General features: G+C 56.9%; 33 protein-coding genes. 18 read left to right on the top strand and 15 right to left on the bottom strand.

Translation table 11 applies throughout. From position 1 onward, the window contains the following. The 4 genes from GH722_00730 to GH722_00715 form a co-directional block, all read left to right on the top strand. A partial coding sequence (locus GH722_00730) for a hypothetical protein (GenBank protein ID MRG70278.1) occupies window positions 1–11,850 on the top strand: 11,850 nt, incomplete at its 5' end. A gap of 161 nt (window positions 11,851–12,011) precedes the next feature. Next, on the top strand, window positions 12,012–12,647 hold the full coding sequence (locus GH722_00725; GenBank protein ID MRG70277.1) for a hypothetical protein: 636 nt from the start codon (window positions 12,012–12,014) through the stop codon (window positions 12,645–12,647). A 66-nt stretch (window positions 12,648–12,713) separates the two neighbouring features. Beyond that, a complete protein-coding gene (locus tag GH722_00720; protein MRG70276.1) occupies window positions 12,714–13,688 on the top strand; it encodes an NADPH:quinone reductase in 975 nt (324 codons plus the stop codon). Between the two features lie 2 nt (window positions 13,689–13,690). Beyond that, window positions 13,691–14,470, top strand: a complete 780-nt coding sequence (locus tag GH722_00715; GenBank protein MRG70275.1) for a glycosyltransferase — start codon at window positions 13,691–13,693, stop codon at window positions 14,468–14,470. Here GH722_00715 and GH722_00710 read toward each other — a convergent pair. Together GH722_00710 and GH722_00705 are read right to left on the bottom strand one after the other, a co-directional pair. Continuing rightward, window positions 14,467–15,354, bottom strand: coding sequence for a transglutaminase family protein (locus tag GH722_00710; GenBank protein ID MRG70274.1), 888 nt, complete (start codon window positions 15,352–15,354; stop codon window positions 14,467–14,469). The two genes, GH722_00715 and GH722_00710, sit on opposite strands and share 4 nt — an antisense overlap. After that, the gene (locus tag GH722_00705; GenBank protein ID MRG70273.1) at window positions 15,351–17,903 is read right to left on the bottom strand and encodes a hypothetical protein; all 2,553 of its coding nucleotides are present in this window, start codon (window positions 17,901–17,903) and stop codon (window positions 15,351–15,353) included. The genes GH722_00710 and GH722_00705 overlap by 4 nt, the downstream gene beginning before the upstream one ends. Window positions 17,904–18,041: 138 nt before the next feature. Between GH722_00705 and GH722_00700 the strand changes: the two genes are divergently transcribed. Both GH722_00700 and GH722_00695 read left to right on the top strand, forming a co-directional pair. Next, complete coding sequence (locus tag GH722_00700) at window positions 18,042–19,511, top strand: circularly permuted type 2 ATP-grasp protein (GenBank protein ID MRG70272.1); 1,470 nt, start codon at window positions 18,042–18,044, stop codon at window positions 19,509–19,511. Then, complete coding sequence (locus GH722_00695) at window positions 19,504–20,481, top strand: alpha-E domain-containing protein (GenBank protein ID MRG70271.1); 978 nt, start codon at window positions 19,504–19,506, stop codon at window positions 20,479–20,481. The genes GH722_00700 and GH722_00695 overlap by 8 nt, the downstream gene beginning before the upstream one ends. A gap of 2 nt (window positions 20,482–20,483) precedes the next feature. Here GH722_00695 and GH722_00690 read toward each other — a convergent pair whose 3' ends face one another. From GH722_00690 to GH722_00680, 3 genes are all read right to left on the bottom strand, one after another. Continuing rightward, complete coding sequence (locus GH722_00690; GenBank protein MRG70270.1) at window positions 20,484–23,216, bottom strand: EAL domain-containing protein; 2,733 nt, start codon at window positions 23,214–23,216, stop codon at window positions 20,484–20,486. 75 nt (window positions 23,217–23,291) lie between these two features. Further along, window positions 23,292–24,314, bottom strand: coding sequence for a peptidoglycan DD-metalloendopeptidase family protein (locus GH722_00685; GenBank protein ID MRG70269.1), 1,023 nt, complete (start codon window positions 24,312–24,314; stop codon window positions 23,292–23,294). A 5-nt stretch (window positions 24,315–24,319) separates the two neighbouring features. Further along, on the bottom strand, window positions 24,320–25,363 hold the full coding sequence (locus tag GH722_00680) for a peptidoglycan DD-metalloendopeptidase family protein (GenBank protein MRG70268.1): 1,044 nt from the start codon (window positions 25,361–25,363) through the stop codon (window positions 24,320–24,322). A 165-nt stretch (window positions 25,364–25,528) separates the two neighbouring features. On the opposite strand from GH722_00680, the gene GH722_00675 reads away from it, so the two are divergent. The 9 genes from GH722_00675 to GH722_00635 all read left to right on the top strand — a co-directional run bounded on the left by GH722_00675 (window position 25,529) and on the right by GH722_00635 (window position 36,492). Then, entirely contained in the window at window positions 25,529–25,975 is a 447-nt protein-coding gene (locus GH722_00675; protein MRG70267.1) for a (R)-hydratase, read from the top strand. 89 nt (window positions 25,976–26,064) lie between these two features. Then, window positions 26,065–27,012, top strand: a complete 948-nt coding sequence (locus GH722_00670) for a bifunctional riboflavin kinase/FAD synthetase (protein MRG70266.1) — start codon at window positions 26,065–26,067, stop codon at window positions 27,010–27,012. Continuing rightward, window positions 27,009–29,822 carry an isoleucine--tRNA ligase gene (locus GH722_00665; protein MRG70265.1) on the top strand — a complete coding sequence of 938 codons (2,814 nt, stop codon included), beginning with the start codon at window positions 27,009–27,011 and terminating at the stop codon, window positions 29,820–29,822. The genes GH722_00670 and GH722_00665 overlap by 4 nt, the downstream gene beginning before the upstream one ends. A gap of 3 nt (window positions 29,823–29,825) precedes the next feature. Then, entirely contained in the window at window positions 29,826–30,293 is a 468-nt protein-coding gene (lspA, locus tag GH722_00660; GenBank protein ID MRG70264.1) for a signal peptidase II, read from the top strand. Between the two features lie 31 nt (window positions 30,294–30,324). After that, entirely contained in the window at window positions 30,325–30,900 is a 576-nt protein-coding gene (locus GH722_00655; GenBank protein MRG70263.1) for a DUF3035 domain-containing protein, read from the top strand. A gap of 108 nt (window positions 30,901–31,008) precedes the next feature. Next, window positions 31,009–32,346 (top strand): insulinase family protein, encoded by a 1,338-nt coding sequence (locus GH722_00650; protein ID MRG70262.1) that lies wholly within the window; start codon window positions 31,009–31,011, stop codon window positions 32,344–32,346. Beyond that, window positions 32,346–33,677, top strand: coding sequence for an insulinase family protein (locus tag GH722_00645; GenBank protein MRG70261.1), 1,332 nt, complete (start codon window positions 32,346–32,348; stop codon window positions 33,675–33,677). The genes GH722_00650 and GH722_00645 overlap by 1 nt, the downstream gene beginning before the upstream one ends. A 107-nt stretch (window positions 33,678–33,784) precedes the next feature. Further along, the gene (mutL, locus tag GH722_00640) at window positions 33,785–35,638 is read left to right on the top strand and encodes a DNA mismatch repair endonuclease MutL (protein ID MRG70260.1); all 1,854 of its coding nucleotides are present in this window, start codon (window positions 33,785–33,787) and stop codon (window positions 35,636–35,638) included. Continuing rightward, a complete protein-coding gene (locus GH722_00635; protein ID MRG70259.1) occupies window positions 35,638–36,492 on the top strand; it encodes a tetratricopeptide repeat protein in 855 nt (284 codons plus the stop codon). Before mutL ends, GH722_00635 begins: the two co-directional genes overlap by 1 nt. On the opposite strand, the gene rsmD is transcribed toward GH722_00635, so the two are convergent. Together rsmD and GH722_00625 are read right to left on the bottom strand one after the other, a co-directional pair. Beyond that, window positions 36,489–37,046, bottom strand: coding sequence for a 16S rRNA (guanine(966)-N(2))-methyltransferase RsmD (gene rsmD / locus GH722_00630; protein ID MRG70258.1), 558 nt, complete (start codon window positions 37,044–37,046; stop codon window positions 36,489–36,491). The genes GH722_00635 and rsmD overlap by 4 nt on opposite strands. Further along, window positions 37,043–37,801, bottom strand: a complete 759-nt coding sequence (locus GH722_00625; protein ID MRG70257.1) for a pseudouridine synthase — start codon at window positions 37,799–37,801, stop codon at window positions 37,043–37,045. Before GH722_00625 ends, rsmD begins: the two co-directional genes overlap by 4 nt. Window positions 37,802–37,885: 84 nt before the next feature. Here GH722_00625 and GH722_00620 point away from each other — a divergent pair, with 84 nt between their 5' ends. After that, on the top strand, window positions 37,886–38,323 hold the full coding sequence (locus GH722_00620; protein ID MRG70256.1) for a nucleoside deaminase: 438 nt from the start codon (window positions 37,886–37,888) through the stop codon (window positions 38,321–38,323). Between the two features lie 11 nt (window positions 38,324–38,334). Here the strand turns inward: GH722_00620 and purD are convergent, their stop codons facing one another. Beyond that, a complete protein-coding gene (gene purD / locus GH722_00615) occupies window positions 38,335–39,609 on the bottom strand; it encodes a phosphoribosylamine--glycine ligase (GenBank protein ID MRG70255.1) in 1,275 nt (424 codons plus the stop codon). Between the two features lie 131 nt (window positions 39,610–39,740). On the opposite strand from purD, the gene GH722_00610 reads away from it, so the two are divergent. Both GH722_00610 and GH722_00605 read left to right on the top strand, forming a co-directional pair. Next, the gene (locus tag GH722_00610; GenBank protein ID MRG70254.1) at window positions 39,741–41,291 is read left to right on the top strand and encodes an exodeoxyribonuclease VII large subunit; all 1,551 of its coding nucleotides are present in this window, start codon (window positions 39,741–39,743) and stop codon (window positions 41,289–41,291) included. Between the two features lie 32 nt (window positions 41,292–41,323). Continuing rightward, a complete protein-coding gene (locus tag GH722_00605; GenBank protein MRG70253.1) occupies window positions 41,324–42,115 on the top strand; it encodes a peptidoglycan DD-metalloendopeptidase family protein in 792 nt (263 codons plus the stop codon). An 11-nt stretch (window positions 42,116–42,126) separates the two neighbouring features. Here the strand turns inward: GH722_00605 and GH722_00600 are convergent, their stop codons facing one another. From GH722_00600 to GH722_00570, 7 genes are all read right to left on the bottom strand, one after another. Further along, a complete protein-coding gene (locus GH722_00600) occupies window positions 42,127–43,035 on the bottom strand; it encodes a lipid A biosynthesis lauroyl acyltransferase (GenBank protein ID MRG70252.1) in 909 nt (302 codons plus the stop codon). Next, window positions 43,028–43,981: a tetraacyldisaccharide 4'-kinase gene (locus GH722_00595; protein ID MRG70251.1), complete on the bottom strand. Its 954-nt coding sequence runs from the start codon at window positions 43,979–43,981 to the stop codon at window positions 43,028–43,030. The genes GH722_00600 and GH722_00595 overlap by 8 nt, the downstream gene beginning before the upstream one ends. After that, complete coding sequence (locus GH722_00590; GenBank protein MRG70250.1) at window positions 43,968–45,263, bottom strand: glycosyltransferase; 1,296 nt, start codon at window positions 45,261–45,263, stop codon at window positions 43,968–43,970. The genes GH722_00595 and GH722_00590 overlap by 14 nt, the downstream gene beginning before the upstream one ends. A gap of 21 nt (window positions 45,264–45,284) precedes the next feature. After that, entirely contained in the window at window positions 45,285–45,986 is a 702-nt protein-coding gene (locus tag GH722_00585; GenBank protein ID MRG70249.1) for a DUF374 domain-containing protein, read from the bottom strand. Window positions 45,987–46,002: 16 nt separating this feature from the next. Continuing rightward, on the bottom strand, window positions 46,003–47,808 hold the full coding sequence (locus GH722_00580) for an ATP-binding cassette domain-containing protein (GenBank protein MRG70248.1): 1,806 nt from the start codon (window positions 47,806–47,808) through the stop codon (window positions 46,003–46,005). 57 nt (window positions 47,809–47,865) lie between these two features. Beyond that, a complete protein-coding gene (locus tag GH722_00575; protein ID MRG70247.1) occupies window positions 47,866–49,212 on the bottom strand; it encodes a TldD/PmbA family protein in 1,347 nt (448 codons plus the stop codon). 68 nt (window positions 49,213–49,280) lie between these two features. Continuing rightward, on the bottom strand, window positions 49,281–50,774 hold the full coding sequence (locus tag GH722_00570; GenBank protein MRG70246.1) for a UbiD family decarboxylase: 1,494 nt from the start codon (window positions 50,772–50,774) through the stop codon (window positions 49,281–49,283). Window positions 50,775–50,879 lie beyond the last annotated feature (105 nt).

Here is a 50,879-nt window from a genome sequence, read left to right as displayed (position 1 = left end):
GCGGGCGCAGGTGACGACAGCATCAGCGGTGGTGCAGATGCGGACTCAATCATCGGCGGTACGGGCAACGACACCATCGACGGTGGCACGGGCGCAGATTCGATCAATGCAGGCAGCGGTGATGACAGTGTCATCGGTGGCGACGGCGACGACACCATTGATGGCGGCGCAGGTGCAGATTCGATCACGGGTGGTGCGGGCGCAGACAGCATCATCGCCGGTACAGGCAATGACACCATCGACAGCGGTACCGGCAATGATGTGATCGACGCCGGTGATGGCGACGATGTGATCTATGCCAGCCGCGGAGATGACAGTGTTATCGGCGGTGCGGGGAATGACCTCTATGACTTTGGCGCCGTCTCCGGCCCGATTACTGTTAATCTCGACGGCAATGCAGGCACCATCTCCGGTGACGGAGTGGATACGGTTTCCGGTATTGACCATGTCATCGGTTCTGACGGGAATGATACGTTCAGCGGTGGTACAGGCAATGACACGCTCGACGGCCATGACGGCAGCAATGACGTTCTGACCTTCAGTGACGCGGCGCTGGGCGCGGCCACCTCGGCGGTGACGATTGATGTGGAGAACAGCCTGGCAACCGGTTTTGGGACGCACACGATCACCGGGTTCGAGGAAATCGTGGGTTCTGCCCAGGGTGATACGATCACCGGCGGTGTTGGTGCCAGTGCGCTGACGCTCGACGGTGGTGCAGGTAACGATACGATTATCGCCAATGCATCGGATGAGAGCATCATCGGTGGCTCGGGTACGGATACCCTGTCCTACACGGACAAGGCGGCGGGCGGTCTGACGGTTACTTTCTCAGGTGACGATGCAGGTACCGTGACCGGCCTTGGAACTGACAGCTTCAGCGGTGTTGAAGTCTTTGTTTCAGGTAATCACGACGACACGATCACGGGTTCCTCTGCGGATGACAGCATCCTCGGCAGCGGCGGGGCGGATCACATTGATGCGGGCGCAGGCAATGATGAAGTCTCCGGCGGCACTGGTAACGACCTGATCACAGGTGGCGATGGTGACGATACGCTGTTCGGTGACGAGGGCGATGATCTCATCGAAGGCAACCTGGGCAATGACACGATCAATGGCGGCACCGGTCAGGATACGCTGACCTTTGTGAATTCAGCGTCTGCGATTACGGCGACGATCACGAATGAAAGTGGCACGGTTACCGGTGAAGGCTCGGATACTTTTGATGAAATCGAGCATTTCATCGCATCGGCACAATCCGACACGATCACGGATAATGCCGGGTCGGTAACAATCAATGCGGGAACAGGTGACGATACGATCTTCGCCGGAACCGGTAATGACGTTTATGACGGTGATGCCGGTGCGGATATTCTGAACTATTCGAACATTACCGATGCGGTGACCGTTGACCTGTCGAATGACACGGCGACGGCTGGTGCCGGTAATGATGTGATCCGGGATATCGAGCATGTCATCGGCACATCTGAAGATGATAACCTGACAGCGAAAGACGGTGAGTCGATTACACTGGATGGTGCTGCTGGTGCTGACTCCCTCCTTGGTATGAACGGTGATGATTCACTGATCGGTGGTGCCGGTAACGACATTATCGACGGTGGTGCCGGTGCGGACAGCATTACCGGCGGTACAGGTGATGACTCGATCCTCGGCGGTGCGGGCGCAGACCGGATCGAAGCTGGCTCCGGAAATGACACCATCGACGGTGGTACCGGTGCAGACAGCATCACTGGTGATGCGGGTGCGGACTCCATTCTTGGTGGTGCCGGAGCGGACACCATTGATGGCGGCACGGGTAACGACATTATCGATGGCGGCGCGGATGCGGACAGCATTCTGGGCGGTGGCGGTGATGACTCGATCATTGGTGCCGGTGGAACCGATACGATTGACGCGGGCGCAGGTGACGACAGCATCAGCGGTGGTGCAGATGCGGACTCAATCATCGGCGGTACGGGCAACGACACCATCGACGGTGGCACGGGCGCAGATTCGATCAATGCAGGCAGCGGTGATGACAGTGTCATCGGTGGCGACGGCGACGACACCATTGATGGCGGCGCAGGTGCAGATTCGATCACGGGTGGTGCGGGCGCAGACAGCATCATCGCCGGTACAGGCAATGACACCATCGACAGCGGTACCGGCAATGATGTGATCGACGCCGGTGATGGCGACGATGTGATCTATGCCAGCCGCGGAGATGACAGTGTTATCGGCGGTGCGGGGAATGACCTCTATGACTTCGGCGCCGTCTCCGGTCCGGTTACGGTTAATCTCGATGGCAATGCAGGCACCATCTCCGGCGACGGAGTGGATACAGTCTCCGGTATCGACCATGTCATCGGTTCTGACGGGAATGATACGTTCAGCGGTGGTACAGGCAATGACACGCTCGACGGCCATGACGGCAGCAATGACGTTCTGACCTTCAGTGACGCGGCGCTGGGCGCGGCCACCTCGGCGGTGACGATTGATGTGGAGAACAGCCTGGCAACCGGTTTTGGGACGCACACGATCACCGGGTTCGAGGAAATCGTGGGTTCTGCCCAGGGTGATACGATCACCGGCGGTGTTGGTGCCAGTGCGCTGACGCTCGACGGTGGTGCAGGTAACGATACGATTATCGCCAATGCATCGGATGAGAGCATCATCGGTGGCTCGGGTACGGATACCCTGTCCTACACGGACAAGGCGGCGGGTGGTCTGACGGTTACTTTCTCAGGTGACGATGCAGGTACCGTGACCGGCCTTGGAACTGACAGCTTCAGCGGTGTTGAAGTCTTCGTTTCCGGCGATCATGACGATACGATTACGGGTTCCGCAGCGGCAGACAGCATTCTCGGTGGTGCCGGGAATGATACAATCGTTGCCGGGGCTGGTAATGATGAACTGGATGGCGGTGCCGGGTCGGATACCCTTGAAGGCGGCGCGAATGATGACATCGTTCGCGGTGGTGCCGGCAGTGATCTGATGATCGGTGGCGCTGGAAATGACTCGGTTGATGGCGGTACAGGTCAGGATACACTGAGTTATGCAACGCTCTCTGACGGGGTCACGTTTGATCTTGAAGCAGGCATTGTCACGGCAACGGCCGGTGCCTTTACGGACAGCCTGTCCAATCTGGAAGTCTTCGTCGGATCGACCGGCAACGACCTGTTCCATGTGGGAACGGGCACAGATACCTATGACGGCGGTGCCGGCACGCTTGACCATATTGACTTCAGCGCCAACGCGTCTTCCGGTGCGGTAACGGTTGACCTGCAGGCCGGGACGGCGAGCGGCACGCTTGATGCCGGTGGTTCGTTCAACCACAGCATTACCAATATCGAGTTTGTCACGGGTTCGGCTCAGGGTGACACCATTACCGGATCCGACAATGCAGACAGCATTCGTGGCGGTGACGGTGGCGACACGATCAACGGTGGTGCCGGTAATGATACGCTGTATGGCGAAAACGGCTCTGACAGCATCTTTGGTGGTGCCGGCAACGATTTCATTCGCGGCGGAGTTGGGGACGACACGATTGATGGCGGGACTGGCGACGACATTCTCTACGGCGAAGGCGGTGCCAATGACTGGGTGGTCTATGATCAGGCAACCGGCAGCGTAACCGTAAGCCTCGCTGATACTCTGGCGACCGGCGCATACGGTACCGATACGATCATACAATTTGAACATGTTCTGGGCTCTGCCAGCGACGACAGTATTGTTGGTAACGATGCTGATAACAGCCTGGTGGGTGGTGACGGTAACGACATCCTCTCTGGCGGTGAAGGCAACGACGTCATCAATGGTATGACAGGCAGCGATATCGTGACCTACGCGGATGCGACGGGTGCGGTAACGGTTGACCTTTCAAATGATACGGCAACGGGTGCCGCGGGCGCTGACAGTCTGTTGAGTGTTGAGCATGTCATCGGCTCAACTTCCGGCGATTTGCTGACGGCTAAAGACGGTGAGTCGATCACACTCGATGGTGCCGCCGGTGCAGATACGATCTTTGGTCAGAACGGTGACGACAGCCTGCTTGGTGGCAGCGGTAACGACACCATCGATGGTGGTCAGGGCAATGATGTCATCGACGGTGGTGCCGGTGACGATACCTTCATTTCCAGCCTCGGTGATGATTCGGTTATCGGGGGGACAGGTTCCGACCTGGTGACATATGCGACTTTCAGCGGGCCGGTGACGGTCAATCTGGATGGCGGTGCCGGTTCGATCACAGGGCAGGGCACGGATACCCTCAGCGGTATTGAACGGGTTATCGGTTCGGCCGGTGATGATGTCTTCATGGGCGGAACGGGCACTGACACGCTTTCCGGCGGGATCGGTTCGGATACGCTCACCTTCTCCGATGCGGGGTCGGCAGTAACCATTGACCTGACAACGGGAACGGTAACCGGTTTCGGTACCCACGAAATCTCGGATTTTGAAGTCCTTGTCGGATCTGTCGGGAATGATGTGATCACGGCGGAAGATGACGCGGGCGCGAATGTGACCCTGGATGGTGGTTCCGGGAACGACCTGATCTACGCAAATATCGGTAACGATACCGTCTTCGGCAGCGCCGGAAATGATACCCTGTCCTATAACCTGTCGGTTTCGACAGCCATTACGGTTGTTTTCGCATCGATGGGCGTCGGCTCGGTTACCGGATATGGCTCTGACTCCTTTACCGGTATTGAAGTGTTCGAAGCCGGGGGCGGGAACGATACGCTTACCGGTTCCGGCGGGGTTGATCACCTGATCGGTGGTGCCGGTAATGACACCATTGAAGGTGGCGAGGGCGATGATGTTCTGGCTGGCGGTGCCGGTGTGATGGATTTCCTGATCTATGACGGTGCAACAGCTTCAGTCACGGTGAACCTGTCGACAGGTTCTGCAAGTGGCGCTGATGGTTCAGATACCCTGTCCGGTTTTGAAGGGGTTGTCGGTTCCGATCATGATGATGTCATCATCGGTGCGGCGGCTGACGAAAGTCTGGTTGGGGGTGCCGGTGCCGATAACATCTCGGGCGCGGACGGAAATGATACTCTGATTGGTGGTCTGGGCGACGACACCCTGCTCGGTGGTCTTGGCACGGACAGCATTCTTGGTGGTGCCGGTAATGACATCATCGAGGGTGGTGCGGGCGATGACACAATCGACGGCGGCGCTGATGACGATATCATCGACGGTGGCCTCGGAAATGACTCGATCGATGGTGGTCTGGGTAACGATACCCTGTCGTTTGAAGATGGTGACGCGACATCAGGTGTTGTGGTCGATCTGGCGGCAGGTACTGCAACCGGCGGGCTGGGGACTGATAGTTTCACAGGTATTGAAAACGTTCTGGGCAGCGGGTTCGCTGACACACTGAGCGGTGATGCCTCCGCCAACCTGTTGCAGGGGGGCAGCGGCAATGACGTGATCACGTCTGATGCCGGGAATGACACGATTGATGGCGGTGCAGGCACTGACCGTGCGGACTTCTCAGCGGAAACGTCGGCAGTAACGGTTGACCTGACAGCAGGAAGTGCGACAGGCGCAGATATTGGCACGGACAGCATTGTCGGAATTGAGATCGTAGATGGCTCTGGCGCAGGCGATGTCCTGAAGGGCCTCAACGGCGCAGCTGATACGCTGATCGGCAATGCCGGTGATGATACCTTCCTGTATTCCGGCGGGGGCGACAGCATTCTTGGCGGTGCCGGCGCAGACCGTGTGGACTATACGGCAGCAGCTTCGGTAACGGTTGATCTTGATAATAACGCAGGTACCGTGGCGTCCGCAGGTGGCACAGACAACCTGTCCGGTATCGAGAAAGTCATAGGTTCTGCTGGTAATGACACCTTCCTGGCGGGTGCGGGTACGGACACCCTGCATGCAGGCAGTGGCGTTGATGTCCTCTCCTTTGCCGGTCAGACGAATGCTGTGACGGTTGATCTGTCGGCTGGTTCTGCAACGGGTGTCGGCAATCATGAAATTGCCGGGTTTGAGCATGTCATCGGTTCCGAACAGGGCGATACCCTGATCAGCACCGGCAGCGGCGCGGTCACACTTGAAGGTGGCGCAGGCGCGGATACGTTCCTGGCCGGTGATGCGGATGACAGCATTCTCGGTGGCGATGATACCGATGTGCTCAGCTATGATGCAGATACAAATGGTGTCGTTGTCACCTATTCCGGTGCAAACGCAGGCTCGGTTACCGGTAACGGAACAGATAATTTCAGCGGTGTAGAAGTTCTGCAGGCCAGTCAGGGCGATGATACCGTTTACGGTAGCAGCGCTTCGGATACGGTCTTTGGCGGGCTTGGTAATGACTCTATCGCTGGCTATGGTGGCAATGATAATATTGATGCCGGCGCGGGTAATGACCGTATCTCCGGTGATGGCGGCGATGATGTTCTGCAGGGCGGTGCCGGTGCAGACAGACTCTATGGCGGTGCTGGTAATGACACCCTTGATGGTGGCGCAGATACCGATGTTGCGGCCTACGACAACCTGACAACCGGTGTTACGGTTGATCTGGGTGGTGGTTCCGATACCGTCGTTGGTGATGGTACCGATACGTTGGTGGCTATCGAAGTCGTCGATGGTACATCTGGCGATGATACGTTCTTTGTAACCAGCGGTTCCTACACGCTTGATGGCGGTTCAGGTTCTGCGGATATCTTGTCTGCTGCGAATGCAGGTGGCGGGGTTGTCATTGATCTTGGCAACGATACGGTGACAGGTGCGGCAACCCTTGATGTGTCGGGTTTTGAGCAGATCATTGGTACTAACTTTGCCGATACGCTGACCGGTTCTGCCGGGTCAGAAACCCTGCAGGGCGGCTCGGGTAGTGACGTCTTCCTGTCCAGTGAAGGTAACGACACCATTGATGGCGGAGCCGGTGCAGATCACCTGGATCTGACGGCGCATGCCTCGGGTGTGACGGTTGATCTGGACGGCTATGGCGGCACGGTTGCGCATGGTGGCGGTGAAACCCATGTTCTCAGTGGTATTGAAGAAATTACCGGTTCCGATCTTGGTGACCTGTTCATTGGTGGTACCGGCAATGCAACGCTGCAGGGCGGACTTGGCGTTGATACGATCACTTATGCTGATCAGACAGATGCTCTGACCATTGATCTGGGAACCGGCTCGGTAAGCGGCCATGGCTCGCAGGTTATCAGTGGCTTTGAAGCGCTCCTCAGCGGTAGCGGTGATGACCAGCTGGCCGGCAGTTCTGCCGATGAGACAATCGATGGCGGCGCGGGTAATGACACGATTGCGGCGACCATCGGTAACGATACGCTGATCGGCGGGGCTGATAATGATACCCTGACCCTGTTTGCGGCGACGTCCGGTGTGACAGTCGACCTGTCGAACGCAGGTGCGCAGGCCATCGGCGGCGGTCTTGATAATCTGGTGCTCTCCGGCTTTGAGAATGTCATCGGAACCAACTTCGACGACAAGCTGACCGGTGGTGCCGGTGCAACCACGCTTTCCGGCGGGTCAGGCAATGATACGCTTTATGCCTCAACCGGTGATGACCTTCTGCTGGGCGGTTCCGGCGAGGATGTCTTCTTCAGCGGTACGGGCAATGACAGCATCGTCGGCGGTGGCGGTGACGATAAGTTTGATCTGTCGAATGTCGGGGGTTCGGTTACAGTCGATATGTCAGCCGGAACGGCGACAAGTGCTTATGGCACAGACAGCTTCGTCGGTATTGAGATCGTCTCGGGCGGTTCCTTCGATGACACGCTGACCGGCTCGTCGAATGCGGATGAACTGATCGGTAACGCGGGTAATGACACCCTGTCAGGTGGCTCTGGTGCAGATATCCTGGATGGCGGCACCGGTGACGATATGCTCAGCGGTGGTGCCGGTGCGGATACTCTTCTCGGACAGGCTGGTAATGACAGCATCCTTGGCGAGGCCGGTGCAGACAGCATTGACGCGGGTGCCGGTGATGACAGTGTTGATGGCGGTGCAGCTGCTGACAATATCGTTGGCGGTGCCGGTAATGACAGCCTGGCCGGTGGTACCGGCGCTGATACGATCAGCGGTGGCGACGATAACGACCATATTCTGGGCGGCGCTGATGGTGACACGCTGCTTGGCGACGGTGGCGATGATACGCTGCTGGGTGAAGCCGGTGCTGATAGCATTAATGGCGGTGCAGGTACGGATACGCTCTATGGCGGCACCGGAGATGACACCCTCGCGGGGGATGCCGGGAACGATATTCTCTACGGCGAAACCGGTAACGACATTCTGGATGGCGGTACGGGCGCAGATTCGCTCTATGGCGGTACCGGCGCGGATACGCTGACAGGCGGTGCCGGTGACGATCTTCTGGACGGTGAAGCAGGTAACGACATTCTGATTGATGGTGCCGGCAATGACTCGATCATTGGTGGCAGCGGGACAGACAGCGTGATCTTCAGCGGCAATTTCGCAGATTATGTTGTCTCAACCGGCGGCGGTCTCACGACGCTCGTATCAGGTGGTGAAACCGATGTTCTGTCGACCGTCGAATGGCTTGTTTTTGATGACGACACCGTTGCAGTAAATGCGATCGATACGCTGTTCTCCGGTTCCGGCAGTGATGTCTTCTCCGGCAGTATTGTCGACGACACGATCGATGGTGGCGGGGCAGACGATGATATCTACGGGCGATCAGGTAATGACACGCTGTTCGGGTCTGCTGGTAACGACACGCTGCATGGTGATGCGGGCGCTGATACGCTCAACGGCGGGTCCGGCGGGGATACGCTCCTCGGTGGTGCCGGTGATGACCTGCTGAATGGTAACAGCGGCAACGATATCCTGAATGGTGGCGACGGTAATGACAGCATCGAAGGTGGTGCCGGTGTCGACAGTGTCGTGTTGTCCGGTAACTATGCCGACTATGTGATTACAGGTGGAAACGGGCTTTATTCGCTGGCTTCCGGCGGCTCGGTTGATGTTGTCAACGATGTCGAGTTCCTGGTCTTTGATGACCTTACGATCAGCACGGACTCGGTCGATACAATCCTTGCCGGTGCCGGTGATGATCTGATCCTCGGCGGTATTCTGAACGACTCTATCAATGCCGGTGGCGGCAATGACACGGTCTTTGGTCTGCTGGGTAATGACATTCTCGAAGGTGGTGCCGGAAACGATACGCTGGATGGCAGCCTGGGCAATGACATCCTGACCGGTGGTTCCGGTAATGACACCCTGTTCGGAGGTCTCGGTAATGATACTGCCGTGTTCAGTTCTACAGCAGAAAGCTATAGTCTGACCGAGAGCGGCGGCACCTACACGATTGAAGGTGCAGACGGCACGGATAGCCTCAGCGGCATAGAAAACCTGGCTTTCTCCGACCGTACATTTGATGTGGCCTCGGTGACCGATCTGACAGCGGCAGGCACTGATGATATCCTGCAAGGCAGCGCGTCAGCTGACACCATCGAAGGCGGTGCAGGGAATGACACCATCTTTGGTGAATTTGGCGCGGACTCGATTGATGGCGGTGCAGGGAACGACACCATCCGTGGGGGAGCCGGTAACGATACCCTGGCAGGCGGCGATGGTGATGACAGCCTGCTTGGCGGTGAAGGTGATGACACCCTGACCGGCGACGCCGGTAATGATACCCTGAATGGTGACGCCGGTAATGACACCCTGTTCGGTGGCGCGGGCGAAGATGTGCTGATTGGTGGAGCTGGCAATAACACGCTCGATGGTGGCGCTGACAATGACACTGTACTTGGTGGTGCCGGTGACGATGTTCTGACCGGCGGTACAGGTAATGACCTTGTTAATGGCGATGCAGGCAATGACTCGCTTTACGGCAATGACGGCGCCGATACCTTGAGCGCCGGTAATGGTGATGATTATGCTGCAGGTGGGGCTGGTAGCGATACGATTTTCGGCGGTAGCGGAAACGACACCCTGCTTGGCGAAACCGGTGATGACCTGCTAATCGGCGGCGCTGGAGATGACACACTGACCGGTGGTGCCGGTAATGACAGCCTTGAGGGCGGAACAGGAACTGATCGTGCGGTATTCAGCGGTAATGTTGACGATTATGCCCTGACGGAAAGTGGCGGCAATTACACGATTGTCGGTACAGACGGCACGGATATCTTCTCCGGTATTGAATCTCTGGTCTTCGCGGACCGTACAGTGGATATCGCATCTGTGACGGACGTCACGGCAGCCGGAACCGATGATGCCTTGCAGGGCAGCGCCTCCGGCGACACCCTTTCGGGCGGCAGTGGTGAGGACATTCTGTTCGGTGAATTCGGCGACGATACGCTCACCGGTGGTGCCGGAAATGATACGCTTTACGGCGGTACCGGTAATGATACAGCGGTCTTTAGCGGCAATGCGATGGACTATGTCCTGACGGAAAGCGGCGGTACCTACACGATTGTCGGTGCAGACGGCACAGATATCTTCAGCGGTATCGAGACGCTGTCCTTCGCTGACCGTACATTCGGGATTGCAGCGGTTACCGATGAGACGGCTGCCGGAACGGATGATGTCATTCAGGGTGGAGCCTCGGGTGATACGCTCAGTGGCGGCTCAGGTAATGATACGCTGTTCGGCGAATTCGGTGCCGATACCATCTCCGGTGGCAATGGGGCTGATACCCTCTACGGCGGCAGCGGAAATGACACGCTGAACGGTGGTGCCGGTGATGACTCCATCCTCGGCGGCGCGGGGACGGCGGATACGCTGGTCTTCGCCAACACGGCCCTGAGTTTCATCGTCTCGGAAAGCGGCGGTGTTTATACCTTCGATGGTGATGGACAGACAGATACGGTTCAGGATGTCGAGTTCTTCGCCTTTACCGACACAACTATCGGTCTTGACGCTGTGACAACCACCGGAACCGGTGCAGACGAGACCATCTTTGGTGGACTTGGTGCCGACACACTGGATGGTGGCGCCGGTAACGATACGCTTTATGGTCTCTTCGGTAATGACACCCTGCAGGGTGGTGCCGGAGACGATGTCCTTGATGGTGGCACAGGTGATGACATCATCAACGCTGGTGCAAATGACGATAACATCATTGGTGGCAGCGGTTCGGACTCCGCGATATTCGGCGGTAACAGTGGTGATTATACGATCACTGAATCAGCCGGTAGCTACACGCTGATCGGAGCCGACGGTACAGATACGATGACCACGGTCGAGTTTGTGGTCTTTGATGATGATACGATCTCGACAACAGCACAGGATCTGACCGGTACAGCTGGTACGGATGTCCTGAACGGCAGTGTTCTGGCCGATACGATCAGCGGTGCAGGCGGCGATGATACCCTGTTCGGTTATCATGGTGATGACACTCTGCTGGGTGGTTCGGGCAACGATACGCTGTTTGGCGGTAATGACGATGATACCCTCGACGGCGGTTCCGGAAATGATGTCCTGAAGGGTGGCTCCGGTATCGACAGCCTGCTGGGTGGTGCCGGTGATGATCAGCTCTGGCTTGATGCTTCTGCCCTTGGTTCAGCCGAGATGTATGATGGCGGTGCCGATGACGACATCCTGATGCTCGACATGACAGGCGGTGGGACGGTTGACCTGACCTCAATCACGGCGTCGATCAGCAATGTGGAGCAGATTCAGCTGGGTGCAGATGCGCATGAACTTGAACTCTCGGTATCAACGGTCAAGGGTATGACGGACAGTAACAACCAGCTCATTATCTCCGGCGATGCGAACGACTCGGTTGTTGATAGTGCCGGTGGCTGGTCGCTACAGGGCTCTGCCGGTGGTTATTCGACTTATACGAAAGTCGATGGTGGCGACACTGTCACACTTAAAGTTGATGACGACATTACCAACATAAACCTGACCTAAGTCCTTGTATTTAAAGTAACTAGGTTTTCCCGCGCCAGTTTTCCGGCGCGGGAATTCCGGATTCTGGTCCTGTATTCCGGTTTGTCCCCAGAGGCGATTTGACGCTGCCAGACTGCAGGGTTAACTAATTGTGTTCAGGGTTGGAGGCAACGAGGTACGGGATGCGTGACGTTACATATTTGAAATATATCAGAATTAGTGCGTTCGCCATTATGGCGATGCTGGTTTTCAACACAGCGCCGGCGATGGCTTCCCCGGATGAAGCAAAGGCCCGGCTTGAAAGCCTGGCCACCGAGGCGCTTGGGCATCTGTCCAACAAGGACAAGACACGGGAAGAGCAGGTTGCCCTGTTCCGTGAGTTAATGGTCAAAACCTTTGATCTTGATCTCATTGCCCAGTTTGTCGTTGGTCGCTACTGGCGTCGGGCCGATGAGGCCGAGAAGAAAGAATATCTTTCGCTGTTCCGGGATTACATGGTGGCGACCTATTCGGTCCGTCTGAATGAATATAACGGCGAATCACTTAAACTTGTCGGTGCGCGGAGTACCGATCAGGACGGGGATGTTCTGGTTGATACGCTGATTACCCGCGATGTCGATAATCTGCAGTTGCCGGTCGCCTGGCGGATGAGGAAATCCGGAGACAAAGGGTATCTGGTGACGGATATTCTGGTCGACAATGTCAGCCTTGCGGTCGCCCAGCGTTCAGAATTTGTCTCGGTCATCAGGGGGAATGGCGGCACTCTCGGCGGCCTGAACGAAAAGCTCCGTGCCCGTATGGGGGCAAACCCGTCCTGACTAGCCTGTAACCGGCGGAATAACCGGTTTCTGTGACAATATTTTATATTAAGGGATGTTCCATCGATGGTTAAAGCAGTCCGAATTCATGAATATGGTGGCCCTGACAAGATGGTCCTCGATGATGTTGATGTCGGTGACCCCGGGCCAGGTGAGGCCCGTGTTGTTCATCAGGCCTGTGGACTGAACTATATCGATACCTATCAGCGTTCCGGGCTTTATCAGTTGCCGGCACTTCCGGCTATCCTGGGTATGGAAGCATCTGGCGTTGTTGAAGCTGTCGGCGAGGGGGTGACCGTTGTCGCACCGGGTGACCGGGTCGCCTATGCCTGTGTTCCCGTCGGCGCCTATTGTGAGTCCCGTGTCATGCCTGCGGAGAAGCTTGTGAAGCTTCCGGACAGTGTCAGTTTCGAGGTCGGGGCGGCCTGTATGTTGCAGGGGATGACGGTACAGTATCTGCTGCGTCAGACACATGTGGTGAAACCCGGTGATACCATTCTTGTCCATGCAGCCGCTGGTGGTGTCGGACTGCTGGCCTGCCAATGGGCGAAGCATCTGGGGGCAACCGTAATCGGGACTGTCGGTTCGGACGCAAAAGCGGAACTTGCGAAGGCAGCGGGCTGTGATCACCCGATCGTCTATACCCGGGAAGATTTTGTTGCCCGGGTACAGGAAATTACAGGCGGCAAGGGTGTGCCGGTTGTCTATGACTCAATCGGCAAGGATACGCTGATGAAATCTCTGGAATGCCTGTCGCTTCGCGGACATCTCGTGAATTTCGGTCAGGCGTCAGGCCCGGTAGAAAACTTTACGCCGGGGGTTCTCGGCTCGAAGTCAGCATCTCTGACCCGTCCGACCCTGATGCATTATACGGCGACCCGTCCTGATCTTGAATCCTGTGCCGGTGAGCTTCTGGACCTGATTGATAAAGGCGTCCTGAAGATCAATGTGAATCAGACTTATGCGCTGGCGGATACAGTGCAGGCGCATAAGGATCTGGAGGGTCGAAAGACAACGGGTTCGACAGTTCTGATTCCCTGACGATGTCGTCCCGGCCAAAACTGTCGGCAGTCCTGAATGTTCATAACGAGGAAGCATTGTTGCGGGGATGCCTGGAACAGCTTCGTTTCTGTGACGAAATTCTGGTCGTGCTCGATAAATGTACTGACGGGTCGGAAGCGATTGCCCGGGAACTGGCGGATGTCGTGCTGACCGGGTCATTCGATCTGGAAGGACAGCGTCGGAATTACGCTATTGAATCGGCCTCTGGTGACTGGCTTCTGGAAGTCGATGCAGATGAAATCGTGACGCCCGATCTTCGCGATGAACTGCTTCGTGTCGTCGCTGACAGCCCGTATGATGTCCATAACGTGCCGGTTCATAACTATGTCGGCGGAAATCTGGTACTTCACGGGTGGGGCGGAAATTTTGCCCCGAACGGCAAGCCGATGCTGTTCCGCCGGGGCGTCAAGGTCTGGAAGATGGAGCGGGTGCATCCGGGGCTGGAGATAACAGGCAAACCGGGTCCGGAGCTGGTGCACCCTCTTATCCATCATGTCGACCGGAATTTTTCCGATATGATCCGGCGCTTCGACAGTTATACGACAAAACGTGCGCTGGATCTGATTGATAGCGACCAGATCGGTCAGTTCCCGAATATGGTGCGTAAAATATTCTCACGCTTCTGGAAAAGCTATGTCGCCAGGAAGGGATTCCGGGAAGGTGGCTACGGATTGGTGATTGCCATTTTCGCGGCAATTTATCCGGTGGTCTCGCATCTCAAGGCGGTCGAAGAACTGGAGCGCCAGAAGGCGGGGCTTTAAGCGGGTCGGGCGGTAACCGTCACGCCAACTTCGGGAACATGTTTTCCACCCCCCAATATGACGCCTTTCAGCGGGCTGACATCCTGAAAGTCCCGGCCCCAGGCGACGGTCAGGTGGTCACGTGACGGTATGCAGTTGTTTGTCGGGTCAATATCCACCCATCCGGCATTCCCGCAATAGACCGAAACCCAGGCATGGGAGGCATCCGCACCTATCAGACCATCTTCGGTTTCGTTTCCGGTACGGATATATCCGCTGACGTAACAGGCTGGCAGACCAATTGACCGGAGGGCCGCAATCATCAGATGAGCAAAGTCCTGACAGACGCCGTGGCGGCGTTGCAGGACAGCCTCGACAGGTGTCGCGATATTCGTTGCCTCCGCATCAAACTTGAATTCCTTGTGAATCCGGGAATTCAGGTCGAGCAGGGCATCAAGTACCGGCCGGTCCGAGAAGAAACTCTTGCGGGCAAAGGTTGCCAGCTCTGATGTGGTCGGGGCATGGGGTGAGCCAAACAGGAAACTGTTGGCGTCAATCTGCATTTCAGTCACCGGTGACAATATGTCGCGGGAGACGTCGCTCCAGGATGTTGTCGAGAGGGGATCCAGCGGTTCTGTTATGGTGACCTGAACGGCCATTGTTGCGGTAACGGTGAGGTTTTCGTGATGATCTTCCAGTGAGAATCGGGTCACGTTGTTGCCGAAATAATCGACAGTACGGGATATCCATGTCGGCGTCGGGTCGATCAGGATGTCGCTGGAGAGAACAGCCTGACGGCCAGTGTTTCGAGGCGACAGATGACCGACATGTGAAGCCCAGGACACCGGCCATTCATATTGGTAGGTGGTGACGTGATCCGCTGTCAGAATGAGCTGTTCAGTCATTCGTAAGCCTGCTGCATGGAGGTCTGAGAGACCGCATGGGCAAAATAACGCAGCGTCAGACGGTCTGAAATGGCTGGCAGCCTGCTTTCAGTTGCTTCCAGTGCCTGCTGCATGATCCGCATTGCCTGCTCGCCATTATCGAGCAGGCCGTGAATATCGATCTGTTCGAGGCCATCAGAGACATCGGAGACCCATTCAAACATTTCCTGCGAAAAATTCGGCTCGCCCGGAAGACTGCGGCAATGGGAAGCAAGTGATTGCAGCTGGAACGCGACAGATCGCGGGTTGGTCTGGTCCTTGACCAGCAAATCCATGACCAGATGAAATTCGGGCAGGGTCATGTAGCGGGTTCTGTAGGTCATGAAGCTGTCGCAGAGTTCCAGCAGCAGGTCCAGTGCAACGGTCAGGCGGAACCGGGCACGGTCGCCGTCTTCCAGTGCGGTCTGCGATACATTCCGGATCAGTGCCGAATTCCACATGGCACGTTCAAGCCGGCGGCCGATATCGAGAAACCGCCAGCCCTGACTACGGGTCATGGTTTCAGATTCGAAACCGGTGACAGCAGCGACACTGGTTATGGTGCTGGTCAGTAACGTGTCGAGCTGCTCCGGGCCGTTCTTCGGGTCGGCGATCATAGCCATGACAGTTCGTTTCAGACGGCTGACAGTCCGCCACATATCGTCCGACAGTCTGGGACGCAGCAGATCAGCGGTGATGCTGATGGCTTCAATGAGGGACGGGACGGTGTCTGCCGATGAAGCATCACAGCAATGCTCCCAGAGAATGTCGCCTATATTGGCGGTAAGCGGGGGGGATTCATCATCTGTCGTCAGATTGATGTTCAGCCGGCTGGCCAGGAATGGCGCCAGCAACAGGATTTCCTCCGGCGTATCGAATGCGCGCTCATCAATCATCCGGTTCGCGGCCTGACGTAACAGCCGGCAGATCGCATCAAGACGCTCAAGATACCGGCCAAACCAGAAGAAGTTGTCGGCAACCCGGCTGAGCAATGCAACTTCGCGGACTTCTTCCCGCCGGGCGGTCTGATTTTGCGGCAACAGTGTATAGTACGGCATCTGTCCGAGAGACGAGACCCATGTGTCTTTTGCAATACCGCCCCGTTGCATCGTGACGACCGGCGAATCCGTGTCATTGGTGATACGGGTCAGCCCGCCGGGCATGGCATGGTAAGCGCCGTTGTTCCAGACCAGGAAAACCCGGAGGGTGAGGGGGCGGGGTTGCAGGGACGTGCCGTCCCAGACCGGTGCATTCGACAGGGCTACTCTTTCCTGTGCGATGTAATCAAACGGTCGTTCCTGCAGAGCCATCTCCAGATCAATGCGCGCTTCGTGATCCAGCATGCCGGGTGCCACAGGCTGGAAATCCAGTCCGGCGGTGGCCGGCAGCAGGGTCAGCCGGTCGAACCGTGCGATGACCTCGTTCCGTGGTTCCGTCTGACCGCACCACCAGGTTGCCACGGACGGTATCATGAGGTCTTCACCAAGGATTTTGCGGCATAGTCCGGGCAGCATCGACATGATTGCCGGCATTTCCCCTAGGCCGCTGCCGATCGGGTTCATGATGGCGATGTTCTGTGCGCGTGCCGCATCAACCAGTCCGGGAATTCCAATGGCTGAATTTGACCGCAGCCAGAGCGGATCACAGTAGGAATCGTCCATCCGGCGCAGGATCACATGCACCCGTTCGAGCCCGCCGAGGGTTTTCATGTAGACCTTGTTTCCCCGAACGGTCAGATCGGCACCTTCGACCAGAGAAAAGTTCAGGTAACGGGCAAGGAGGGCATGCTCAAAATAGGTTTCGTTCAGGGGGCCGGGCGACAGTAAGGCGATATTCGGCGCACCGGCCGGAGGCTCCGCCAGCATGCCGGCCATCTCCCGCGCGGCGTCAATGATCCGCGAGAAGAAGGGGGCGAGCCGGGTAACACGGCATTTCCGGAACGGTGAGTTCAGTACCTGAGCTGAAATAATGCGGTTTTCCAGCGCATATCCGGCACCGGAAGGTGCCTGTGTACGGTCGGAGATAACCCACCAGCGACCGTCCGGGCTGCGTGACAGATCAACAGCATACAGATTCAGCCAGACATCGCCGGGAGGCCGCATTCCATGAGCGGCGCGCAGGAAACCCTGATGGCTGAAGACCATCGAGGCCGGTATTTCATTTCCGTGAATCAGCCGCTGCTCGCCATAGATGTCCGAGAGAATGGCATTGAGCAGGGTCGCGCGCTGGGCAAGCCCGGCTTCGAGCCTTTTCCATTCGTGGAAATCCAGCATGAAGGGGACTGGTTCCAGTCCGGCAGGGCGGTAGGCGCCCATCGGATCATCATATACATGGTAGGTGATGCCGTGTTCGCGCACCAGGCGTGCAGCTTCATCAGCACGTAACTGCAATTCGGCAGGCCCCAGGGACTCAAGCGCCTCAGCCAGTTTCAGCCAGTGTGGCCGGGGCTGGTTGTCTGAACCGATGAATTCGTCGAAGACCTGTCCTGTGCGCCGGTAGTTGCCCAGTATATTTTGGCTTGGCGTTGTCATGACTTGCGGACAATGATTAGGTGGCCGACACTATGGTGATGAAAGCCGGACGAGGCAACCCGAACGATCATGGTGCTGACCTGATTGCCAACTGGTTGCAGATTGAAATGCAGGGGAAATAGAATTAGCACGCAGGAAATGAACCAGAGCCTATCGTCGGACAGCACAGACCCGTGGAAAAATTACAGCCATCCGGGGTTTTGGTGCGAATTTCAGGGCAATTCGTCAGTTCCGCTGGATGATATTGCAGACCTGGCCCGACGAATTGGCGATATGAGCACACCGGAATTACGCCGCCGGTCAGGTGACGCTGAACGGGAGCTGTTCAATCTCGGGATCACTTTCACTGTCTATTCGGACAATCAGGCGATCGACCGGATTCTGCCCTTTGATGTGATCCCCCGTGTGATTCGGGCCCAGGAGTGGAAAATTCTGGAAGACGGGGTGAAGCAGCGGGTTGCTGCTCTCAACCTGTTTTTGCATGACCTTTATCATGATCAGAAAATTCTCAGGGATGGGATCATTCCTTCAGATCTGGTTCTTGGTAACGAGTATTTTCAGCCGGCGATGATGAATGTCGATGTCAGGCATAATGCCTATGTCACGATTTGCGGTACTGATCTGGTTCGTGGCGGCGATGGTGAATTCTACGTTCTTGAAGATAATGCGCGCACACCATCGGGTGTGTCCTATGTCGTTGAGAACCGGGTGATGATGGCGCGGGCGTTTCCTGAGTTAATGGAATCGCTGCCTTTGCGCTCTGTTGGAGATTACGGGTTTCGTCTTCGCAATGTCATGAACGAGATTGCCCCGGTCGACATTGAGGACCCGCAGGTCGTTCTGTTGTCGCCGGGTACCTATAATTCTGCGTATTTCGAGCATATCTTCCTGGCTCGGGAGATGGGGGTGCCGCTGGTTGAAGGCCGTGACCTGCTGGTTGAGAGAGACCGGGTCTATATGAAGACGACCGGCGGGTTGAAGCGGGTTGATTCGATTTATCGGCGGATTGATGATGAGTTTCTCGATCCCGAAGCCTTTAGCCCTGACAGTATGCTTGGCGTCCCCGGATTGTTTGAATGTGTCCGGAAAGGCAATGTTGCCATTGCCAATGCTGTCGGAACGGGGGTTGCAGATGACAAGGCGGTCTACTGCTATATGCCGCGGATCGTGAAATATTATCTCGATCAGGAACCCATTCTGAAGAATGTGGAGACATATATCTGCAGGGAACCGGAAGCCTTGCAGTACACGCTCGACAATCTGGAAAACCTGGTGGTCAAGCCAGTCGGGGAATCCGGGGGGTATGGCATTGTGATTGGCCCCAAGGCCAGCCGTCAGGAACTGGATGATGTTCGCCGGAAGATCATCGCTGACCCCGCGAACTTCATCAGTCAGCCCGTCGTCGCATTGTCGGTCTGCCCGACACTGAACGAAAGCGGGTTGCAGCCGCGACATGTAGATCTTCGGCCATTTGCAGTGACCGGCGAATCGACCTGGGTACTGCCGGGCGGGCTGACACGGGTGGCACTCAAGGAGGGGTCGATGATTGTGAATTCGTCGCAGGGCGGTGGTTCCAAGGACACATGGGTGCTGGCAGAAAATGGCTAGCACAATCCTCGCACGCTACGCAGAATCGATTTTCTGGCTGGCACGCTATGTCGAGCGTGCAGAAAACCTTGCACGTATTCTCGACGTTAATGAAACTTTCTCACGCGACAGCCGGGGAGCACAGAACTGGACATCAATTCTGATGCTCAATGGCGACAAGGATGCCTTTGAAGAGCGTTATCCGGATGCAGACCCAAGGTCGATCATTGGTTTTTATTCGATTGACCGGGAGAACCCGAATTCGATTATTTCGGCTATCACGGCCGCCCGGGAAAATGCACGCGCGCTTCGCCCGCTTATCAGCACGGAAATGTGGTCGCAACTCAATGTGCTCTATAACTGGCTTCGGTCCTTGCAACCGCATGATGTATCCGGCCCCTATCTGTCTTCATTCTGTCAGAAGGTAAAGGAAGCCTGTCAGGCACATACGGGGATTACGGAAGGTACTTTCCATCGGGATCAGGGGTATGTGTTCTATGAACTCGGAAAATTCATGGAACGTGCCGATCAGACGACCCGGGTTCTGGATATCAAGTATCATCTCTTATTGCCGAACGTATCCGATGTCGGATCGCCCTTCGATGTCAGCCAGTGGAATGCCCTGTTGCGTTCTGTCGCAGGTTACCATGCCTTCAGGCGTTCCTATCCGCGCGGGATGACTGCGGCGAATGTCGCGGAATTTCTGCTGTTCAACAATGGATTTCCCCGTTCCGTGTCGCTCTGTGTTCGCCACAGCTATGACATGCTGAGCCAGTTGCGTAGCCGGTATGGGCTAAGCCGGGGGCTGGATACGCTGGAACTCATGGATGGTCTCCACAGCCGGATGCAGGCAACGGAGATTGAGACGGTGATGAATGGGGGGCTGCACGAGTTTCTCGACCGCGTTCAGCTTGACCTTATTGATGTGACTGTCTCAATTGGTCACAGCTATTTCTATGCTGATTATTCGCAGGATGCGGCCGACAGCTGATCTCAGTCTTGCCAGTCAGCGATGAACTGTGATGCCTTGTCCGCTTCAAGCGGTCTGGAGAACAGGTAGCCCTGACCAAATTCGCATCCGATGATGCTGACCTCGGCCAGCTGGGCTTCGGTTTCAATGCCTTCAGCAACTACCGACAGGCCCAGATTGTGCGCCAGGCCGGCGATTGTCCGGATCATCTCCCGGTCATTCCCGTGTGGGCTGGATGACTGAACGAAAGATTTGTCGATCTTCAGGACATCAATGGGGAACTGGTGAAGCGCACCGAGGGACGAATAGCCTGTTCCGAAGTCATCAATACAGAGCGGCACATTCATTTCCTTCAGTCGCTGAAACAGCGATTCCGCAACGACGGGGTTTTCCATCACCAGACTTTCGGTGATCTCGACTTTGATCTGGCTGCCATCAAGACCGTTCTCGGCAAGTGCCTTTTGCAGGACGGGCACAATGTCGTGGCCGACAAGCTGCCGGGCGGAGACATTGATACTGATCCATTCCGGTTTCTGATCGCCATACAGGTCAAGCCATTTCCGTTTCTGACGGCAGGCTTCTTCGATCACGAAATCTCCCATCTGAACGATAAGGCCGGTTTCTTCCGCCAGCGGTATGAAATCAAATGGCGATATGAGACCGCGTTCCGGGGACCGCCAGCGGATCAGGGCTTCGAAACCGCTGAGAGCTTTCGTCTTGAGGTTGGTAATCGGCTGATAAAAAAGTTCAAATTCATCGCGCTCCATCGCCCGGCGAAGGGCTGTGTCGAGCTCCATGATGGTGATCGCATGTTCACGCATACCGGTTGCGAAAGTCTCAAAACGTCCACGCCCTTCGGATTTGGCACGGTACATCGCCAGATCAGCATCGCGTAACATATCCTCGGCCCGGATATGGTCCTCGTTACTCATCAGGACACCAATGCTGACGGAGGAGAAAACTTCGCGCCCGTTGATCTGAAACGGCGCTTCGAATCGCTTTACAATCCGATGTGCAAGCTCTTCGGCCGCTGTCGGTGTCGAAAGATCCTCCGCCAGAATGGTGAATTCATCCCCCCCAAGCCGCGCGATGGTGTCGCCCAGCCGGATGCATTCGTTCAGCCTTGCTGAAATGGCAATCAGCAGCTCGTCACCGAAAGAATGACCAAGGCTGTCGTTCACAACTTTGAAGCGGTCCACATCAATGAATAATACAGCGACGTTCTCGGAACGGCGGCGGCGAACTCTCTGGATTGCATGGTTCAGGCGATCCATGAACAGTGCCCGGTTGGGCAGGCCGGTCAGGGGGTCGTGGAAGGCATCATAGACCAGCTGTTCCTGGACTTTTCTCTGGTTTGTAATGTCAGATTGAGAGCCAGCCATGCGGGCCGGGTTTCCGTTCTCGTCAAAAACCGCCATTCCACGTGCCAGCATCCAGCGGATTGACCCGTTCGGCTGCCGGATACGGTAGGTTGCCTCCAGATGTTCTGACTTGCGGGCAAGGTGGCTGTTGATCTCAGCCCGAAGCAGATCAATATCATCCGGATGGACGAGCTTGAACCAGTCCTCCGGCTGATTGCCGATATCGGTGCCCGGATAACCTGTCATCGCTTTCCAGCGGCTGGAAAAATAGATTTCATCACTCTGAAGATTCCAGTCCCAGAGTCCGTCATTTGCCCCGGATGCGGCGAGGGCATAACGCTGCTCGCTCTCCAGCAGTTTGTTTTCATTGGCAACGCGCAGGGTGATGTCCCGTACCAGCACGGTCAGCAGGGGGCGGTCTGTGGTGCGCAACAGGGTAACGCCAATTTCGACCGGGAACTCTGACCCGTCATGCCGTCTGGCGATCCACCGGTGGACATCGGATTGAGCCTGACCCTCAAAGACAGACTGAAAGGACTCCAGGAAATCGACAGGCTTGCTGTTGTTCGGGCGGAGCAGGAATGATGAAATTTTCTGACCGATAGCTGTTGTCTCGGGGAGACCGAAAATGGACTGGGCGGCCCGGTTCAGGGTTTCGATTGTGCCGTTCTCATTGACCGTAACGATTCCGTCTATCACCGCGTCAAGAATGCCGTACAATCTGTCTTCGCGATCACGGATTTTTCGTTCCGCGCGGGTCACATCGCTGACATCGCGGGCGATCAGCAGGAAGGCCGGACCATCCTCCAACTGGACTGGTTGTGTCGCAACTTCTGCATTGATACGCCGCCCGTCAGAAGCACAAAGTGTGAGGGGGAGTCTGCGTAGCTCCTCAGCCAGGGTCTCGATATTCTCAACGAAGGCATCACGGCATGTTTCATCAAACAGGTCGCCGATCTGTTTCTTTTCGACAGAACCGTCCCGGTCATCGCCGATCATGGCATGACCTGCTGCGTTCATCATGATGATGGTCTGGTCGCGAAAAGCACAGATCAGGTCCGGGGACAGGTCGATCAGCTGTCGGTCCAGCGAGCCGCCGCGCTGCAAGGCGCTTTCCAGCATGGGCAGGCTTAGCCCGTCTTCAACAATCGCCCGCAGTTCCATCGTGGAACGTCTGATGTCCCGGACATATTCCTGATATTTCGGATTTTCAAGCGGACCAAGCATCTGCTCCGCCATGATTTCAGCAAATCCACCGATCGTGTTCAGCGGGGTACGAAGTTCATGACTCAGGGCAGACAGAAAAGCGAGCCGGTCAGCAATTCCATCCCGGTTGTCGTTCAGCGGAATCAGATTCGTCTGATGATGTTGCCCAGATTGGGTCGCTTTGTCCAAAAAATCCCCGATATTCCAGCCTGCCAGTTAGAACCATACAGGCGCGCACCGGAAAAATCAGGTAGGTATTTTCCCTTATTGATCGATCTTTATTCGGCGAATCAATTTCTGTTCCTGAGGTTGGGGGCCGTTGTTTCGTTTTAGCGAAACAAAACCGGTATAGCTTCCCGAGCCCCACCCGGCCTTGGGCTGGTCAACACTGATACTGCGCCAGTGACGCTGAATTTCAGCATCAAAAATGACAGTTTCACGTGCCAGGGACTTTCCCTGAGAATCCTTGATCTCGACGATCATTTCGTCGCCGGGATCAACGAAATAGGCCACCACACCAAAGGTCAGTTCATGGGCAGTGGCAGGGATTTGCGTGTTTGAGTACCAACCCTGAAGAAGACCATGCTTCGTAAAGCTGCCACCGGTGAAACCGGTGCTCTGTAACACGAATGGCTGATAGATAGCGGCTTTCCGGACCTCTTCAGTCCACATGGGGCGAGGCGTGTCTTCGTGTCCTGGCTTCCAGCCGGGACCAACAAACGGATCGATCTTGTCTTCGCCCAGCGATACAGCCAGATGGATATGAGGAAAATTGGTGAAGCCGCTCAGACCAACCAGCCCGATCTTGTGACCGCGCTTTATCTTGTCACCGATGTCAACGCTGATGGAACCGCGCCGCATGTGACAATATTGCGTCCGCAGATCGTTGCCGTGATCCAGCAGGACCGCATTGCCACATTTTGGAAAATCGGTCCGGCGGCCATCACGGTCAATGCTGCCGACATCCGGTATATGATCTCTGATCGCGAGCACGGTACCGTCTGCAACGGCCAGAACATCGACCCCCTGAACCATGCTCTTGATATCCGGGATGGCGATATCGATACCCTTGTGTTCGTCGTAGAGGTTTGTTCCGCCAGTATAATCCAGAATTGCGCTTTCAGGGGCATGGTCAAAATAGTTGATGAGCCAGCAGTCCTCACCAAGCTTGCAATCAATCGGCAATGACAATTTCGGAAAATCGGCAGCGACGGAAATTCCGGACTGAGCGATAAACAGCAAGCCTGCAATCAGGACCGTTCGGGGAAAAGATCGACTGGGTAACATACTGATTACTCGACCTGAATTTCGAAGAACTTGTTGATGTCAATCACCTGGCCATTGATCTCCCGGGAGATCACGACGGAGGCAGAGTAGACTCCCGGTATCCAGCCTTTCTCCGGTCTGGCGGCACCTGTATGCAACAACATCACAGGTGCCGCATCGCGTTCCTGATGCTTCTGCTCAGCAATAATTCTGTCGTTTGGCCCGACAATCTGCAGTGTTCTCAGTTCGCCGGGTACCACATTTCCGACCAGAACCCAGAAAACCAGCGATGGTGCCGTCACAGGCAGGGAGGTCTGCCGGTGATAGCCACGGATGATATCGGGTAACAAGGGTTGTGGTGTTGCCGAGAATCCGGCATCGACGATAATGATATCCTCGTAGTTTTTTACTTTGGCAGGGACTTTCGACCAGAGCGGTTTACCCTTTGTCGCACAACTCTCGGTTGATGGTGTTCCGGTAAAGGGATCGAGTATGGTGTTTTCATGCTTTAACCGGAAACCAAGCCCAGGGAGGGGAGCTTTGCCACTCCATCCCGCATATCCGATGACATCTCCGGCTTGAATATCATCGCCGGCTTTTACCAGAACACTGCCTTCTCTCATATGGCAGTACCGGCTGACCCATCCTCCTTTATGAGTGATCTCCACTGCATTTCCGCAAAAAGGTGGTGGTTTGCCGCTGGCATCGCGTAATTCCGGTCCTTCATCACGTATGCCGTCACGGGTTCCTCTGACCTTGCCGGGGGCGGCGGCCAGTACCGGGATACTCTGATCGACTTCAGCCAGGGATCGCAGGGCGATATGGGTTACCCCGGACTGCTCCCGGGCATTCAGACCGCAATTGTAATCCTGAACGCCGGGGCCGGGTTTGTGGTCCGCATAGACCAGGGGAATACAGTTTGCCGGTTCGGCACAGTGCAGTGGAAACATCAATTCCGGTGCAGGCGGGGTTTCAGCGACGGCATTTGTGCCGGAAAACATCATGGTGAGGCCAATAAGACCAATGACGGAAAGTCGTCCTTCGCTTCGCCTGTGTCTTACAACAAACAACCTGACTGTCTTCTCTGTTGTTATTCTGAAACAGTATCTCACGGATTGAAGGTTTCGTCAGCCTTGCAGTGCTGAAGGGTTACGGTGACATACAAGAAGCCTGAAGTTTGTGGTTATAGATGAGCCTCACTATAGTTTGTTTCGGGAAATCGAAGGAACCGGGTCATGAGTCTGACTGAGCAACTCAGTGGTTACTATTATGATGAATTGTCGGTCGGGATGTCGGCTGTCTTTGGGAAAACTGTCACGGAGGCTGATATCATGGCCTTTGCAGGTGTTTCCGGGGATACCAACCCCGTCCACCTGAATGCTGAATATGCGGCTGAAACAGTTTTCAAGAGCCGAATTGCACATGGTGTGCTGACAGCCAGTTTCATATCGACGGTTATCGGTACGAAACTGCCAGGGCCTGGCTGTATTTATGTCTCTCAGAATCTCCGTTTCAAGGCGCCGGTCATGATCGGGGATACGGTCATGGCGACGGTAAAGATCACGGCACTGGTCCCGGAAAAGCGGTTTGTCGAGATGTCGACAGTCTGCACGGTCGGCGACAAGGTGGTCCTTGAAGGTGAGGCCACGGTGATGGCGCCAAAGCGACGTTCTGCGCAATAGCGCGGGATGAACGGTCAAACAACTGGAAGCCTGCCGGTTCACTCCGTATAACGGCGCGTCCATCTAGCGATAAACGGCCAGAATCAATTATGCAGCTTGTCGATACATACGACAGCCTTCCCCGTCCTTTAGCCGGGGCAGTAGTGGTGTTGGGGAATTTTGATGGCGTGCATCTTGGTCATGCGGGCGTCATTCAGGCTGCCCGCCAAATGGCAGATGAGATGACAACAAAGGTTGTGGTTCTGACGTTCGAGCCACATCCAAGGTCCGTTTTCGCCCCGCAACTGCCACCGTTCAGGCTGACCCCGAAGGCGGCAAAAGCCCGGTTTCTGGCTAAAATCGGGGTTGCCGGGTGTGTTGCGCAAAAATTCGATTCAGAATTCTCAAAACACTCGGCGGAAGACTTTGTCCGGAACGTCCTGATCCGGGGTCTGCAGTTGCGACATCTTGTGGTCGGGGCAGATTTCCGGTTTGGCAAGGGCAGGGAAGGTGATGTCGCCTATCTGCAATCGAATGCAGACAGGTTTGGTTTCATGACGTCCTGTATCGAGCCGGTCCTTGATCCGCAGGGTGTAGCTTATTCGTCAACCCGGGTTCGGGAAGCCCTGTCGGAAGGTGACGTTGAGACAGCTGCCTCAATTCTGGGTCGGCCTTTCCAGATTGAAGGAACGGTTGTTCAGGGTGATCAGCGGGGGCGAACGATTGGCTTTCCGACCGCGAATATTCCACTCGGTGAATATATCCGGCCAAAGCTGGGTGTATATGCTGTCCGGGCGGAAATGCCTGACGGGAAAATGATCTCCGGTGTTGCGAATATAGGTAAACGCCCGACCGTGAATGGGCTGGATGAGCGTCTCGAAGTGCATTTGTTTGATTTTGCCGGTGATATCTACGGCAAGAATTTGAATATCCACCTGCAACGCTTTATCCGTCCGGAACAGAAGTTTGCGAATTTCGAAGAACTCAAAATCCAGATTGTGCGTGACGCCGAAACGGCGCGCCATGCTCTGCAAGAAGAGGCGAGTGCAAGATTATGACGGCTGATTACAAATCCACGGTTTCGCTCCCGAAAACTGATTTCCCGATGAAGGGACAGTTGCCGCAACTTGAGCCCCGGCTGTTGCAGCGCTGGAACGACATGTCGCTGTTTGACAAGTTGCGGAAACAGTCGGTCGGCCGTGAGAAATTCATTTTGCATGATGGTCCTCCCTATGCGAACGGGCATCTGCATATTGGTCATGCGCTCAACAAGATCCTTAAGGATGTCATCAACCGTTCCCAGCAGATGCAGGGTAAGGATGCCAATTACGTTCCGGGATGGGATTGCCACGGTCTGCCGATTGAATGGAAAATCGAGGAAAAATACCGTAGCGCCGGTAAGGATAAGGACGAGGTTCCGATCAGTGAATTCCGGCAGGAATGCCGGCAGTTTGCCGATCACTGGATTGGTATCCAGCGCGAGGAATTCATCCGTCTGGGCGTGCTCGGCAACTGGGCGGATCCCTACACGACCATGGCTTTTCCGGCGGAAGCGCAGATTGTCCGGGAACTCAGCAAGTTCCTGATGAACGGCAGCCTGTACAAGGGGTCGAAGGCGGTGATGTGGTCACCGGTTGAGAAGACGGCGCTGGCCGAGGCCGAGGTGGAATATCATGATCATACCTCGACGACGATCCATGTCCGCTTCCCGGTTGAGACGGCATCCATCCCCGAGATTGAAGGGGCTTCAGTCCTGATCTGGACGACAACACCCTGGACCATGCCGGGCAACCGGGCCGTCGCCTATGGCGCGGAGCTGGATTATGTGGTCATCAGAATTGATGCTGTTGATGAAGGTGGTCTGGCGCTGGTTGGTGAGAAGCTGATCTGCGCGAAGAACCTGATTTCGAATGTCTGTGCTGCCGGCAAGGTGACTGCGCACACGGTGGTTGCGGAATTCACGGGGGATGCGCTTGCTGGAACCATCTGCCGTCATCCGCTGCGCGGGCAGGGGTTTGATTTCGACGTGCCAGCTCTGGCGGCAGACTTCGCGACGGATGAGGAGGGGACAGGGATTGTCCATATCGCCCCGGGACATGGCGCAGATGACTGGGAGCTGGGCCGCCGCAATGGCATCGAGCCGCCGCAGACGGTCGCCGAAGACGGTACCTTCTATGATCACATCCCGTTGTTTGCGGGAAAGCATGTCTACAAGGTCAATGACGAGGTTGCGGCTGTGTTGCAGGAAGCTGGTGGTTTGCTGGCGAAGGGTAAGCTGGTTCACCGTTATCCTCATAGCTGGCGCTCCAAGGCACCGCTGATCTTCCGGAATGCGTCGCAGTGGTTTATTTCGATGGAGACCAATGGTCTTCGTGATACGGCTCTTTCGGCAATCGACCAAACACGGTTTGTGCCACAGGCCGGCCAGAAACGGCTTCGCAGCATGATCGAGCAACGGCCGGACTGGTGTGTGTCGCGACAGCGCGCCTGGGGTGTGCCGATCACCGTTTATGTCAGCAAGGAAACAGGTGAGCCATTGCGGGACCAGGCCGTACAGGACCGGATTGCGGAGGCTGTTGCAGCCGAAGGCGCAGATGCATGGTTCGACAGCGAAGATGCCCGGTTCCTCGGGAATGATTACAGCATTGATGACTATGAAAAAGTCACCGACATTCTTGATGTCTGGTTTGATTCCGGCTCGACGCACAGCTTCGTTCTGGAACAGCGTCCGGACCTGCAATCGCCGGCTTCCCTGTATCTGGAAGGATCGGACCAGCATCGCGGCTGGTTCCATTCCTCGCTTCTGGAATCCTGTGGCACCCGGGGGCGGGCACCTTACGAAGCCGTGCTGACCCATGGTTTTGTGATGGCTGCCGATGGCCAGAAGATGTCGAAATCACTGGGGAACGTTGTCTCGCCGCAGGAAGTGGTCGACCAGTATGGTGCGGATATTCTGCGCCTTTGGGTCGTCGGTTCCGACTATTCCGAAGATTTGCGTATCGGTCCGGAAATCATCAAGGCACAGGTCGATATCTATCGGCGGTTACGCAATACGCTGCGTTTCCTGCTGGGCAACCTCGATGGCTTTGATGAGAGCCAGAGGGTTGCGGTCGAGGATATGCCGGAGCTCGAACGCTGGGCGCTGAACCGTATCGGGGAGATCGACAGCCTCGTCCGGAAATCGTGCAATGAGTACGAATTTCATAATCTGTTCGTCGAACTGCACAATTTCTGTTCGATTGATCTGTCGGCTTTCTATTTCGATATCCGCAAGGACGTTCTTTACTGCGATGCCAGAGATGGCCTCAAGCGTCGTGCGGTAGTGACCGTGCTGCACGAACTGTTTGAATGCCTGACGGCCTGGCTGGCGCCGTTCATGTGCTTTACGGCGGAAGAAGCCTGGATGACCCGTTATCCGAACGAGAAGGGCAGCATTCACATGCGTCAGTTCCCGGAAATTCCGGATAGCTGGCGTGATGAGGCTTTGGCTGAGAAGTGGCGGAAAATTCGAGCCGTTCGCCGGGTTGTCACCGGCGCGCTGGAACTGGAGCGGGCAGAAAAGCGTATCGGTTCCAGTCTTCAGGCCAGCCCGGTTGTGTATGTGCCGGGGGATGTTGCCAGCCTTTTCGACGGACTGGATGCCCCGGAAATTTTCATCACGTCCGGCGTGACTTTCTCTACGGATGCCGTGCCGGAAGGGGCTTATTGCCTGACCGAGCAGCCTGATGTTGGCGTTGTGGCCGGATTGTCAGAAGGGGAGAAATGTGCCCGCTGTTACCGGGTTCTGCCGGATGTTGGCACCCATACGCATGAAGCGGTCTGCGGGCGTTGTGACGAGGCTGTTACCGCTCTTGAAGCCGGAGCCTGACCAATGAAAAGGGCGCTGGTCATCATCGGTGTTGTCCTGATCGCTGATCAGCTGTCGAAAATGTATATTCCGACATTGCTTGGTGCGGGACGCCGGTTCATCGAGGTCACGCCCTTTTTCAATATTGTCGAAGTCTGGAACCCGGGGGTCAGCTTCGGCATGGGGGCCGCACTTGGTCCGTGGGTACTGACCGGCCTGGCGATCCTGATCGCCATTGGCCTGTTTGTCTGGCTTCTGCGGGGAGCAACCGGTCTGCTGGCTGTTGCCCTGGCACTGCTGATTGGGGGCGCAGTCGGAAATGTGATAGATCGCATCCGGTTTGGTGCGGTTTACGACTTTCTTGATTTCCACGCATTTAGCTATCACTGGCCTGCTTTCAACGTTGCTGACAGTGCGATTACGATCGGCGCTTTGTTAATGTTGTTCGACTCCTTGTTCCAGAAGCGGGAATCGCCTAAATTAGGGTCTTGAATTCCTCGGACCTTAAGATGACGGAACACCTATGAGACGATGGTTAGCTCTGATATCTGTTTTCATCGGCGCCGGTTTTGTTTCTGCCTGTAGCAGTGACCTGAAATCGACGTTTGGTCTGAACAAACGTGCGCCGGACGAATTTGCCGTGCCGACACGTGCCCCGCTTAGCCTGCCGCCTGATTACAGCCTGCGTCCGCCCGAACCCGGTGCGCCGCGGCCAAACCAGACGACGGCACGGGAAGAAGCCGAACGGGTGGTCTTCCGGCGTGAGCCGGAGCGTATTGCCCTTGATCAGGAAGCTGCAAAGCGTGGGCTCAGTCAGGGCGAGGCGGCGCTTCTTTCGGAAGCCAATGCGCTGGAGACAGATCCAACAATCCGGGCAACGATCAACCGCGAATCTGCGGCGCTGATCGTCACTGACGACAAATTTTCCGATAAGCTGATGTTCTGGCGTGATCCGGAATCAAACAACACGCTGGTTGATGCCAAGGCAGAGGCCGAACGTCTGCGAGAAAATGATGCGCTCGGTAAAACATCGGTTGATGGCGAAACGCCGACAATTCAACGGCGCAAGAAGGCGCTGCTTGAAGGAATTTTCAATTAATCACGTTCTGTGCGGCGTTGGCTTGCCCGGACGCGGTAGCATCCCATATCAGGGAGACTGCCCGCGCTCCTGCGGCGTGATCGAAACCGACTTCCCGGGAACGAAACAATGCGCCTGCCTGTTGCCTGCCTGACATTCTTCTGGTTTGTCCTCTCCGCGAGCTCTGCCTCCGGCGGGATTTTCAATCCGAAAACAGCAACACTGGAGAATGGGTTGCAGGTTGTCGTGATTGAAAATCACCGGGCACCGATCGTCACACATATGGTCTGGTATAAGGTTGGTGCGACGGATGACCCGCCGGGGAAATCCGGTCTGGCGCATTTTCTTGAGCATCTGATGTTCAAGGGAACCAGCAAAGTTGGCCCCGGTGAATTTTCCCGGGTTGTCGCCCAGAATGGCGGCAGGGAGAACGCCTTCACCAGTCAGGACTATACCGGTTATTATCAGACAATTTCACCCGACCGGCTGGGCCTGATGATGGAGTATGAGGCCGACCGGATGACGGGGCTGGTGCTGACCGATGAACTGGTCGCGCCGGAACGGCAGGTCGTTCTGGAAGAGCGGCGCTCCCGTGTTGATAATTCACCGGGTGCAAAACTGCGGGAACAGGCGGATGCCGCCTTTTGGCTCAATCATCCCTATGGTGTGCCGATCATTGGCTGGGAACATGAAATAGCCGCCCTGACAACGGAAGACGCGATTGCGTTCTATCGCAAATGGTATGGCCCGCAGAATGCCATTCTGGTCGTTGCCGGTGATGTCGATAGCGAAGAAGTGCTGAAACTTGCCCGGAAATACTACGGCGTCATACCGGGGCAGGCCCCGATGGTGCGTAAACGTCCGGCGGAACCTGCTCATATTGCCGAAATGACGGTTTCGCTGGCTGACCCCCGTGTCACCCGTACTTCGATCAGTCGTCGCTATCTGGCCCCCGGATCATTTGCCGGCGAGACCCGACATGCCCAGCCGCTTGAGTTGCTGGCGGAGATTTTGAGTGGTGGTGCGACAAGCCGGTTGCATAAGGCACTGGTTGTCGATCAGGGAATCGCGACCAGCGCAGGCGCCTGGTATGACGGCGACGGGATGGATCTGGGTAGCTTTTCTTTATACATCTCGCCGAAAGAAGGCATTGATGCCGGACCAGCCGAAGACGCACTGAAGGCGCAGATTGACCTGCTGTTACGGGATGGCGTGACCGGCGATGAACTGGCTCGTGCTAAGCAGCGCCTGACAGATGGTGCGGTGTTTGCCCGTGATTCGGTAACCGGACCTGCCCAGATTTTTGGCCAGTTGCTGAGCGTCGGGGGCAGTGTCGATATGGTTGAGACCTGGCCGGAGAAGGTTGAGGCTGTGACGGTGGAACAGGTCAATGAAGCCGCCCGCTTCGTACTGTCGAGCCCGGGCTTCCTGCGGTCAGTCCTGAAACCGGGCAAGGAAGCAAGCTGATGCGCAGTATCATGTTATATTTCCGATCTGCGCTGATCGTTGTAGCGGTTTGTGTCACGTCGTCGCTGGCTTATGCGGTCGAGGTTCAGTCGGTGGTCAGTCCCGGTGGTATCCGGGCATGGCTGGTGCGCGATGTCTCGGTTCCTCTGATTTCCATGAGTTTTGAATTCAAAGGCGGGACGGCGCTTGATCCGGATGGCAAGGAGGGACTGGCGAATATGGTCTCTGCCCTGTTGGATGAGGGGGCTGCCGATATGGACAGTCAGACCTTTCAGGGAAAACTCGAAGACCTGTCGGTCTCCATCGGGTTCAGCGCGTCACGCAGCAGCTTTTCCGGGCGTCTGCAAACTCTGTCCCGGCATCAGGACGAAGCCTTTCGCCTGTTGACGGTGGCCCTTGCCAGTCCACGGTTTGATGAGAAGCCGGTTGAACGTATTCGCACCCAGATCATCAGTGGCCTGAAAGCGCAGGAGAAGAATCCCGATGCGATTGCCGGGAGGGTTTTTGCAAAACATATCTATGGTTCCCACCCGTTCTCAAAGCCGTCACAAGGGCTTGAAGATACGGTAAAAGCGATTACGCGTGATGATCTCGTCAGCTTTACCAAGCGCCGCTTTGCCAAAGATAATCTGATTGTCGGGGTCGTCGGCGATATATCGCCGGAAAAACTGGCCGGTATTCTGGACAGGGTATTTGGCGGATTGCCGGATGCGGCGGCTTCATGGGATATTCCGGAACTTGATCCCGCCTTTGACGGGGGTGTTCTGGTTGAAAAACTGGATATCCCGCAAAGCCGGGTTCTGTTTGCCCAGCCGGGCATAGCTCGTGATGACCCGGATTATTACGCGACCTATGTAGCCAACCACATTCTTGGTGGCGGCGGGTTCTCCTCACGTCTTTATACGGAAGTTCGGGAGAAACGCGGGCTGGCCTATTCGGCTTCCAGTTACCTGAGCACAGGTGAAGTTGTGAATATTCTGGCGGGCAGCGCCGGTACTCAGAACAGCCGCGTTGCAGAGACCGTCGATGTGATACGTGATGTCTGGCAGAAGATGCAGGAAGAGGGGCCGACGGATGATGAAATTACCGCAGCTATCCAGTATCTGACCGGTTCCTGGCCGCTGAATTTTGATCGCAGCGCATCAATTGCAGGTATGCTGGTGACGGTTCAGTCCCTTGATCTGGGAATTGATTATCTCGACCGGCGCAATGATTACCTGACGTCTCTGAAGCCGGGTGAAATCAGAACAGCGATTCAAAAATTACTGAACCCGGAGCGCCTGACTTTCGTTATTGTCGGTGAGCCCGACCCGCCGGTTCATGGTCAGTAATCCATCGCGGATTTTTTCCATAAATGGTGCGAGGGTGATGCCTGTTGCGGATCGACGGTGTTATAGTCGACTCGTTCTGCGCCATACTAGACTGGATATCTGACGGCATGACCATTCGTCTTCTTCCGCCTGACCTCGTCAATCGTATTGCCGCAGGTGAAGTGATTGAACGGCCGGCTTCGGCTGTAAAGGAACTGGTTGAGAACGCCGTCGATGCCGGTGCGCATCAGATTGATGTGGTCATGACCGATGGTGGCCGCGGCATGATCAGCGTTACCGACGATGGCTGTGGTATGTCGCATGACGAGCTTCTGCTGGCGATCGAACGGCACGCAACCTCGAAAATGCCGGAAGAGGATCTTTGGCATATATCGACGCTTGGTTTTCGGGGGGAAGCTCTGCCTTCAATTGCCTCTGTCAGCCGGATGACCATAACCAGTCGCGCAAGTGGCAGTAATGAAGCCTGGATGCTGGCGATTGCGGCGGGCGAGATCACGCCGCCAGCGCCGGCCAGTATTGCAGCGGGGACACGGATTGAAGTCCGTGATCTGTTTTTTCGGACACCGGCCCGCCTGAAGTTCCTCAAACAGGCGCGGACTGAACAGAATTATGCGGTCGATGCCCTGCAACGCCTTGCGATGGCGCATCCGGAAGTCGGTTTCACATTGTCTGATGGACAACGTCAGGTCCTGAAATTACCCCGTATCGAAAACCTGCTGACCGGCGCCGGTGAAGATACCCGTCTCGACCGGCTGGCCGCGGTCATGGGGCGTGAATTTGCGGATAATGCCCTGCCAATACAGGCGGAACGGGAAGGCATTCGCCTGTCCGGTTATGCGGGACTGCCAACCCTCAACCGGGGGAATGCACGGCAGCAGTTTCTGTTCGTCAACGGGCGACCGGTCAATGACCGGCTGTTACACGGGGCGGTGCGCGGGGCATACCGGGATTTTCTGGCGCATGACCGGCATCCGCAGGTCGCGCTGTTTGTCGACCTGCCGCATGAGCAGGTCGATGTGAATGTTCATCCGACAAAAGCTGAGGTCAGGTTCCGTGATCCCGGTCTGGTTCGTGGACTGATTGTCAGCGGGCTGAAGCATGCGCTGGCTGAGGCCGGACACCGGTCATCGACGACAACGGGTCTGGCTGCGCTGGGCAAGGCGGTGCCGGAAGGCGGACATCAGCTACCGTTCCAGGGGGGCGGTGGTGGTTATGGGCATGGCGCCAGCTGGCCGGGTCGGGCCGTTGTTGACCGGGCTTTTGCCATGCAGGCCCCGGCTGGCGGGGGAATGGCAGAGCCTCAGTCCGGATTTGCACCGGCAGCCCGTGCTTACGAGCCGGCACCGGTGGTGAACGGAGAGGACGCAGCAGCACGCGTGTCCTATCCGCTGGGCGCCGCACGCGGGCAGTTGCATGAAACCTACATCATCTCACAGACCGTTGATGGCATTGTCATCGTCGACCAGCATGCCGCCCATGAACGTCTGGTTTATGAACGGATGAAGCTGGCGCTGGCGGAAGAAGGTATCAAACGGCAGGCGCTGCTGATACCGGAAGTGGTGGAGCTGGATGAGGCTGCCGCTGACCGCCTGCTTGAACGTACTGCCGAACTGGCCGAACTCGGGCTGATTATTGAAGCCTTTGGTCCGGGGGCAATTGTGGTACGGGAGACGCCGTCACTGCTGGGTAATACCGATGTTGCCGGGCTGGTGCGTGATCTTGCTGATGATCTTGAGGAGTATGGCCAGACACTGTCCCTGCAGGACAAGCTGGCGGATGTCTGTGGAACGATGGCCTGTCATGGTTCCGTACGTGCCGGGCGCAGGCTCAATCCCTCAGAGATGGATGCCCTGTTGCGCCAGATGGAGGCAACACCCCATTCCGGGCAGTGCAATCATGGCCGTCCGACCTATGTCGAACTCAAGCTGAACGATATCGAACGACTGTTCGGACGAAGGTAATGGCCGAGGAACGACGACAGGGTGATCGCCCGCGCAGGAAATTTGCGGAAGTTCTGGCAGACTTTCACGCGGGCAAGTTTGCGGCGGTACATGCCGAACTGAAGGAAATTCTTGAGCATGCGCCGGACCATCATCCGGCATTGCATCTCTACGGTGTCATGCAGCTGCGACAGGGTAATATTGATACGGCCATCAAGGCGATAGAGCGGGCTGTCGTTCTGGAGCCTTCAGCGGCTGATTATTACATGAATCTGGCTGCTGCCTGGAAAGCCCGGCAGGACTTACAGAAATCGCTCTGGTGTTATCGCAGGGCGATACGGGTGCGTCCGGAACTGGCGGAGGCCCATCACGGGGCCGGTATGATACTGGCCAGTTTAGGTGACATGGATCGCGCCCGGATAAACCTGACGACGGCGGTTCGTCTGAAAGGCAACTGGCCACGGGGGCATAATGATCTGGCGAATCTTCTGGCCCGTCAGGGACGGCTTGATGAAGCTGCAAAACATTATGCGAAAGCAGCGGAACTGGCGCCGGACAATCCTTATCCACTGATCAATCTGGGTAATGCGTTGCTGGTCGACGGACGGGCAGACGAAGCCGAAGCACCCTTGCTGAAAGCTATCGAGCTGCTGCCCTCGTCACCGGAAGCCCACTTCAATCTCGGGAATGTGTTTCTGAAGACCAAGCGGTTCGACAAGGCACTGGCGCGTTATACGAAAGCTCTGGAATTGAGGCCGAACTTTCCGGAAGCCTATGAAAATATCGGTCGCCTGCTTGAGGCGATCGGAAAGAAGGAAGAATCGGCAGAATGTTTCAGCCGGGCCAAACGCCTGCGTGAAGGTAAAGCGGCCTAAGCCTGTTGCAGGAACAGAAAGCGTGCGATCCCGTAGGAGCGGTCCTTGATTATCGCGAATCCGTCAATCTCCGGGTCCGGGTCGCCTTTGGCGGTCTCGATGACGATCAGGGTTTCGGGGTGCAGCCATCCGGCCTTCGCGAGAGCCTGAAGGGCCGGTGTGGCCAGTTCGCTGTGATAGGGCGGGTCCATCATCACTAGGTCCATCTTCCGCTGCGCCAGTGGCAGGGACAAGGCGTTGGCTGACAGAATCCGGCAGTTGTCCTGATCCTCGGTTTTCAGGCTGTTCAGATTGGTCCGGATACAGCGTTTCGCCGTCGGGTCGTTCTCGATCAGGACCAGACTGGCGGCACCACGGGACAGTGCCTCAATGCCCAATGCGCCGGAGCCGGCAAAGACATCAGCGACATGAGCTTCCGGCAATCTGAAACCCGGAATGCCGTGCTCCAGAATATTGAAAAGCCCTTCGCGTGCCCGGTCCGACGTTGGTCGGGTTGCATCACTTGCTGGGGCTTCCAGAACTTTCCCCCGATATTTTCCGCCGACTATTCTCACTTATGACCATGCCGTTTGGGAGGTGGTGCTGTATCAGCACCAAGCTGGTCACGCATGACACGGGGCGGTACTTCCTCGACGCCGCTGCGGACAAGCGTACCAAGCTGGAACGGACCATAGGAAATCCGGATCAGCCGGTTCACGGTCATACCGATATGGTCCATCAGTTTCCTGACTTCACGGTTCTTGCCCTCACGAATGGCAACGGTAAGCCAGGTGTTGGCACCTTTCTCCATGTCCAGTGAGGCAATCACCGGACCATAGCGGACACCCTCGACGGTTACGCCATTTACCAGTCCGGCCAGCATTTCCGGTGTTGTGCGGCCATTAGCACGGACCCGGTAGCGACGCAGCCAGTTGTTTGACGGCAGTTCCAGCCGCCGGGCCAGATCGCCGTCATTGGTCAGCAACAGCAAACCTTCCGAATTGATGTCGAGCCGTCCGACAGTGATGACACGCGGCAATTCACGCGGCAGCTTCTCAAAGATCGTTGAGCGGCCTTCCGGATCCTTGTTGGTGGTCACCAGCCCGGCTGGTTTGTGATATCGCCACAGGCGCACCCGTTCAGGCGCGCCAAGAGGTTTACCGTCAACGACAACGATATCTGTTTCCGTTACATTCAGCGCGGGGCTGTCGATCTTGTGGCCATTCACCACAACCCGACCGTCACTGATCCATTTTTCGGCTTCGCGGCGCGAGGCTAATCCCGCCCGGGCTATCCGCTTGGCGATACGTTCGCCTTTTTTCTCTGACATCGGCGGACAATATGACTTGCGCCCTCCATCGACAATCGCAGACTGACATTCACGATGAAAACCATACCCGACACTGAATCCCCGATGAATGCAGCACTGGCGAAAGCCAGGTCTGCTGCGGCGTCTGATGAAGTGCCGGTGGGGGCTGTGATCGTTGATCCGCAGACGGGCAGGTTACTGGCAGCGGGGGGTAATCTGGTTGAAACAACCAGTGACCCGACGGCGCATGCTGAAATCGTGGCGATCAGAAGCGCCTGTGCTGCCCTCGGAAAGCCTCGTCTTGATGGCTATGATCTCTATGTGACACTGGAACCCTGTGCCATGTGCGCGCAGGCAATTGCGCATGCCCGGCTGCGTCGTCTGTATTTCGGTGCCTATGACCCGAAAGGCGGTGGCGTTGAGCATGGGGCGCGGGTATTTGACCGGCCGACCTGCCATCACCGTCCGGAAGTCTATGGCGGCATCCGGGAGGCCGAAGCGTCAGAGCTGCTTCGCGATTTCTTCAGGTCGCGGCGCGACTGACGAGAGAACCGTCAGGATTTAAGCGCCCGCCAGCCGATATCGCGCCGGCAAAACCCTTCCGGCCAGTCAATCCGGTCAACTGTTGCATAGGCTTTAGAACGGGCATCCTCAATCGTTGGCCCCATTCCGGCGACGCCGAGCACCCGTCCGCCAACCGCAACGACCTGCCCATTTTCTACTGCGGTCCCCGCGTGGAAAATCATCCGGTCCTGATCGTCTTCAGTCGCGTCTTTCAGCCCCCTGATTGCTGTTCCTTTGCTGTAGCTGCCGGGATAGCCTTCAGCGGCCATCACAACGACCATGGCTGTGTCTTCATACCATTGCAGCGCAAAGTCATCGAGAACACCGTCGGCGGTGGCCAGCAAAGCGGGAAGGATGTCAGACATCAGCCGCATCATCAGCACCTGACATTCCGGATCACCGAACCGGACATTGTATTCAATAACCCGGGGGCCTTCTTCGTTGATCATCAGTCCGACGAACAGAACGCCGCTGTACGGGCATCCCTCAGCTTTCATGGCTTCAACGGTCGGCAGCACGATTTCTTTCATGATCCGGTCGGTCATGGCGGCATCGACGACAGGGGCCGGGCTGTAGGCGCCCATGCCACCCGTATTCGGGCCAATGTCGCCGTCGCCCACCCGCTTGTGGTCCTGTGCGGCAACCAGGGGCAATGCATTGTCACCATCGACCAGAGCGAAGAAGCTGGCTTCTTCCCCCTCCATGAATTCCTCAATGACAACTTCTGCGCCGGCATTGCCGAACGACTGGTCAACCATGATGCTGTCAATGGCGCTCAGGGCTTCGTCGAGGGTCATGGCGACGGTGACGCCCTTGCCGGCAGCCAGGCCATCAGCCTTGACCACAATGGGTGCGCCCTGCTGGCGGATATAGGCGCGGGCCGAATCGGCATCCGTGAACCGGCCATAGGCGGCGGTCGGAATGCCATATTTCTGGCAGATATCCTTTGAAAAACCTTTGGATCCTTCAAGTTCGGCGGCTGCCGCAGAAGGTCCAAAGACCTTGATTCCGGCTTCCCGCAACCGGTCGGCCAGTCCGGCGACCAGCGGGCCTTCCGGGCCGACAACCACGAAGTCGATGGCATTGTCCCGGGCAAACCCTGTCAGCCCGGCGATGTCATCAACACTGATGTCCACGCAGGTGGCGGTTTCGGCGATACCCGCATTGCCCGGCGCACAGAATAATTCGTCACAGAGGGGCGATGCCGAAATGGACCAGCAAAGCGCATGTTCACGGCCGCCAGAGCCAACAACCAGTACCTTCATGTCATTCCCTTTCGATTTCCCGGACTTTTAACATTTCACGCCCGTGATGGAAGCGCCGATCAGCATCTTAGCCCCCTTGACCTGACGGAAGCGCCGGGACACCTTGCCCTATGGAAAAACCGGGATCGCCAATGTCTGAATCGACTGACATCCAGCATAATCAGCAACCGTTTTCGGTGAGTGAGCTTTCGTCGGCACTGAAGCGTACCGTAGAAGGTGCGTTCAGCCATGTCCGGGTACGGGGCGAGATTTCCGGTTTTATGCGGGCCCGTTCGGGGCATCTTTATTTCGGCCTGAAAGATGCTGATGCCGTCCTTGATTCGGTTTGCTTCAAGGGACGCGCTCAAAACCTGCGCCTCGACCCTGAAGACGGGATGGAAGTTATCTGCACGGGGCGACTGAGCACCTTCGCCGGCCGGTCGAAATATCAGATTATCATTGAAAGCATCGAGCTTGCGGGTGAAGGCGCCCTGCTGAAGATGCTGGAAGAGCGCCGCAAGCGACTGACAGCGGAAGGTCTGTTTGCCGCAGAGCGGAAGAAACCAATTCCTTACCTGCCGGATGTGATCGGGGTTGTGACTTCGCCGACCGGTGCAGTTATTCGCGATATCCTGCACCGTCTGCGTGACCGTTTCCCGCGTCATGTGCTGGTCTGGCCTGTGCTGGTGCAGGGTGAAACAGCGGCGGCCCAGGTTGCTGCCGCTATTGAAGGATTTAACGCCATTGCACCGGGTGGGCCTGTGCCCCGCCCTGACCTGCTGATTGTCGCGCGTGGTGGCGGCAGTCTGGAGGATTTGTGGGCGTTCAACGAGGAGATCGTCGTCCGCGCGGCCGCAGCCAGCGAGATACCGCTTATTTCCGCTGTCGGCCATGAAACCGACACAACGCTGATTGATTATGCTTCTGACCTGCGGGCACCGACACCGACAGGGGCTGCTGAGAAGGCGGTGCCGGTGAGGGTGGACCTGCTGGCCCATGTCGGGGAGGGCGGCTTGCGTATGCAACAGTCAGTCTTCCGGGGGCTCGCAGACCGCCGGGAGAGGATTACCGGCCTTGCACGGGGACTACCACGCGCGGATCAGCTACTTGATGTGGCACGCCAGCGGTTTGATGATCGTAGTGAACGATATGCTCAGGCGATCCGGGGATATCTGGCGGATCGAAAGGCAAAGGTTGCCGGTGTGCATGTGGCAACACCGGATGAACAGATTGCCCGGCGCAGGGACGGCCTTTCTGGTCTGGCCAAGGCGCTCAAACAGTCCGCAGAGGTGATTTTGCGGACAGAGAGACGTCGTAAGGCAGACGCCATTCAGCGCTATACGCCAGAGCTCATCACCCGGCGGACGCGACAGCAACAGGACCGGGTCAGCGAACTGGGTGAACGACTGGCGGCAACAGCAAATGGTTTGCTGGTTCGCCCCGGTGAGCGGTTAGAGGCGCTGGAATCGCGGCTGGATGCGGCCTCCATGGAGAGTGTTCTGCGCCGGGGATATGCGATTGTACGGGGAGACAATTCCGTGCCGGTTACCTCCCCGAAGGGAATCAAAAGCGGGCAGGGTCTTACCGTACAGTTTGCCGGAGATGAGACGTTAACAGTTGTTGCCAGCCAGTCCGTGGCGAAGGCACCGGCAAGGCCTAAAAAGCCGGCTGGAAATGATGATCAGGAGGATCTGTTCAGTTGAGGAAATTCCTTGCGATATTACTGTTTGTGCTGATGCCTGCTGTGGCCTCCGCCGCGGAGCGTCTGGTGCTGAATGGCCCGATGATACAGGGTGCGCTGCTGATGGGGCGGACGCTGCCGGGAACGGACCTGCAACTGAGTGGCAAGGCGGTGAGTGTCAGCCCGGACGGCGTGTTTACCATCGGCTTTGACCGGGATGCGCCAAAGCGATGGGAACTGATGGCTGTTTATCCCGATGGCATGCGCGAGACACGGCAGATCGATATTGCCCCGCGCGCCTATAATATCCAGAAAATCGACGGATTGCCGGATACAATGGTGACGCCGCCGAAGGACGTGATCGATCGCATCAAAGCAGAGAATGCAGAAGTCGCGGCTGCCCGCTCCGGGAACAGACCGGAGACATGGTTTGCCAATGGCTTTGTCTGGCCTGCACTGGGACCGATTTCCGGCGTTTATGGCAGCCAGCGTATTCTGAATGGCAAACCCCGGCGACCGCATTATGGCGTGGATGTTGCGGCACCAGAAGGCACCCTGATTACGGCACCGGCGGAAGGGGTGGTCACTCTGGCACATCCCGATATGTACTATACTGGCGGCACGGTCATCCTTGACCATGGACATGGAGTATCCTCGGCCTTTCTGCATATGAAAAATCTGAAAGTGAAGGTTGGTGATCACCTGAAACAGGGCGACCCGATTGCAGATCTCAGCTCAACCGGGCGCGCCACCGGCCCGCATCTGGACTGGCGTATCAACTGGTTCAATGTCCGTATTGACCCGGTACTTGTAGCAGGTGAGATGCCGAAGCCACCCACGCAATAACGGGCCAGGTGTCAGTTGGGCCAGCGCTTGTGAACCCATAACCACTGTTCCGGAGCTTCCCGAATCCAGGCTTCAAGCTGGTCATTGACCTGCTGGGTGAAGGCCAGGATATCAGCCTGCCGGTCGCCACTGGGGTCAGGCGGGGTCATCGGTGGCAGAATATCAATTTCAAAATGCGCCCCCTGAAGGCGCTTCACCCGGGCTGGGACGACCGGGCATTTGAATTTCAGGGCAAACAGCGCCAGCGCCGGAGCGGTCATTGCGGGCTGACCAAATAACCGTGCCTCGATACCGTCATTCATTTTCTGGTCAACCAGCATGCCAAGATGCCGGCCATCGCGCAGCGCCTTCATGGCAGCCTTCGCGCCGTCGGATCCTTTGGGGACAAGCTCGCCGGTAACAGCCTGACGACCGGAGTGGAAAAGCCAGCGCATGGCCTTGTTATTGGGCTCACGATAAATCCTTGTTAGCGGCAGGTCGTTCTGTGTCGCCGGAAGGGAGACGATTTCCCAGTTACCGATATGGCCTGAAAAGAAAATCCCGCTGACATTATCGTCACGCAGAAGGCGGACATTCTCGCTGCCTCTGACGGTAAATCGCTCCGTATCTGCATAAAGGTCGAAACGGTGCAGATGCGGGTATTCACCAGCCGTCCGGCCAAGGTTATCCCACATGCCTGTCGCAATCTTCGCAATCTCGTCTTCCGTTTTTTCCGGAAAGGCACGGCGCAGATTGTTGAGTGCAATCCGGTGGACCTTCAGCATCGGGCCGATCCGGCGTGCGAACCATCCGCCAATGGCTGATGCCATGTCGATAGGCAGCAAACGGAATGTCCACAGCACGAACATGATGAGGCCAGCCTGAACCGGGTGCAGGATACGGGTCTTCAGAAAGGCGCCGATACCGGCTTGGTTAGACATTGGCCTGTTCAATCATGTCGAGGAGATCGCCGTTATTCTCCCACTGAAGGCGGACAGTCAACACCTGCACCATTGACTGCAGGTCTGAAGGAACCCTGACGATATCTTTTTCGGTTGTCACCAGCCGGGCCTTTTCGGTGTCGGCCTGAGCAACAAGTTCCTGAATTTCTGCCCGCGTGAAGGGATGATGATCGGCAAAGGCGCGACGGGCACGGATACTGGCACCGGATTCTGTCAGTGTCCGGAAGAACTTCTCCGGTCGGCCGATGCCGGAGAAAGCAACAACGCTGGCGCCACGGAAAGCCGTTGTGTCAGTGGGGGCAATGCGGGCCCTGAAAACCGGCCCTGTATATCCGTGTAATTCCATCGGGGCATTGCCAATCAGAATGATGGCATCAGCGCGACTGAGTGAGCGCGTGACCGTTCCCCGCAACGGACCGGCCGGGAAAGGCAAGCCGTTGCCAAAGCCGTAATCCGAATCAACCACCAGAAGGCTGAGTGTCTTGTGCAGGGATGAATTCTGGAAACCGTCATCCATCAGGATTACCCCGGCCCCGCCCGCTTCGGCGGCCTTGCATCCTGCAACCCGGTCGCGGGCGATCCATGTCGGTGCGGTGCGGGCATGCAGCAGTGCTTCATCACCAACGTCATGGGCCGTATGTCGGTCGGGATCAACCAGCAGGGGACCTGCTTCCTGACCGCCATAGCCGCGGGTCAGAATATGAAGGTTCCGGGATTTCAGGCTGTGTGCCAGCGACTGGACGACCGGCGTCTTTCCGGCGCCACCCATGACGACATTGCCAATGCAGATGACCGGAAGATTGCTTTTATAAGCGGGCTGCCGGGCTGATCTGGAATCCGAGATTCGGCTGTAGATCAGGCCAAGGGGCGAGAGCAGGTAAGCACAAAACCCCGGTTGGGTGCGCCAGAAATCAGGCGCTTGCACGGTCGTCGCTATGGTCGGCCGGATGATCCAGAAAACGGGCGACTTCGTTGGTCACGTTATCCAGCACATCGGCCTGTGCCAGAGACCGCTGCCGGGCATTTTCGCCAACCCGGTTACGGGTTTCCGGCTGGCTGAGCAACTGATCAACAGCCTGGGCAAGACCATCAGCGTCTGTCACTTCAATACTGGCGTCGTAGCTGGTGAAGTCGCCCATGATTTCAGAAAAGTTGAACATGTTGGGACCATGCAGAATGGCACAGCCGAACCGTGCCGGTTCCAGTGGATTTTGTCCCCCGTGCCGGATCAGTGACCCCCCAACAAAGACGACAGGGGCAATGCGATAGAACAATCCCAGTTCCCCCATTGTATCTGCCACATAGATATCGGTTGCGGGAAGCAGGGTCTCACCGGCGGCCCGGCGGCTCACGGAAAGTTCCATCGTGGCAAGTTCGTCAGCCACTTCCGGCCCGCGGGTGTTGTGCCGGGGGACGATGATCGTCAGCAGGTCCGGATGTTTGTCTTTCAGTTTGCGGTGAACGGCGGCGATAACGGCTTCTTCTGTCGGATGCGTGCTCGCTGCCAGCCAGACCGGCCGGTCACCGATGGACTTCCGGAGCAGGGCCAGGTCAAATTCGCGCACCGGCAAGGGGGGGGCTGCAAATTTCAGATTACCGAGCGCCTTGGCGTTTCGGGCACCCAGTGACGCGAAACGCTGCCGTTCCTCAAGACTTTGTGCGAGGCAGATATCAAATCCGCCCAGCAGTGCTTTTGATAATGAGGGGGCCAGATGCCAGCGTTTCGCCGAGCGTTCGGACAGCCGGCCATTGACCAGAATGCTGGGAATGCCGCGTTTACGCATTTCCATCAGCATGTTCGGCCAGAGTTCAGATTCTGCCCAGATCGCCAGATCAGGTTTCCAGTGATCGAGGAAGCGTGAAACCCAGGCCGGACGGTCAAGCGGGATGAACTGATGAAAGGCTGATGCGGGAAGCCGCTCAGCCATCAGGGCGGCTGAGGTAACAGTGCCCGTGGTCACCAGAAACCTGATATCCGGCCAGCGTTCTGTCATCCGGCCGATCAGCGGCAACAGTGACAGGGACTCTCCGACACTGGCGGCATGTGCCCAGACCAGTCTGCCGTCAGGTCTGGCATGTGTGGTGCGACCCCGCCGCTCATTGATCCGCAGCCGGTCTTCCTTGCCGCTACGCAGACGCTTTGCGAGCAGACCGTTTATCAACGGTAGCCCGGCAATGGTCGCAGCTTTGTAGAGGCCATAGATCATCTGGACATGGAATCCCGTGCTTCAGGAAACGGCTTGTGGCTCAATTATAGCAAGATTGAAAGATTGATCAGCCTCTGTCGTCATTTTGTTGAGGGTATCCTCGATTGTCTGGCGGAACTGATCAGTCGCTTCAGCATCCATGTGCTCGCCCGGCCAGATCGGGGTGCCCCAGATTATCCGCCCGCGACAGAATGGCCAGGGCAGCATAAAGCGGTCCCATGAGCGGAATATCTTGCGCCGGTTTGCCGTGCAGGTAATCGGGATGACGGGGGCTTTGGCCAGCCGTGCCAGTGCGGCAACACCGATACTGGCGCGCATTCTGGGACCCCGTGGGCCATCCGGTGTAATGCCGACCATATCGCCCTTCCGCAGGGCGCGGATCATGGCCCGCAGTGCCTTGTCCCCGCCGCGGTTGGTCGAACCGGATATGGTCGCCAGTCCCAGATGACCGACAGTCCGGGAAATCAGCTGGCCGTCGCGATGTTCGGATATAAGCAGGTTCAGGGTCGGTGCGTAGGTCCAGGCACAGGTCAGCATCAGCAGGCGGCCATGCCAGTAGGCAATGATGAAGGGCTGGTTATCTGCCAGCAGCTTCTCCGGATGTTCTCGGCCTTCGATTGACCAGCGCCCGGTCCGGTAAATGAAACGGACATAGCGGGCGACAAGCCAGGTCGCAAAGCGCTGGAAGCTTGTTGAGGATGTCAGTTTTTTGAGAACCGACATGGTCAGGCACAGCCTGTCACGGGCTGCCGACCGGCAAAGGGGTGTCTGCCGACTGCTCAGAGAACTGCATCGCATAGAGGCGGGCATAGATACCGTCCTGTGCCATCAACTCGTCGTGGCTGCCGCTTTCGGCAACGCGCCCCTGATCGATCACGAAGATGATGTCAGCGTCGATAACTGTCGACAGACGGTGGGCAATGACAAGTGTCGTGCGGTCCTGCATCAGCGTTTCAAGCGCCTGCTGAACATGCCGTTCAGACTCGGTATCCAGGGCGCTGGTTGCTTCATCCAGCAGCAGAATGGGGGCGTTTTTCAGCATTGCGCGGGCAATGGCGATGCGCTGGCGTTGGCCACCGGACAGCTTGATCCCGTTCTCGCCAACCTGTGTTTCGAAGCCCTGATCCTGTTCCAGAATGAAATCCAGTGCTGCGGCCTTGCGGGCGGCCTCCCGGATTTCCTCGTCGGTCGCGTCCAGTTTGCCATAGGCGATGTTGGCCCGGATGGTGTCGTCAAACAGGGTGATTTCCTGACTGACCAGGCCAATGGCCTGACGCAGGGATTGCAGGGTTACATGGCGGACATCCTGCTGGTCGATAGTGATATCGCCGCTCTGAATGTCGTAAAAGCGGGGGATCAGGTTGAGAATCGTCGACTTTCCTGCACCGGACATTCCGACCAGTGCGGCCGTCTTGCCTGCGGGAACTGTCAGGGAGAGCCCTTTCAGGGCGGTGATATCTTCACCATAGGCAAAGGTGACGTCGGTAAACCTTACTGTCCCGCCTGAGATTTTCAGGTCAACGGCCGGATCACGGTCCTTAATCGTCGGCTGATAGTCGAGAACCCGGAACACCCGCTCTGCGGCCGCGAGACCTTCCTCGAAATTCATCTTGATGTTGGCCAGACGCTTCAATGGCTCATAAGCCAGCAGCAGGGCGGTCACAAAGGAGAAGAACTTGCCGGGGGTGGTTTCTCCGGCAATCACCATGTTGCCGCCATAGACAACGATGATTGCAACAGCGATTCCGCCCAGCGTTTCCATCAGGGGGGAAACGGCAGCCCGGATACGGGTCGATTTGAAGGTCATCATGAAGATGCGGTTGACGACACTGTCGACCCGCTCGGCCTCATATTGCTCCATGGCATAGGCCTTCACATGCCTTGCACCCTGAAATGTCTGATTGAGAATGTTCGAGAATTCTCCGAATTCAGCCTGGGTGTTGGCCGTCACCCGGCGCATCCGTTTCCCCAGTCTCGCAAGCGGCTGGATGGCGACCGGCAGGACGACCGTTGCAATGATTGCCAGCTTCCAGTCCTGATAAAACATGACGCCAATCAGGAAGACGGCAGACATGAGGTCTTTGCCGAGCGCGGTCAGCCCGTTGGAAACAACGGTCCGGATCAGGGTCACATCATTGGTAAAACGTGTGATCAGACGACCGGCGCCGCTGCCGTGAAAGAACGCGAGATCCAGACCGATGACATGGCGGTAAAGCTGGTTCTGGATATTGGCGATAATTTTCAGGCCAACAAAGGCCATGATCCGCGCCTGCATGTAATTCGCGCCGCCTTTAACCACGAAGACGGTTACGACAGCACCAGCAACCCACCAGAGGGCATCAGCACGCCCGGCGGCAAATACCTCGTCGACAACATTTTCCATCAGCAGGGCAACGCCGCCGGTTGCCCCGGCGAAGATCAGCATGAAAAAGATAGCCAGCGATATTTTGCCAATGAATGGCCGGACATAACTTTTTACCAGCCTGCGCAGCAGTTTGCCGGTATCTGCATGTTCTGTATCGATGATCAAGTCGGGCAATGCCATTCTGGTCAAACCATCCCGTCAGCAATGGAAAGTATCAGCCGCTGTGTCATGTGCGCCTTAGCCGCCGGCGACGGTCATGCCATCGACCCGCAGGGTCGGGGCGTTGGTTGAATAGCGGAACTCCAGATCACTTGCCGGGGTCAGGTTCAGGAACATGTCCTTCAGGTTTCCGGCGATGGTCAGCTCGGAGACCGGATAAGCGATTTCACCATTTTCGATCCAGAATCCGGAGGCGCCACGGCTGTAATCGCCGGTGACACCGTTGACCCCGAAACCGATCAGTTCGGTGATGTAAAACCCGGTGCCAACCTCTTTGATCAGGTCTTCTGCCGACAGCGTGCCGGGCTCGATATGCAGATTGGTTGCTGAAGGTGACGGCGGTGACGAGGTGCCGCGTGAGGCATGGCCCGTTGTCTCCAGCCCGAGCTGACGGGCGGTGCCAAGGTCCAGCAGCCATGTCGTCAGGACACCATTGTCGATCAGGTTGCGGCGTTTGTTGGCAATGCCTTCGGCATCGAAGGGTTTGGAGCGCAAGCCGCGTGGCCGGTGCGGGTCTTCGACGATGGTGACGCCATCGGCAAAGACTTTGTCGCCCATCCGGTCTTTCAGAAAACTGGTGCCCCGGGCAATGGAGCTGCCATTGATGGCGCCGGTCATATGTCCGATCAGGCTGCCGCCGACACGCGGATCAAAGACGACGGGTACTTTCTGTGTTGGTACGCGACGCGGATTGAGCCGGCGCAATGTCTTCTCAGCCGCTTTCAGGCCAATCGATTCAGGTGACGGAATGTCAGCGCCGTAAACGGCGGTCCGATAATCGTAATCCCGTTCCATTTTCGTGCCTTCACCGGCCAGAACAGAAACGGAGAGACTGTGATAGGTGCCCTGATAGGTGCGTGCAAAGCCGTTGGTCGCGGCGACCGCAACCCGGCTGCGGCCCCAGCCTGAATCGGCTCCTTCCGAGTTGGATATTCCTTCGACTGAACGGGCTGCTGCCTCGCAGGCAAGGGCATTGGCTTTCATCTGTTCCAGATCAGGCTCGACAGGATCATAGCTGTCGATGTCGGGAACGTTGGTAGCAAGCTGTTCCGGGGTGGCGAGACCGGCATATTTGTCTTCCGGCGCTTCACGGGCCATCGAGACAGCGCGTTCAGCGAGTTCCTGCAGGGCTTCCTCGGTGACATCCGAGGAGGAAACGCAGGCCTGTCGCTGACCGATCAGGACCCTCAGGCCCAGGTCAGCGCCTTCCGAGCGTTCCAGCGATTCAAGTTCGCTCATCCGGTAACTGACAGATACCGAGGTACCTTCGACATAAACCGCGTCGGCGGCGTCGGCTCCGGCCTTGCGGGCCCGGTCCATCAGTTGCTGAAGCAAATCCGTCGGATTGCGCTTGGCATCACCCATAATCTGGCCTCTTCCGCTTAAGTTGGCTTGGTTTGTATCGGACTGGTCCGATCTGTCCAGTACAGGCTCTATTTCCAGATCGGCTTACCGCTGCCTGGCAGACCATAACTGTCCCATTTTTCAGTAACGAGTTCGACTATATCGTCACGCATGCGGATTTTTTCACCCCATTCACGATGAGTTTCTCCGGGCAGCTTGTTGGTCGCGTCGAGACCAAGCTTGCCGCCGGTGCCGCTTTCCGGTGAGGCGAAGTCCAGATAATCAATCGGCGTCTGTTCCACCGTCACGATATCGCGTACCGGGTCCATGCGGGTTGAGATCGCCCACATCACATCTTTCCAGTCCCGGGCGTCGATATCATCATCCACGACGATAATGAATTTCGTGTACATGAACTGGCGCAGGAATGACCAGGCGCCCATCATCACCCGTTTCGCATGCCCGGCATAGGCCTTGCGCATGGAGATGACCGCAATCCGGTAGGAACATCCCTCCGGCGGCAGCCAGAAATCGGTGATCTCCGGATATTGCTGCTGCAACAGTGGAATAAAGACCTCGTTCAGCGCTTCGCCCAGCACACTGGGTTCATCCGGCGGGCGACCGGTGAAGGTTGAAAGATAGATCGGTTTCTTCCGCATGGTGATGGCAGAGACATGAAAGACAGGAAACGGCTCTACGGAATTGTAATAGCCGGTGTGGTCGCCATAGGGGCCTTCATCGTCATATTCATCCAGTGAGACATGGCCTTCGATAACGATCTCGGCCTCCGCCGGGACTTTCAGCGGGACGGTTTTGCAGTCCACCAGTTCGACTTTCCTGCCACGCAACAGGCCGGCGAACTGATATTCCGACAGGGTGTCCGGGACTGGTGTGACGGCAGCCAGAATGGTGCCGGGGTCAGCCCCAATCACGGCCGCTGCCGGCAATGGCTCACGATGCTGGTTCTTCCAGCGGCCATAATGCTGCGCACCGCCACGATGTTTCAGCCAGCGCATCAGCGTCGTGTTCCGCCCGGTCACCTGCATCCGGTAAATACCCAGATTGTAGGCATCCCGTTTGTCGCCGCCGGGCCCTTTCGTCACGACCAGCGGCCATGTAATCAGCGGCGCCGGTTCACCCGGCCAGCAGCCCTGCACGGGAAGGCGGGCAAGATCGATATCGTCGCCGGTCAGAACGACTTCCTGACAGGGTGCCCGGCTGACTGTCTTCGGTTTCATGGCGAGGACGGATTTTAGTAGCGGCAGCTTGTCGAGCAGATCGCCAAACCCGCCCGGCGGTTCCGGCTGTTTCAGAAAGGCCAGGGTTTCGCCGACTGACCGTAATTCGCCGGGGGTGCGATCCATGCCCAGGGCGACGCGCTCTACCGTACCGAACAGGTTGACCAGAACCGGCATGTCGCTGCCTGTTACATTTTCGAAAAGGACGGCCGGTCCCTGTTCAGCCAGCAGGCGGGTCTGGATCTCTGTCAGCTCAAGCTCGCGGTTTACTTCTGTCTTGACGCGGACCAGTTCGCCGCGTTCTTCGAGTATCTGGATGAAATCGCGCAGGGACTTGAACGGCATCGGCACTGCTTTCGAGTGAATTCCGGTGATGATGATCCCGCCGAACGATACGGGATACTCTGTTGCGGAAGCTAATCTGTCTGCAATGCGAAAACAATCTGCACG

The organism is Alphaproteobacteria bacterium HT1-32 (assembly GCA_009649675.1).
In the GTDB taxonomy this organism is placed as follows: Bacteria; Pseudomonadota; Alphaproteobacteria; order Rhodospirillales; family HT1-32; genus HT1-32.
Note: the sequence above shows the minus strand (reverse complement) of the source record. Positions and strands in the feature narration are given on the sequence as shown.

What these genes read in the sequence shown, in the direction of transcription:
- GH722_00725 (MRG70277.1), top strand. Translation starts at nt 12,012, where the DNA reads ATGCGTGACGTTACATATTTGAAATATATCAGAATTAGTGCGTTCGCC.
- GH722_00720 (MRG70276.1), top strand. Translation starts at nt 12,714, where the DNA reads ATGGTTAAAGCAGTCCGAATTCATGAATATGGTGGCCCTGACAAGATG.
- GH722_00715 (MRG70275.1), top strand. Translation starts at nt 13,691, where the DNA reads ATGTCGTCCCGGCCAAAACTGTCGGCAGTCCTGAATGTTCATAACGAG.
- GH722_00710 (MRG70274.1), bottom strand. Translation starts at nt 15,354, where the DNA reads ATGACTGAACAGCTCATTCTGACAGCGGATCACGTCACCACCTACCAA.
- GH722_00705 (MRG70273.1), bottom strand. Translation starts at nt 17,903, where the DNA reads ATGACAACGCCAAGCCAAAATATACTGGGCAACTACCGGCGCACAGGA.
- GH722_00700 (MRG70272.1), top strand. Translation starts at nt 18,042, where the DNA reads ATGAACCAGAGCCTATCGTCGGACAGCACAGACCCGTGGAAAAATTAC.
- GH722_00695 (MRG70271.1), top strand. Translation starts at nt 19,504, where the DNA reads ATGGCTAGCACAATCCTCGCACGCTACGCAGAATCGATTTTCTGGCTG.
- GH722_00685 (MRG70269.1), bottom strand. Translation starts at nt 24,314, where the DNA reads ATGTTACCCAGTCGATCTTTTCCCCGAACGGTCCTGATTGCAGGCTTG.
- GH722_00675 (MRG70267.1), top strand. Translation starts at nt 25,529, where the DNA reads ATGAGTCTGACTGAGCAACTCAGTGGTTACTATTATGATGAATTGTCG.
- GH722_00670 (MRG70266.1), top strand. Translation starts at nt 26,065, where the DNA reads ATGCAGCTTGTCGATACATACGACAGCCTTCCCCGTCCTTTAGCCGGG.
- GH722_00665 (MRG70265.1), top strand. Translation starts at nt 27,009, where the DNA reads ATGACGGCTGATTACAAATCCACGGTTTCGCTCCCGAAAACTGATTTC.
- lspA (MRG70264.1), top strand. Translation starts at nt 29,826, where the DNA reads ATGAAAAGGGCGCTGGTCATCATCGGTGTTGTCCTGATCGCTGATCAG.
- GH722_00655 (MRG70263.1), top strand. Translation starts at nt 30,325, where the DNA reads ATGAGACGATGGTTAGCTCTGATATCTGTTTTCATCGGCGCCGGTTTT.
- GH722_00650 (MRG70262.1), top strand. Translation starts at nt 31,009, where the DNA reads ATGCGCCTGCCTGTTGCCTGCCTGACATTCTTCTGGTTTGTCCTCTCC.
- GH722_00645 (MRG70261.1), top strand. Translation starts at nt 32,346, where the DNA reads ATGCGCAGTATCATGTTATATTTCCGATCTGCGCTGATCGTTGTAGCG.
- mutL (MRG70260.1), top strand. Translation starts at nt 33,785, where the DNA reads ATGACCATTCGTCTTCTTCCGCCTGACCTCGTCAATCGTATTGCCGCA.
- GH722_00635 (MRG70259.1), top strand. Translation starts at nt 35,638, where the DNA reads ATGGCCGAGGAACGACGACAGGGTGATCGCCCGCGCAGGAAATTTGCG.
- GH722_00625 (MRG70257.1), bottom strand. Translation starts at nt 37,801, where the DNA reads ATGTCAGAGAAAAAAGGCGAACGTATCGCCAAGCGGATAGCCCGGGCG.
- GH722_00620 (MRG70256.1), top strand. Translation starts at nt 37,886, where the DNA reads ATGAATGCAGCACTGGCGAAAGCCAGGTCTGCTGCGGCGTCTGATGAA.
- purD (MRG70255.1), bottom strand. Translation starts at nt 39,609, where the DNA reads ATGAAGGTACTGGTTGTTGGCTCTGGCGGCCGTGAACATGCGCTTTGC.
- GH722_00610 (MRG70254.1), top strand. Translation starts at nt 39,741, where the DNA reads ATGTCTGAATCGACTGACATCCAGCATAATCAGCAACCGTTTTCGGTG.
- GH722_00605 (MRG70253.1), top strand. Translation starts at nt 41,324, where the DNA reads ATGCCTGCTGTGGCCTCCGCCGCGGAGCGTCTGGTGCTGAATGGCCCG.
- GH722_00600 (MRG70252.1), bottom strand. Translation starts at nt 43,035, where the DNA reads ATGTCTAACCAAGCCGGTATCGGCGCCTTTCTGAAGACCCGTATCCTG.
- GH722_00590 (MRG70250.1), bottom strand. Translation starts at nt 45,263, where the DNA reads ATGATCTATGGCCTCTACAAAGCTGCGACCATTGCCGGGCTACCGTTG.
- GH722_00585 (MRG70249.1), bottom strand. Translation starts at nt 45,986, where the DNA reads ATGTCGGTTCTCAAAAAACTGACATCCTCAACAAGCTTCCAGCGCTTT.
- GH722_00580 (MRG70248.1), bottom strand. Translation starts at nt 47,808, where the DNA reads ATGGCATTGCCCGACTTGATCATCGATACAGAACATGCAGATACCGGC.
- GH722_00575 (MRG70247.1), bottom strand. Translation starts at nt 49,212, where the DNA reads ATGGGTGATGCCAAGCGCAATCCGACGGATTTGCTTCAGCAACTGATG.
- GH722_00570 (MRG70246.1), bottom strand. Translation starts at nt 50,774, where the DNA reads ATGCCGTTCAAGTCCCTGCGCGATTTCATCCAGATACTCGAAGAACGC.